The sequence below is a fragment of the Akkermansia sp. 54_46 genome (genome assembly GCF_001917295.1).
GTDB lineage: Bacteria > Verrucomicrobiota > Verrucomicrobiia > Verrucomicrobiales > Akkermansiaceae > Akkermansia > Akkermansia muciniphila.
Genome location: NZ_MNUD01000001.1, coordinates 231,048 through 288,718 on the forward strand (window position 1 = coordinate 231,048; position 57,671 = coordinate 288,718).

46 protein-coding genes (2 of these 46 cut by a window edge) are annotated in these 57,671 nt (G+C 55.3%); 27 read left to right on the plus strand and 19 right to left on the minus strand.

From position 1 onward, the window contains the following. Positions 1 to 195: the end of a 2-succinyl-5-enolpyruvyl-6-hydroxy-3-cyclohexene-1-carboxylic-acid synthase gene (gene menD, locus BHW66_RS00925; protein ID WP_046435153.1), read on the plus strand. The gene continues 1,401 nt to the left of window position 1, outside the view; 195 of the gene's 1,596 nt are visible here — the last part of the coding sequence; the start codon falls outside the window, past its left edge; its stop codon occupies positions 193 to 195. Positions 196 to 622: 427 nt separating this feature from the next. On the opposite strand, the gene BHW66_RS00930 is transcribed toward menD, so the two are convergent. Further along, a complete protein-coding gene (locus tag BHW66_RS00930) occupies positions 623 to 1,933 on the minus strand; it encodes a malic enzyme-like NAD(P)-binding protein (protein ID WP_046435244.1) in 1,311 nt (436 codons plus the stop codon). A 137-nt stretch (positions 1,934 to 2,070) separates the two neighbouring features. Between BHW66_RS00930 and BHW66_RS00935 the strand changes: the two genes are divergently transcribed. After that, positions 2,071 to 6,486: a DUF6288 domain-containing protein gene (locus BHW66_RS00935; protein ID WP_286688819.1), complete on the plus strand. Its 4,416-nt coding sequence runs from the start codon at positions 2,071 to 2,073 to the stop codon at positions 6,484 to 6,486. 264 nt (positions 6,487 to 6,750) lie between these two features. After that, positions 6,751 to 7,647, plus strand: coding sequence for a glycoside hydrolase family 16 protein (locus BHW66_RS00940; RefSeq protein WP_179219194.1), 897 nt, complete (start codon positions 6,751 to 6,753; stop codon positions 7,645 to 7,647). A 179-nt stretch (positions 7,648 to 7,826) separates the two neighbouring features. On the opposite strand, the gene BHW66_RS00945 is transcribed toward BHW66_RS00940, so the two are convergent. Genes BHW66_RS00945 through pyrE form a run of 7 tightly spaced genes read right to left on the minus strand, consistent with a single transcriptional unit; the run spans position 7,827 to position 18,578 of the window. Then, complete coding sequence (locus BHW66_RS00945) at positions 7,827 to 10,874, minus strand: DEAD/DEAH box helicase family protein (RefSeq protein WP_286688820.1); 3,048 nt, start codon at positions 10,872 to 10,874, stop codon at positions 7,827 to 7,829. Beyond that, positions 10,871 to 11,005, minus strand: a complete 135-nt coding sequence (locus tag BHW66_RS00950) for a hypothetical protein (RefSeq protein ID WP_257228165.1) — start codon at positions 11,003 to 11,005, stop codon at positions 10,871 to 10,873. Before BHW66_RS00950 ends, BHW66_RS00945 begins: the two co-directional genes overlap by 4 nt. A 16-nt stretch (positions 11,006 to 11,021) precedes the next feature. Continuing rightward, complete coding sequence (locus BHW66_RS00955; RefSeq protein ID WP_046435148.1) at positions 11,022 to 12,986, minus strand: site-specific DNA-methyltransferase; 1,965 nt, start codon at positions 12,984 to 12,986, stop codon at positions 11,022 to 11,024. Next, entirely contained in the window at positions 12,986 to 13,639 is a 654-nt protein-coding gene (locus BHW66_RS00960) for a DUF4391 domain-containing protein (RefSeq protein WP_046435146.1), read from the minus strand. The genes BHW66_RS00955 and BHW66_RS00960 overlap by 1 nt, the downstream gene beginning before the upstream one ends. A gap of 13 nt (positions 13,640 to 13,652) precedes the next feature. Continuing rightward, positions 13,653 to 16,883 carry a helicase-related protein gene (locus BHW66_RS00965; protein WP_046435144.1) on the minus strand — a complete coding sequence of 1,077 codons (3,231 nt, stop codon included), beginning with the start codon at positions 16,881 to 16,883 and terminating at the stop codon, positions 13,653 to 13,655. Between the two features lie 44 nt (positions 16,884 to 16,927). Further along, positions 16,928 to 17,995 carry a beta-N-acetylhexosaminidase gene (gene nagZ, locus BHW66_RS00970; protein WP_215833544.1) on the minus strand — a complete coding sequence of 356 codons (1,068 nt, stop codon included), beginning with the start codon at positions 17,993 to 17,995 and terminating at the stop codon, positions 16,928 to 16,930. Positions 17,996 to 18,008: 13 nt separating this feature from the next. Beyond that, positions 18,009 to 18,578 carry an orotate phosphoribosyltransferase gene (gene pyrE / locus BHW66_RS00975; RefSeq protein WP_022197655.1) on the minus strand — a complete coding sequence of 190 codons (570 nt, stop codon included), beginning with the start codon at positions 18,576 to 18,578 and terminating at the stop codon, positions 18,009 to 18,011. 131 nt (positions 18,579 to 18,709) lie between these two features. Here pyrE and BHW66_RS00980 point away from each other — a divergent pair, with 131 nt between their 5' ends. From BHW66_RS00980 to BHW66_RS01020, 9 genes are all read left to right on the plus strand, one after another. Beyond that, a complete protein-coding gene (locus BHW66_RS00980) occupies positions 18,710 to 19,357 on the plus strand; it encodes a L,D-transpeptidase (RefSeq protein WP_215833545.1) in 648 nt (215 codons plus the stop codon). A 193-nt stretch (positions 19,358 to 19,550) separates the two neighbouring features. After that, entirely contained in the window at positions 19,551 to 22,460 is a 2,910-nt protein-coding gene (locus BHW66_RS00985) for a hypothetical protein (protein ID WP_046435142.1), read from the plus strand. Between the two features lie 12 nt (positions 22,461 to 22,472). Next, positions 22,473 to 23,582, plus strand: a complete 1,110-nt coding sequence (gene hemW / locus BHW66_RS00990) for a radical SAM family heme chaperone HemW (RefSeq protein ID WP_046435140.1) — start codon at positions 22,473 to 22,475, stop codon at positions 23,580 to 23,582. 125 nt (positions 23,583 to 23,707) lie between these two features. Beyond that, positions 23,708 to 24,523 carry a hypothetical protein gene (locus BHW66_RS00995; RefSeq protein WP_046435138.1) on the plus strand — a complete coding sequence of 272 codons (816 nt, stop codon included), beginning with the start codon at positions 23,708 to 23,710 and terminating at the stop codon, positions 24,521 to 24,523. A 26-nt stretch (positions 24,524 to 24,549) separates the two neighbouring features. Beyond that, the gene (locus BHW66_RS01000) at positions 24,550 to 26,136 is read left to right on the plus strand and encodes a hypothetical protein (protein ID WP_102739699.1); all 1,587 of its coding nucleotides are present in this window, start codon (positions 24,550 to 24,552) and stop codon (positions 26,134 to 26,136) included. Between the two features lie 5 nt (positions 26,137 to 26,141). Further along, positions 26,142 to 26,759 carry a hypothetical protein gene (locus BHW66_RS01005; protein ID WP_022197661.1) on the plus strand — a complete coding sequence of 206 codons (618 nt, stop codon included), beginning with the start codon at positions 26,142 to 26,144 and terminating at the stop codon, positions 26,757 to 26,759. Between the two features lie 97 nt (positions 26,760 to 26,856). Next, the gene (locus BHW66_RS01010) at positions 26,857 to 27,480 is read left to right on the plus strand and encodes a hypothetical protein (RefSeq protein ID WP_022197662.1); all 624 of its coding nucleotides are present in this window, start codon (positions 26,857 to 26,859) and stop codon (positions 27,478 to 27,480) included. Positions 27,481 to 27,558: 78 nt separating this feature from the next. After that, positions 27,559 to 28,173 carry a hypothetical protein gene (locus tag BHW66_RS01015; RefSeq protein ID WP_128153561.1) on the plus strand — a complete coding sequence of 205 codons (615 nt, stop codon included), beginning with the start codon at positions 27,559 to 27,561 and terminating at the stop codon, positions 28,171 to 28,173. A 44-nt stretch (positions 28,174 to 28,217) separates the two neighbouring features. Then, positions 28,218 to 28,361, plus strand: coding sequence for a hypothetical protein (locus tag BHW66_RS01020; RefSeq protein WP_022197664.1), 144 nt, complete (start codon positions 28,218 to 28,220; stop codon positions 28,359 to 28,361). A 294-nt stretch (positions 28,362 to 28,655) separates the two neighbouring features. Here the strand turns inward: BHW66_RS01020 and BHW66_RS01025 are convergent, their stop codons facing one another. Both BHW66_RS01025 and serS read right to left on the minus strand, forming a co-directional pair. After that, complete coding sequence (locus BHW66_RS01025; RefSeq protein WP_022197665.1) at positions 28,656 to 29,435, minus strand: hypothetical protein; 780 nt, start codon at positions 29,433 to 29,435, stop codon at positions 28,656 to 28,658. A gap of 36 nt (positions 29,436 to 29,471) precedes the next feature. Further along, the gene (gene serS / locus BHW66_RS01030) at positions 29,472 to 30,752 is read right to left on the minus strand and encodes a serine--tRNA ligase (protein WP_046435239.1); all 1,281 of its coding nucleotides are present in this window, start codon (positions 30,750 to 30,752) and stop codon (positions 29,472 to 29,474) included. 360 nt (positions 30,753 to 31,112) lie between these two features. Between serS and BHW66_RS01035 the strand changes: the two genes are divergently transcribed. Next, positions 31,113 to 32,219 (plus strand): zinc-binding dehydrogenase, encoded by a 1,107-nt coding sequence (locus tag BHW66_RS01035; RefSeq protein ID WP_022197667.1) that lies wholly within the window; start codon positions 31,113 to 31,115, stop codon positions 32,217 to 32,219. 98 nt (positions 32,220 to 32,317) lie between these two features. Here BHW66_RS01035 and BHW66_RS01040 read toward each other — a convergent pair whose 3' ends face one another. After that, positions 32,318 to 32,827 carry a hypothetical protein gene (locus BHW66_RS01040; protein WP_022197668.1) on the minus strand — a complete coding sequence of 170 codons (510 nt, stop codon included), beginning with the start codon at positions 32,825 to 32,827 and terminating at the stop codon, positions 32,318 to 32,320. Between the two features lie 22 nt (positions 32,828 to 32,849). Beyond that, a complete protein-coding gene (locus BHW66_RS01045; RefSeq protein ID WP_046435126.1) occupies positions 32,850 to 33,707 on the minus strand; it encodes a carbon-nitrogen hydrolase in 858 nt (285 codons plus the stop codon). Between the two features lie 103 nt (positions 33,708 to 33,810). Between BHW66_RS01045 and BHW66_RS01050 the strand changes: the two genes are divergently transcribed. The 7 genes from BHW66_RS01050 to BHW66_RS01080 all read left to right on the plus strand — a co-directional run bounded on the left by BHW66_RS01050 (position 33,811) and on the right by BHW66_RS01080 (position 43,695). Next, positions 33,811 to 34,815: an AAA family ATPase gene (locus BHW66_RS01050; protein WP_215833549.1), complete on the plus strand. Its 1,005-nt coding sequence runs from the start codon at positions 33,811 to 33,813 to the stop codon at positions 34,813 to 34,815. A 38-nt stretch (positions 34,816 to 34,853) separates the two neighbouring features. Then, positions 34,854 to 35,756, plus strand: a complete 903-nt coding sequence (locus BHW66_RS01055) for a DUF58 domain-containing protein (RefSeq protein ID WP_046435124.1) — start codon at positions 34,854 to 34,856, stop codon at positions 35,754 to 35,756. A 44-nt stretch (positions 35,757 to 35,800) separates the two neighbouring features. Continuing rightward, a complete protein-coding gene (gene pth, locus BHW66_RS01060) occupies positions 35,801 to 36,445 on the plus strand; it encodes an aminoacyl-tRNA hydrolase (RefSeq protein WP_237970164.1) in 645 nt (214 codons plus the stop codon). 263 nt (positions 36,446 to 36,708) lie between these two features. Next, positions 36,709 to 39,234 (plus strand): transglycosylase domain-containing protein, encoded by a 2,526-nt coding sequence (locus tag BHW66_RS01065; protein ID WP_128153562.1) that lies wholly within the window; start codon positions 36,709 to 36,711, stop codon positions 39,232 to 39,234. Positions 39,235 to 39,246: 12 nt separating this feature from the next. Further along, positions 39,247 to 40,797, plus strand: coding sequence for a hypothetical protein (locus BHW66_RS01070; RefSeq protein WP_046435122.1), 1,551 nt, complete (start codon positions 39,247 to 39,249; stop codon positions 40,795 to 40,797). A gap of 26 nt (positions 40,798 to 40,823) precedes the next feature. Then, the gene (locus tag BHW66_RS01075) at positions 40,824 to 42,212 is read left to right on the plus strand and encodes a nicotinate-nucleotide adenylyltransferase (protein WP_046435121.1); all 1,389 of its coding nucleotides are present in this window, start codon (positions 40,824 to 40,826) and stop codon (positions 42,210 to 42,212) included. A gap of 211 nt (positions 42,213 to 42,423) precedes the next feature. After that, entirely contained in the window at positions 42,424 to 43,695 is a 1,272-nt protein-coding gene (locus BHW66_RS01080; protein WP_046435120.1) for an adenylosuccinate synthase, read from the plus strand. A 74-nt stretch (positions 43,696 to 43,769) separates the two neighbouring features. Here the strand turns inward: BHW66_RS01080 and BHW66_RS01085 are convergent, their stop codons facing one another. Both BHW66_RS01085 and BHW66_RS01090 read right to left on the minus strand, forming a co-directional pair. Beyond that, on the minus strand, positions 43,770 to 44,120 hold the full coding sequence (locus tag BHW66_RS01085) for a hypothetical protein (RefSeq protein WP_146018345.1): 351 nt from the start codon (positions 44,118 to 44,120) through the stop codon (positions 43,770 to 43,772). After that, entirely contained in the window at positions 44,113 to 44,838 is a 726-nt protein-coding gene (locus BHW66_RS01090; RefSeq protein ID WP_046435116.1) for a PEP-CTERM sorting domain-containing protein, read from the minus strand. The genes BHW66_RS01085 and BHW66_RS01090 overlap by 8 nt, the downstream gene beginning before the upstream one ends. Before the next feature lie 568 nt (positions 44,839 to 45,406). On the opposite strand from BHW66_RS01090, the gene BHW66_RS01095 reads away from it, so the two are divergent. The 7 genes from BHW66_RS01095 (at position 45,407) to BHW66_RS01125 (ending at position 53,123) form a co-directional block, all read left to right on the plus strand. Continuing rightward, the gene (locus BHW66_RS01095) at positions 45,407 to 46,891 is read left to right on the plus strand and encodes a carbohydrate porin (protein ID WP_046435114.1); all 1,485 of its coding nucleotides are present in this window, start codon (positions 45,407 to 45,409) and stop codon (positions 46,889 to 46,891) included. An 85-nt stretch (positions 46,892 to 46,976) separates the two neighbouring features. Further along, positions 46,977 to 48,197, plus strand: a complete 1,221-nt coding sequence (locus BHW66_RS01100) for a hydrogenase small subunit (protein WP_233465491.1) — start codon at positions 46,977 to 46,979, stop codon at positions 48,195 to 48,197. A 26-nt stretch (positions 48,198 to 48,223) separates the two neighbouring features. Continuing rightward, the gene (locus BHW66_RS01105) at positions 48,224 to 49,981 is read left to right on the plus strand and encodes a nickel-dependent hydrogenase large subunit (RefSeq protein WP_012421152.1); all 1,758 of its coding nucleotides are present in this window, start codon (positions 48,224 to 48,226) and stop codon (positions 49,979 to 49,981) included. Beyond that, positions 49,978 to 51,150, plus strand: coding sequence for a cytochrome b/b6 domain-containing protein (locus BHW66_RS01110; protein ID WP_012421153.1), 1,173 nt, complete (start codon positions 49,978 to 49,980; stop codon positions 51,148 to 51,150). Before BHW66_RS01105 ends, BHW66_RS01110 begins: the two co-directional genes overlap by 4 nt. Before the next feature lie 21 nt (positions 51,151 to 51,171). After that, positions 51,172 to 51,717 (plus strand): HyaD/HybD family hydrogenase maturation endopeptidase, encoded by a 546-nt coding sequence (locus tag BHW66_RS01115; RefSeq protein WP_215833550.1) that lies wholly within the window; start codon positions 51,172 to 51,174, stop codon positions 51,715 to 51,717. After that, positions 51,710 to 52,051 (plus strand): hydrogenase maturation nickel metallochaperone HypA, encoded by a 342-nt coding sequence (locus tag BHW66_RS01120; RefSeq protein ID WP_022196865.1) that lies wholly within the window; start codon positions 51,710 to 51,712, stop codon positions 52,049 to 52,051. Before BHW66_RS01115 ends, BHW66_RS01120 begins: the two co-directional genes overlap by 8 nt. A 157-nt stretch (positions 52,052 to 52,208) precedes the next feature. After that, positions 52,209 to 53,123, plus strand: coding sequence for a hypothetical protein (locus BHW66_RS01125; protein ID WP_031931549.1), 915 nt, complete (start codon positions 52,209 to 52,211; stop codon positions 53,121 to 53,123). Between the two features lie 96 nt (positions 53,124 to 53,219). On the opposite strand, the gene BHW66_RS01130 is transcribed toward BHW66_RS01125, so the two are convergent. The 5 genes from BHW66_RS01130 to BHW66_RS01150 form a co-directional block, all read right to left on the minus strand. Beyond that, positions 53,220 to 53,552 (minus strand): DUF4870 domain-containing protein, encoded by a 333-nt coding sequence (locus BHW66_RS01130; RefSeq protein ID WP_343124352.1) that lies wholly within the window; start codon positions 53,550 to 53,552, stop codon positions 53,220 to 53,222. A gap of 155 nt (positions 53,553 to 53,707) precedes the next feature. Further along, the gene (locus BHW66_RS01135; protein ID WP_046435112.1) at positions 53,708 to 53,893 is read right to left on the minus strand and encodes a hypothetical protein; all 186 of its coding nucleotides are present in this window, start codon (positions 53,891 to 53,893) and stop codon (positions 53,708 to 53,710) included. A gap of 30 nt (positions 53,894 to 53,923) precedes the next feature. After that, a complete protein-coding gene (locus BHW66_RS01140) occupies positions 53,924 to 54,322 on the minus strand; it encodes a hypothetical protein (RefSeq protein ID WP_215833552.1) in 399 nt (132 codons plus the stop codon). Between the two features lie 72 nt (positions 54,323 to 54,394). Continuing rightward, a complete protein-coding gene (locus BHW66_RS01145; RefSeq protein ID WP_102758512.1) occupies positions 54,395 to 56,665 on the minus strand; it encodes a family 20 glycosylhydrolase in 2,271 nt (756 codons plus the stop codon). 372 nt (positions 56,666 to 57,037) lie between these two features. Continuing rightward, on the minus strand, positions 57,038 to 57,671 hold the 3' portion of the coding sequence (locus BHW66_RS01150) for an NAD(P)H-dependent oxidoreductase (RefSeq protein ID WP_012421160.1). The gene runs 14 nt beyond the window's last position; 634 of the gene's 648 nt are visible here — the last part of the coding sequence; its start codon lies beyond the right edge, outside the window; the stop codon is at positions 57,038 to 57,040.

The window sequence follows — 57,671 nt, forward strand, 5'->3', positions numbered from 1 at the left end:
AAACTGCTGGTGCAACCCCACGCCCATTCCTTCAAGGCCATTGCGGAACAATGGGGAATGCGCTACCTGGCGATCCGCACGGCGGAGGACTTCGACCAGCTTGATTCCCTGGAGGAAAACAGCCAGACGCTTGTAGAACTTATCCCGGACAGGGAACAGACGGAACAGATGCGCCTCCGGCTGGCTAACGCCTAAATGAAGACAAGCCTTTACCAAAGACCGGAGCGAAGACGATCCTCCGCCCGGCCATATCTTGCGGTTCTCTCCACATGGCTTGAAAATACCAGATAAAAATAACATTTCCTCCATCTGACCATAGGGGAATTTCTTTCTTGCCTGACGAAGAGAAGAAAACAGCCTCACTATGGTGGTATTCACCAAGCCGCATTCAACAGGGAAACGCCGGGCAACAGCATGTCCGTCTTAATTCATACGGAAGGAAGCGTCGCCCGCAATCCCTCTTTCCGCCTCCAGAATGCTCTGATGCAGTATCCCCGCCAAACAAACACTTCCCTGTACGGGCATGCAAAAACCGGGCGGAACATCAGTCCACCCGGTTTTTGCAACCGCCCGGCGCGAACGCCGGAGGCATGGGTTTTCCGGCTTCCCGCCGGGATCCCCGTTAAAGGTAGCTGCGCACCACGCCGGCGACGCGTTCACGTGCCGCGGCAATGCGCTTGCGCAATTCCAGCGTATAGGCCTCCATATCCCGGATGGGGGACTGGGCCACGCCGGAAATCATGGCCGCCTGGGCTACCGCCGGGCATTCCCATTCAATGATGCGGGGATCAATGGGCTTGGGAATCACGTAATCGATGCCGAAGCTGAGCGGGGCTCCCCCGTAAAGGTCAATCACCTCCTGAGGAACGGGTTCCTTCGCCAGATCAGCCAGGGAGCGGGCGGCGGCGATCTTCATCTGTTCATTGATGACAGAAGCGCGCACATCCAGGGCGGCACGGAAAATAAAGGGGAAGCAGGAAACATTGTTCACCTGGTTGGGCCAGTCGGAACGTCCGGATCCCATGATGCAGTCAGGCCGCGCTTTTTTGGCATCCTGGTAAGTGATTTCCGGGTCCGGATTCGCACAGGCGAAAATGATGGGGGAAGGAGCCATAAGCTTGACCATGTCCTGCGTGAGCAATCCCTTGGTGGAAAGCCCCAGGAACACGTCCGCTCCGGTGAGGGCCTCCTCCAGGGAACAATCTTCCGACTGGGAGAACTGGGCTTTCGTGGCGTGCAGGTCAATGCGCCCGGTATGAATCAGCCCCTTGGAGTCAAACATATAGATATGTTCGCGGCGCACTCCCAGCGTCATGTAGAACTTGGCGCAAGAAATGCCGGCGGCCCCGGCCCCGACGACGACGACCTTCATATCCTCCAGCTTGCGGCCCGTCAACTCGGCTGCGTTCAAAAGGGCGGCGCCGGAGATCACCGCCGTTCCATGCTGATCGTCATGGAACACGGGAATATTCATCTCCTGGCGGAGGCGTTCCTCCACCATGAAGCATTCCGGAGCCTTGATGTCCTCCAGATTAATAGCGCCAAAGGTGGGCTCCATGGTCTTGATCGTTTCAATCAGCTTTTCCGGCTCCTTCACGTTCAGCTCAATGTCAAAAACGTCAATGTCCGCGAATACCTTGAACAAAACGCCCTTGCCTTCCATCACCGGCTTGGCCGCATCAGGGCCGATATTGCCCAGCCCCAAAACGGCGGTGCCGTTGGTAATCACGCCCACCAGATTGGAACGTCCGGTATACAGGGCGCTCTGGGAAGGATCTTCCTGAATGCGGAGACAGGGTTCGGCCACGCCCGGGGAATAGGCAAGCGTCAAATCCCGTTGTGAAAAGCAGGGCTTGCAGGGAAGCGTTTCCACCTTGCCGGGGCGGGGCTGGGAATGATACTGCAAGGCGTCTAATCTAATATCGGAACTCATGATTGTAATGGAAAAACAAAAAAGCGAGCCTTGCTTGCACCACATAATCGCCATGCATTCAAGCAAATAATCAATTAATCGCGTCACACGTTCCGGCCCCTGAAAACCTCTTTTTACATTGAAGGAAGCCTCCGGATATGCTAATAGGCAGTCGGATAATCACCTGTCATGTGACCATGGAACATACGCCTTCTCTCCCTTCCGGATTTAATATCAACGGCTATCTTATCCAATCCCTGAAGCAGACGGATTCCCTCTGCCATGTCTATTACGCTTCGGATGCCGACCATGTTCCATACCTGCTCCGCGAATTCTGTCCCCAGGGGCTCGCTGTGCGCGACCCGGAAAGCGGAAAACTGCGCTATCCGGAAAACACGGATATTGAACGGGAAGTTCTTCCGCTGAAAAATGATTTCGAAGCGCAGTTCCGCACAGGATCCCTGGGGGAAATCCCCGCTCTGGGCACCCTGTACCTGGTTTATGCCATTCCCGGCGGCCATGCCGCCGCGCAGCCGGCCTCCGGCACGGTCGTCCCGCCGGCATCCCGCTTCCAGCGTGATCAGCGTACCTTGACCACTCCCGGAACCGGGGCGACGCCCGTTCATGCGGGCACCCTTCCCCCGCCGCGGAAAAAGAAGAACTCCGCCGGCATATGGATTCTCATCCTGCTCCTGCTGGGAGGCGCATGCGGGACCTACTATTTCACCCGGAACCCCGAGGAAAAATCCGCCTCTGCCCAGGAGCCGGAGCCCCCCCAAGCCAACAGGGAAAAGAAGGAAGACGCCAAACCGGAAAAGAAAGCCGCCCTGCCCGCCGTGAAGGAGGAAGCCGCCCCCAAACAGGAAAACGCCGCGAACACCTCCTCATCCGGCCCTGCGGAGCAGCCGGAAAAGACTCCGCCGGCCATTTCCTCCGGGGAACGGAATGAAGATGCCCCGGGAGCTTTAGAGGAAAAATCCGCAGCCGACCCTGCACAGCCTGACGAAAACACTTCTGCCCCGGCAGATGACGCTGCGAACGGAAAACAGCCGGAACCGCAGCATCCCGCCAACCGGAAGGAATCACAGGCGGAACAGACCGCCGCCAAACCTGCGCCCGTAGTGCGTCCGCGCGGGAAAGCCGCCAGGCAAACGACCAATATGGGGGATGTGAACGCCTATGTGAAAAAATTCGCCAAGCCCATGCCGCTGAACCAGTGGAGAAAACAATACGCAGAGCTGTACACGAGCTGGTTCGGCAACTCCGAGGAAGTAGCCAAAGGCTGGATCACCACCTTCGGCCCTCTGGGCTTCCGCGCCCGCGGCCTGGACGCCTCCTGGCCGGACACGAACTTCCGCGGCTTCTTCCCTAAAACCATGCTGGACCCCAACGGGGAACCCGTGGCGAACCTTTACACGGTCACCCAGGTGATTGAGGGTTCCCCTGCCGAAAAATACGTCAAGGAAGGAGACCTGATCCTGGGCATTGACGGACACCTCTTCAAAACGTCGCAAAGCCTGGACGTGCTTTACGGCCCTTATCAGCATCAGAACAGGCGCGGCCTGGACATGCACGCGGGCCTTCTGGTGGACAAGGCGGAAGGAGCCGGAAAAATCACCCTGAACCTCATTCCCGCGGAAAGCGTGGAAAAAATCCAGGGCATCCAGCCCCTCTGGAAGGAAGTCTTCCGGGAGGAACAGGCTAAAAAGCCCGTTTCCCTTTCCATTCCGGTAGAGGGCGGCCAGCAGGTGCGCCTGCGCGTGGATGACGGCGGCAACGGCATCGGCAGCGACGGCTTCGAATGGTCGGATCTGAGGCTGGAAGGCCCCGGCGGAACCGTTCCGCTGACCAAAGCCCAGCAATACACCGTGGGTTACGGAGAAGCCAGGTACGACGCCAAAAGCAAAATATGGCAGGCGCACGCCGTCTCTTCCCTGGTCTTTGATATCCCCAAGGGTGACTGGAACCTTAAAGGAACGGGAACCCCCAGGTGGTCCGCCTCCGTGGGCGTGACCGTACAGGTGGGCGGCTCCTCCGCCCTGCCGGACGCAGTGAAGAAATATGTGAAAAACGTCACCTTCAAAATCCCCCAGCTTGGTTCCTATGCCCTCGGCTTCCCCAAAAATTGCGCCAAGAGCAAGGCGGTAGTCCACATGATGAGCGAATGGCTGGCGGCCCAGCAGCGCGAGGACGGCTCTTGGGAACGCCCGGGCGGCTACTGCGGCAACCATTATGATACAGGCTGGGCCGGCCTGGCCCTGATGGCCACGGGCAACCCTAAGTATGACCCCGCCATTAAAAAAGCGGCTCAGTACATCGCCTTCTCCGGCTCCCAATGCTGGTGGGCCGTCCCCCAGGCTTCCGCGGGCATCTTCCTGTGCGAATACTGGCTGCGCTACCGGGACAACTCCGTGCTTCCGGCCATCCGCAACAGCGTGCAGCGCATGAAAAACGAAGTTCTTTATGGGGACTTCGTCACCGGCCACGGCATTCACCCGGGCTACCGGGGAACAGGCGTCAGCATCGGAGGTTCCCACATGTGCCTGTTCCTGGCGCTGGCCAGCAAAACTCCGGCGCGCACGGAAGACGGCGTGCTGGACAAAATGATGGACCATGCCCAGTCCATCTGCCCCACCGGCATGGGGCCCTATGGCCGCATGACGGAAACCTTCACCTTTGAACCCGACCGTGAATGCGGGGGAACCTACTCCGGCCGTCACGGCCCGTACTACATCGCCTCCCTCATCTGCGGCGGACCGGAGCTGTACACAAAAAACAGCCGCATCATGTATGGGGAAGGCCCCATCGGCGGCTGTGACCAGGGCCACTCCTCCGAGACGCTCTCCATCATGTGGGCTCTCCCCGCCTACTGGCGAACCAATCCGGAAGCATATTACAAAAACATGGAGGCTTTCCGGTGGAAACTGACGCTGCTGCGCCCCTTTGACGGCGGCATGATGCAGAACCCCAACCGCCTGGAACTAATGACGGCGGACTCCGTCATCGGCACCTACATCCGCACCAGCATCTGGATCACGGCCCTCTGCGCGGAACGCCAGAATCTGGCAATTACGGGCAAGCCTGAATTCCAGGCCAAAACGTTCCGGAAGGTGCCCCCCATCATTGACACGGAATCCCGCTTCCTGAACACCTACGTGCGCAACTGGTCCATGGTAAACGCTGCGCTTGGAACCAAGGCCCCCGCCTCCCTGAAATCCGCCATCCGGGAATTGAAAAATATTCCGGTGGAACAGGGCTGCCGCTTTAAGCTTATCAATGTCGTCAACAACCGAGCCCTCCCCATCGCCAAGGCCATCATGGAAATTCCCGGGGTGGACCAGCTCACCAGGGCTACCTGCGCGGAAATGATTCTGGGCATGGATGTGCGCATTTTCTTTGAACCCAAGCTCAACGACGGTAACCCCCAGCCCGGGGAATATTCTCTGAACGTGGACGTCCAGCAGCCTCTGGGCGGCCGCGCCCTGGGGCTTCACCGCGACAAGGAGCTGGAAGGGAAAGCCAACTCCGCCTACAAATATGATTTTGCCGGCACGGTGCAATTCAGCGACACGACCACCTTCTCCCCCATGGAAACCATTTCCTGGACGCCCAATTCCAAATTCGGCGGCCAATGGAACGTCTACTCCTACAAGAAGGAACTCAGCGGCCCAACCCAGCCGGGCGTGCAAAAAATGAACGCCAAAATCAAATGGCGCGTCAATGACCTGGAGGTGGAATACGACCGCCCCATTGCCGTGGGCGGCTTTGAAGTGGGATGTGCAGAAAAGGCCCTCTCAGTCACCAACTGCAACCATCTGTGGGTGCCGGGCATCCTGATCCGGGATCACGGCAACTGGGGCTGCTCCTTCCATCTGCCGGACGGAACCTACATTTCCGCGGCCTCTCAGGGCAACCAGATAGAGGTGTACGACAAAACGGATAAAAAGAAGGAAAAAACCTGGGTTTCCCCGAATGACTCCTGCCTGACTCAGGGTTCCCGCTGCCTGTTCCGCGTTTCCACGGACTGGCACGGCCTGGAATGCCGCGTGCGTGAACTGAAACTGCTGGGAAGTTCCACGGAGGAAGTGGAGGACTACAAGCTGAAAGCCTCCACCGGAGGCCGTGTGGACACGGCCAAACTGATGGACCGGGACGCCACTACCGTTGAGGAACTGGACGCTTCCCCCACGGAAGACGAGCCCCTGGTGCTGGAACTCACCCTGAAATCCCCTGCCGCCCTGCGCGCCGTGGACATCAAGATTGAAAAGGGCCACAACCGCCTCATCATTGAGGCCTACAAGGGAGGCAAGTGGATCCCCATCCACTGGGGTTCCCTGGGAGCCTCCACCGCCGGCGTCAGCGATGCGCAGAAAGCCATGTACGCCAATGAACCGGAAGTGCTGCGCATGCTCCAGCTTCCGGGCAACGGATTCATCAAATGCATGCGAACATTTGACCCCGTCACCACCAACAGGCTGCGCGTCAAACTCTTCCAGAAGGGCGGAAAAGTCCGCCTTGCGGAACTGCACGTGTACAAAGCGAACGCCGCCAAAAATATGGCTCTCCGCTCTTAAGCTGCGGCCGCCCGCAGCTGGAAATGACAAAAAGCCTTTGTGATAAGAGAATCCCGGCAGGAGCGCCAATCGCAGCGCCCCTGCCGGGAAAACAGAGCAATCCCTTTTAGGGACGGAGGGAATTTCCTTCTCCATGCCGAGGCCGCCTGCCAATTTTTTGTCTATTGACACTCAGCGGCGCCCGCCCTATATTTTCTCATGATGTTCATCAGAACGGCACTCCTTTTTCCTCTTCTCTTTCTCTCACTTTCAGCATCTTCCGTCATGGCAGCGACTCCCTGGGCATCCGACAGGAACTGGGAACTCGTTTTTGAAGACGACTTTGACGGCTCATCTCTGAACGAACATAACTGGAGCCGCATTGATTACGTAGGCTATAACGCCCCGGACTGGCGCAAGTACCAATCCCGGGACGAAAGCCTTGTGGAATTCCGGGAAAAGGACGGCAACTCCGCCATGACCTTGTGGGGAAAATACGGGGACTACACTACTCAAACCAACCAGACCGCACCGGCCAAAACATACGCCTGCGGAGGGGTATATTCCCTGAAAACCTTCTCCTTCCAATATGGCTACGTAGAAGTCCGCGCCAGATTCGATTGCGTGCAGGGCGTCTGGCCGGCCATCTGGATGATGCCCAAATCCGACAGCATCGGCTGGCCTGTCGGAGGGGAAATTGACATCATGGAACACCTGAATTACGAAGGCCGTGTTTACCAGACAATCCACTGGTCGCAAAACGGCGTTCCCAATCAGGATAAATCCCAGGGGGTCACCCCCGGTTGGAACGATGGTGCTGAAAAAGCAAACTGGCATACCTACGGGATGGAATGGACGGAAGAAGGCATCACCTTTTATGTGGATGGAAAAGCAACCGGTTCATTCAAAAAGCCCAATAACGCAAACTGGCCCTTTGACAAGGACGGAAACGAATTCTACCTGATCATCGACCAGCAGATTGGAGGCAACTGGGTGGAAAATGCAGGAGTTAATAAGGGAATCGACCAGAATACGCTGGCCAATTCCGGAGCCGCATTCGACATCGATTATGTCAAAGTCTATTCCTCAAGCATCTACAACCACCTCGTTCCGGAACCCGCTGTGGCTTCTCTGGGCCTGTTTGGAGCAGCCTTGCTGGCGGCTCGCCGCAAAAGAATCTGATCGCCCACACACCTTTTCCTTTTGTTCCTCCCTGCCGCGGGAATAAATCTTCCGCGCCGTCTCCGGTTGCTTCCGGGCTGCTTCCGTAAAGTTTCATCATCGGGCGGAGTATGAAAAGCAAAGCCGCCTCATGCCACGCGTATTTCGCATCATTCGAATCTTCTCTATATATAAAAGCGTCACTTAATGACGATGTCCATCAGTTTCTTGTAACTGTCCACTACGTCATAGACCACATTTCCATTGCTGATAGCCCTGAAATGCTCCCGCGCGCAGTGAATCTTGGACTGCTCAATCAGACGGAGCTGCATAGAGGACATAGAGCCTTTGGTTTCCGCCACGAAGTAAATGTGCTTCACAGTGCCTTCGTAGAATGCAATCGCCCAGTCCGGATTATACTTACCAACAGGAGTGGAAATGTAGAATCCATCCGGCAACTTCACATATACTGCGACATCCTTATTGGTGTCGAGGTCGGTTGCAAAGTCACGCTCGTTGGTAGAGTCGTAAACGATATGGTCATACAGGTGGCGGTTCGCCTTCATTGCGTTCAAGCCCAGCTTGCCCTTGATGGTAGGCTCGGTGAAGATGTCTGTGCCATAACGCTCATCCAGAACATCGTAGGTAATATGCTCAATGACGGCGGTTGCTTTTTCGTCATTGATAAGGGCAGCAGCCTTGATGATGAATTCTTCCGGGTTGTCCTTGAACTGATTGAACACAGACGGCTGAATACCCTTTAGAATGGCAATGACAGCCTTGCGGGTGAGTCCAGTTTCATCTACCAATTTGCCGACCAGGTCATACTTCACATTACTGCTTGCGTGAATGGTTGCACCGTAAGTTCCGGATTCCTCTTTCACAAAGGATGCACCGCTTTCCAGCTCAGCCTTGGACTTAATCTGCTCCATAGCGCCCGTTTCTACCTTAAAGTAAATCTTAGATACACGAAGTTTTCTATCCAACGCATCAATGGACTTACGCACCAGTTCATCTGTATCGAAATCAACCACATAAACGCTCTTGGCATTGATTCTGTTCCACAATGCCTTGAACTCCGGCATTGCGAGTTTGTCCTCGTCCACGGTGAGTTCCACATTATTGCTGCGAGCGTTTTCGGGTTGCATTGCCTTGGCGTCATAGATGGAGTCGATGATACCGATAACGCTTTCGGCAGAACCTGCAACCTCATCCGTCAGCTTGATTTCGCCATTTGCCTTATCTTCGTAATACTTGTCGGTCAGCGAGCCTTGCTTGTCAATGTAGCCTTCCATACGCATACCCAGCCAAATTTCTCTGGCAACATCCTCAGTGATAACATCGGTGCTGCCCTGGGCATCGGTAATAGTCCTGCCCATAAAGAGTTCCGGCGTAACTGCCTTTGGACGGTTTGCAACGGCATCAGCAAGTTCGGACTGAAGTCCCTTTGCGAAACTGTCATAGCTTTCGCTGGCGATAACGGTCAACACATTGATGTTGTGAACATCGTTTCCGAGAACGCCGGAATCCATACGCTCACCGTCCTGGTTTACGCACAGACGCAGACCACGACCAACTTCCTGGCGTTTTCTCACATCAGAGCCGGACTGTTTCAGCGTACAGATCTGGAATACATTCGGGTTATCCCAACCTTCACGCAGAGCGGAGTGAGAGAAAATAAAACGCACAGGCGAACGCTTCGGATTGCGGTCAAGGAGCAGTTCCTTGTTTTTCATAATCAAATCGTAAGCGTCAATATCGTCCGAGGTGGTTTCCTTCTTTGCCAACTTACAGTCTATCATCTTGCCTTTCTTGTCCACGGAGAAGTAACCTGCGTGGGTTGCGGAAGGCTTGATGGAATTCAAATACTTAATGTATTCGTCCTCGCCGATGACAGACTGGAGGTTTCCGATAATATCGGTGTATTCCTCCTCAAACATTTTTGCGTAGATGCCGTTACCAGACTGTCCGGCTGCATCGTACACCTTGTACTTGGCAACCTCGTCAATGAAGAACAGGGACAGCACCTTGATGCCCTTATAGAACAACTGGCGCTCACGCTGAATGTGAGAGAGGATGGTTTCACGAATCTGAATACGGCGAAGCTGGTTTTCATCCACCTTGCCGATAACATCACCTGCGTACAGCTTATTGCCGTTGAGGAACTCAATGGAGTCGTCTCTGCCGTCAATGTGCTTAACGACAAAATTGTTCTTGTATTCCTCCATGTGGCCGGAATGATCGTAAAGATTAAATCCCTCTGCTACAGTACGGCTTACTTTACGGATACCGCTTGCGCCCTTCATATCGAACTGAATGGTTGCGGTAGGGTCCTTCTTGGAAAGGTTGATGCTTTCCAGATAAACATAGCCGTCTGTAGCAGTACTGCCCGTTTCGGTAATACCCTTAACGGCTATCTTCTTAACAAGTCGCTTATTGTACGCCTCCATCGCGTCCAGACGGTAAATCATGTTGTAGATGCTGTCTGATTTGTGGGTTGCGGAGTAGCGGAGGGTAAACAGCGGGCAGAATTCCTTCAAACGCTCCCTGGTCTGTTTGCCTTCAACGGACTGCGGCTCGTCAATAATCAGAATCGGGTTGGTCTTGGCAATCATATCAATCGGACGGCGGGAACGGAACTCGTCCAGTTTCATGTAAATTCTTCTGACATCCTTGCCCCTGGCGTTGAATGCCTGGGAATTGATAATCATGACATTGATGGAACTGTCGGAGGCGAAGCGATCAATCTCCGTCAGCTGGGCGGAGTTATAAACAAAAAATCGTACTTTCTTGCCGTATTCCTCGGCAAAATGCTCCTGGGTCATCTGGAAAGATTTATAGACACCCTCGCGGATAGCCACGCTGGGCACAACCACAATGAACTTGCTCCAGCCGTAGCACCTGTTCAGTTCATACATGGTTTTGATATAGGTATACGTCTTGCCCACTCCCGTTTCCATTTCAATCGTCAGATTGAACCGCCCCTCCAGCTTCAGCGAAGGCGCAATCTGATGCGCACTCTGAATCGTCTGAATATGCCCCAGAATCACCTCATCGGACAGCTCCGGCACCAGTTTTTGATTGCTCCAGCCCGTGAAATTCCTGTCCTCCTCCAGTCCCATCTGATAAGCCCCGTCCCCCCTGTCCATCATATAGGTCGGCGTCAGATACGGCTGACCCGCGAACACATCCACCACCGCCTTGGCCGCATCTTCCTGAAACTGCTGGTGCTTGAATTGCAGTTTCATGATAGCTCGCCTCCGTCTTCCTCGGATAATTGTTCCTCAAGAAGTTTTTTTTCAAATTGGCTAAACACTGTTTCGCCAATTTGAATCGTGGAATACATATGTTCTGTTTTCCGGATTTCGTTTTTATCCATTTTGAAACCTCCTTCCTTAGATAACCTTCACCCTTGTATCCGGAGCCAAGAGCTTGAACACCTCCGTCACATTGATTTTGGCGGGGCTGTCCTGAAAACAGGAATCACGAAACACGGCGCAGAGGGGCTTCATCCCGGCTATGCCGCGGATAACAGACTCCGGCACCCTGTCCGCGAAGCAGGCAAGCAGCGGGACGCGCGTGTGTGTGGGTGTATATAAATGATTATCAATCATTTGAATATTATCCTCATAAAAAAACATACCGTCTTTGCAGCCACGATATTCTTCAGCGTCCATTCCGTAGGCATGCACATCCACCCCATCTATCTGGAACACCGTCATTCTTTCTGAAAGCGGCAACCCCCATTCCAGCAGGCAGCCGAACAGCAAATCAAGGTCAGTACGGTCTTCCTTGATGTTGGATTCCAGACCGGACAGCATCCCCTGGTCATACTCGGCAGGGGAATAGTACACATCCTTCATGTTGCTGTCATCCAGCTTGAATACACGGAAACCATAATCAATATCCGCACCTGTTTCCTCCTTGATTTTCTTTCCGGCGCGGCGAATGCGCTCCTTGCCGATTTCGCAGATGTTCTTGTAACCCGCTTGGAAAGCCTCGCTCTTTTTGTCGCAGGGTTCGGGCAACTGCACCATGATAAACTTGCGGTGTCCGCCGTCCTCGGCGTTGAGCTGCATCACCGCATGGGCGGTAGTGGCAGAGCCGGAGAAGAAGTCCATAACAATTCCGTCCTTACTTCCTGCTAATTGAATCAATTTAACAAGAAGCCCAACAGGTTTAGGATTACTAAACAAGATTTTCCCATCAAACATCTTCTTCAGAAGTTGTGTGCCATTGGTTGTGGTTTCAACATCATCCCACCATGTTTTTGCTACCTTGCCTCTTTCCTCAGCCTCCCACTTGAACCTCTTCCTTTGAGGACCACCATCTCCTGTTTTTCCGAAAACTATCCTATTATCTTTTACCAATTCCAAGTAGTGTTCATAATCGTTTTTCCAACTACAGTCAGGATTTGGTTTATAGACAACCCCTGTATTGGGATTAACGATTTCGTACTGTTGATTGGGTCTCCACCCACCAACTTGAAACGGATCAGCTTTCCAAGATCCTCTGGGGTCGTTATCTGGATTTTCAAATCCCTCGCCATCATCTGGCAGCCTAAATTCAGAACGATTCTCCACGAAATACTGCATCCTTTTAAAGTACACAAGGTTATATGTATGGGACACAGAGATTAGCGCCGTATTAGTTACCGATTTTGTGGAATTCCATACGATATCACCCAGATAATTATCTGCTCCAAAGAGTTCATCAAGCATACTCTTTAAATTATGGAACTCCGCATCGCTTATACTTACAACTAATACGCCATCTACTGACAAAAGATTTCTTGCAAGCAAAAATCTTTCGTACATCATAGAGCACCAGTCTGAGTGGAATCGCGGATTACTACTGTTATTCTCGTGAAACAGCTTGTTTTTATCTTGGTCTCTTATACCAATTCCCGTCTCATATTCATCTTCATCCATAGTGAAAGAATCATTATAAACAAAGCTGTCTGAACCCGTGTTATACGGCGGGTCGATATAAATCATCTTGACCTTACCAAGGTAGCTTTCCTGCAAGAGTTTCAGAACTTCCAAGTTGTCGCCCTCAATATAGAGGTTTTCGGTAGTATCCCAATTCACGCTGTCCTCTTTGCAAGGGCGAAGGGTCTTGCGGATAGGCTTGTTGGCTTCCACAATAGCCGCCTTTTTGCCCACCCAGGTAAACTCGTATACCTCATCGCCCTCTACCACATCTCCCGAAAGCATCTGACGGAGCAGGTCAAAGTTGATGGCTTTCTTCATCTTGCCGTTCTCATCCACGGTCTCGGTGATACAGTTCGGGAACAACGCCCCAATCTTTTCTATGTTCTGAGCCGTCATATCAATCGACTCCATTCTCATTTTTTCCATTACAGAATTTCCTCCCATTCTTTGCTGAGTTTCTTGAGCAGGGCATTCAGTTCCATCTGCCTGTTGAGCTGTTTTTCTCTTTTGATTTTCTTTTGCAATTTCGCAATCTGCATTTGAAGAGCCTGCCGTTTTTCATCCCTCGCTATGGACTCCTTGAGGCTTTCCCCGGCTTCGGCGGCAGCGAGGGCGTCTCCGGCAATCTGACGGACAAAGTTTTCATACACACTGTCAACGGACAAACCTTCCAATTTCAACGGGAGGGCATCCTCGTCCATCCATTCAGTGGAATAGTAGCGATTTACCTTGAAGGCTGTGTTGCCGCCGGATTCTTCCTTATAGCCGATAACGGCTTTGTACTTGCCCTCGTATTCCAGCATGAAGAGAATGTGGTACGGTATTTCTTTGTCCATCTGCCGCAAAAAGCTGTCGTCAAGCGTCTGACTGTTCAGCTTGACCTCAAAGACCACCAATTCCGTCACGGCGGCGCCGGGGGCTAAGTTCATGGTGGCGGCGGCAATCTTGTTCCTCCAGCAGATGGCCTTTACCTGTTCTATGAATACCTTTTTCCAAGCCGGGGTCACGGCAAGGTTGTCATAGAATTTCTGTTTGGGAATTCGTTTGTTGAACTCCGTTGATTTGGGTAATCCGAGCATCGCCTGATCTCCTTTACTTCACCGCCAGAAAGCATATCAGTTCAAAGTCGTCCAGTCCAGACACGGCAGACATCAGGGCAGAAGTACCGCCTGCGGAGAACAGGCTGTCGATATCGCTTTCTTCCTTGGCGTCAATAATGGAGCGGATGGCTTCGCTTAACAGTTCAGAGAGTTCTGCCATGTTCCTGCCGTCATCGGTTTCCGCATTGAATTGACGGCAGAGGTCATGGACGGGTTCGTTCTTGCCACGGCAAAGGAGGCGCACATCGTCCAGAAGTTTTTTGGGGTTCAGATAATCACCGATGATTTCACCGTCCATACCGATATAAACCATGTAGAACGGATGGATGCGGTTCTGATTGTCGATGTTGACGCTCTTATTGATATTCTTCAGTACGAAGATGACGCCTTTCGGCAATTCCTCAGCAGCAGGAACAACAGCGTGAAGACCACGAGGCTTGTTATCCATATTGCCGTGGGTCTTCACATACTCAAGCAGGTCAAGGCGGAATTCATTCAATCCCAAGTCCATAATGGAGATGCCCTCGGACATGTCCTCAATATCGACCACTTCCTCCTGGAGCCGTTTGAGCTGCTGTTTTCTGTATTCCAGGTCGCCCTTTTCCTCCTCGTTGATGAGGTCATCGTCACCTGTGGAGGTCATCACCGTAATTTTCATGCGGGTTTCGACTCTCGATCTCAGATTGATGTAATCATCAAGCGTGAGGTCGGGCCAGAAGTTTACAAGCTGAATGTAATTGTTGCGGCTGCCGATACGGTCGATACGCCCGAAACGCTGGATGATGCGTACAGGGTTCCAGTGAATGTCGTAGTTTATCAGATAATCGCAGTCCTGCAGGTTCTGACCTTCGGAGATACAGTCGGTAGCAATCAGGATATCGATTTCCGCCTTGCTGCCGGGCATCAGAACATTCCGTCCCTTGGAAACCGGGGAGAAGCAGGTCAGAACATTGTTGAGGGTTGCCTTAAAGCCTTTGATGGTTGTCTTGCCATCAATGCTGCCCGTGATAACGGCAGTATCCAGTCCGTATTTCTTCTTTACATAGGCGCTGACATTCTCATAGAGGTATTCTGCCGTGTCGGAGAATGCGGAGAAAATGATCACCTTCTTATTATCGGGGTTAATCGGATTCTCAATTTTGTGGGACAGCAGAGATAGGAGATCCTGCAGCTTGCCGTCATGCTCCGGCGTAATGTCTGCCACCATAAGGGTCAGCAGTTCCAACACTTCTGCGTCCTGCTGAAGTTCGGTGCGCCAGGTTTTGTAGTCCATATCGGCAAGGTCGATTTTTACCTCCCTGCCCACGGAGAAGTAATCGGTGTTGCCATCGTCCATGTCGAACTCAGACTCCTGAGCTTCGTACATGGCGATGTCAGCGGTGCCGTATTTCTCAAAGCGGTTGATTGCCTCAATGGTGCTGTCGATGAGTCCTTTGATACGGGTAAGTGTCAACTGGAAAGAATAAACGGAACTTTCCAGCCGTTTCAAAAGGTTGATGCTCATCAAACGGCGAATACCTTGTTCACGTCCGTCCTGGGTGAGGTTTTCCTCCTTGTTGTGAGTCAATTCCGCATATTTTTGAATCTTACTTGGAAAGATGTAATGGGATGGAGTGTAGATAGACAGACACAACAGCATCAGTTGGGCATAAATTTCATCATAGTTGATAGCACGCTTCAAATCGGTGAGGCATGGCCGCCTGGAAACTGGCGGCAGCCTTTCCGGGAACTTTCCGATTTCTGCGGAGTTGTAATATTTTTCAATGTGCTTTCTGGATCTGGCGATGGTAACGCTGTCCAGAACTTCAAAGAAGTCAAAATCAAGGGTGCGGAGCAGCGCGTCTGTGGAGCGTTCCTCTGCGGGGAGTTTACCCCAGGCATTGAACGCCTTTTGCGCCTGCTTGAAAATATCCTCAATAGATTTCCTGGTGTTCAGCTTGGAATTGATATTCTCGGAGTCGCCCTCATAGGCAATGGCAAGCTGATTTTTTAAGTCCACAAAGCGGTTGTTGACCGGAGTAGCGGAAAGCATCAGTACTTTGGTTTTTACGCCGGAGCGGATAACCTTGTCCATCAACTTTACATAGCGGTTCTCCACAGTGTTGCTGTGTGTGCCGATGCCGTTTCGGAAGTTGTGGCTTTCATCAATAACAACCAGGTCATAGTTACCCCAATTCAGGCGGTCCAGGTCAAGACCGTTGGAAGTGCCGTGACTACGAGAAAGGTCTGTGTGGAACAGAACATCGTAATTCAAGCGGTCAGAGGCAATGGGGTTATTCACATAGTTATCTTTATATGTATTCCAGTTCTCGGCCAGTTTTTTCGGGCAAAGAACAAGAACGGACCTGTTTCTATTTTCATAGTATTTCACAACAGCCAACGCTGTGAATGTTTTGCCAAGACCAACGCTGTCTGCCAAAATGCAGCCGTTGTATTTTTCCAGTTTGTTGATGATGGCGAGAACGGCATCACGCTGGAAGTCATACAGCATGGACCAAATCTTGCTCTCCTTGAATCCGGTAGCCTCATTCGGCAGTTCATCCTCGGAAATATCATCCAGGAATTCACTGAATACATGGTACAGAGTCATGAAGTAGATGAATTCCGGAGCGTTCTCGTTATAGGCACTACTGATGTTTTCGATGATTTCCTCGGTAACATCCTGCATCTTGGACTTGTCGTTCCACAAGGACTCAAACAACTGCATATACTGTGTGGAGAACGGCGCCTCCATGCGGTTTACCATGTTGTAGCTGTTGTTACCACGCTCACAGCCAATGTCAACGGTAGTGAAACCGCCCAACGGCATATAGGCAACCTGCTCCGCAGGAGCGTTAATCGTCATAAAGCCACCCATGTTTTCGCCTGTGATATTGGATTTGAAGGTTGCTTTCTTACGAATCCAATCAGCACATTCTCTTGCGATGGCTTTCTGTGTCATTTCGTTGCGGAGCTTGATTTCGAATTCCGTACCGTACAAACTGGTCTCACGGGAGAGCCTTGGGATATAGAATTCACGCTTTGCCCTGGAAGCCTTCTCTGTAGTAAAAGTCGGAGAGGTAAAAATGAAGCGGAACTCATCAACAGAATCAAGCTGCTTTTTCAGTTCTTTATAGGCATACATAGAGAAGCAGGCGGCCGCTACAGAAACCCTGCTGCCCCTGGAAATGGTAGTGAGCATATCATCTCTTACAATCTCCCGTATATTGTCATAAATTTTCATTGATTGACTTTCTTTCTGGGATGATATCATCCTTGACGTTCACATCAATACTCCAGAACTGGAGATGAAGGCAGATGTTCTCCACCTCCGCCCTTTTCTTCCAGACGGCACAGGGCCTCCGCACGGCGGAGGCAGGAATCCCACAGGGAAGCCTTTTCCGGAAACGGGAAACACAGGGAGTCGCTCAGCTTTTCCACCCGTTTAAAAGAATCCTCCCGGTCATAGGCGTTCAACCCCTCCAGGCGGGAAGCTAGCCCATCCAGCCAGGGAAGAGGGTCATGGCAAATCAGGGGCAGATCGCATCCGGCCCGCAAGGACAGGAAAGCGGCGTCATCCGGGGAATACTGCGCCGCAATCGCCCCCATGCACAAATCATCCGTAAACACCACGCCCCGGAAGCCAAGGCGGTCGCGCAGAAACCCCCGGATCACCCGTTCGGACAAGGTGGCGGGATAATCGGGATCAATCTGAGGCAGCATGATATGGGCGGACATGATGGAGGATAATGCCGGGCACAGAGCCAGAAAAGGCAGCAAATCCGTCTTGAACAACTCCCGTTCATCCAGGTCAACCACAGGAAGGCTGAAATGGGGATCCGCCTGGGCACGGCCCATGCCGGGAAAATGTTTGCCGCAACTCTGCACGCCGCCCCGGCGCAGGTTGGAGGCATAAACGCCGCCGCGTGAAATGACGTCCTGCGCATTGTCTCCCCAGCAGCGGCCGGGAAGCGCGTTGGCCGCGGACGGATCATGGCAGATATCCAGCACCGGGGCAAAATTCAGGTTCACCCCCAGGTAGCGGAGAGCCAGGGCCGTCACCGCGGCCAGTTCCACCATGCCGCCAACCGAACCAAGCCGGGCCAGCGAAGCCGGGGAGGGCAGATGCAGGCCCAGGGAAGCGGTGCGCACCACCCGGCCTCCCTCCTGATCCACGGCAATGACAGGATGGTGGAGGCAAAGTTTCCGCAGTGTCTCCGTCAGCCCGCGCACCTGCTCTACGGAATCAATATTCCTGGAAAACAGAATAAAACCCGCCGGCTGCCAACGCCGGATAGCAGCCTCTTCCTCCGCGCCCACTTCATGGCCGCTTATGCCGATCAGGGCCGGGAGCATGAATGGAAAAGGATTAACGGCCCAACAGGGAAGTCCTGGTGTACAGCGGGTAAACGGGAATGCCGCGTTCCTCAATCGCCTGGCGTCCGCCTTCCTCGCGGTCCAGCAGCACCAGGGCGGCGGCAACCCTGCCCCCTTCCGCCTCAATGGCGTCAATAGCCTTCAATGTGGAGCCGCCCGTCGTGATGACGTCATCCACCACGACCACGGTATCCCCGGCCTGGAAATTGCCTTCAATGCGGCGGCCGCGTCCATGGTCCTTCGGCTCCTTGCGCACGGTGAACACCTGAAGCTTCTTTTCCGCCCCTTCCAGAGCGCTGGTCATGCCGACGGCCAGGGAAATAGGGTCCGCCCCCATGGTCATGCCGCCGATGGCCGCCACCTCCGGGAAACGGGGCAGAATATCCTCCTTCACCAGCTTCCAGCCCAGAGCGCCCACCAGGGTGGCCCCTACGGGGTCCAGGGCTGTCATGCGGCAGTCCACATACAAGTCGGACACCTTGCCGGAAGCCAGCGTAAAGGTTCCCGTACGCACGGATTTTTCCAGAAGAATGCTTTTAAGAAGATCGTATTGTTCGCTCATGAAAATAGGGATGAATGAAGTGGTCCGCCGTATATAACAGATACCCTTGGAATAAGCAACGGATAACAGCATGCAAATCTTGACAAAAAGGAGGACAGGCCCCATAACCTGCCTGTCATTTTCCCGTTCCCATGAAATCCGGCATATTGACGCTAGTTTCTATCAGTTCCGCTCTTGTTTCCTGCACATCGTACGAGAGGCCCCCGCTGTTTGACCAAATCGCCGGAAAAATCCAGGGCGTGTCCGGGCGGGACGATTACCTGTCCGGGGTGGGCTCTACCTCCGGCGTCAACACGGACCTGCCTCCGGAAGCCCGTCTGGGCCAGGGATATTGGGACCTGCCGGCGGGCACCCAGGGGGAAAAGCACATCATCATTGACCTCAAGCAGCAGAAAGTCTTCTACTACGTGGGAACCACGCTCGTGGGCGTTTCCCCCATGTCTTCCGGCAAGGAAGGCTACGGCACTCCCAGGGGAACATACAAAATCATCCAGAAAGACGCCAACTACAAATCCGGCACATACGGCGTTCTGCGCAGCAAATCCACCGGAGCCGTCGTCAACGGGGATTACAACGCCAGGGCTGGCGGAGCGCCGGCAGGAACCTACTTCGACCCCGCCCCCATGCCCTACTGGATGCGGATTACGGGAGGCTACGGCATGCATGTGGGTTTTGTCACCGGATATCCGGTCAGCCACGGCTGCGTGCGCCTGCCGGAGGACATGGCCAAGACATTCTTTGAACACACTCCCATCGGCACCAAGGTCACCATCCGTTAGCCGTTTCCTGCGCGGCATCGCGCCGCAGAAATGCCACACTTTCCGGAAACCGGCGTGTTTCGTATTCCCGCCGTCCGGAAGCGTTCCGTGCTGATAACTGCTCCCGTTTCATGGCGCAGCTTCCTCACTCCGGCATTGACAAACGGCTCCGAACCTTTTTGAATATACGGGATCTTTGACCTCTTGATTAGTCATGACAATCCCTCTTCCCCCTGCCCTGCCGCCCCATTTCAACATAGGCGGCTATAAAATCACGGCGCTTGTAGAAAGCGGTCCGGACTATCATCTGTACCAGGCTCTTTCCCCGGAAGGCCATGCCGTCCTGATACGCGAATTCTGCCCCGGGGGCCTCGTTACGCGTGACCTGGCCAGCGGAGAACTGGCTGTCTTTCCGGAAAATGAATCCCAATTCGCCCAGGCCCGGGAAGCTTTTGAAACCCAATACGCAGCAAATGCAGAAAGCAAGCTGAGGGGATTCGGCACCGTGCTCTTCCTTTACCCGCTTTCTCCGGCGCAGCCCCAGCCGGCTGTAGCGCATGCCCAGGCTCTCCATCCCGCCAAAAAACCGCAGCAACCGCAACTGCGGAAACCCGTAGTCGGCGCCGCCATCCCCGGAACGCCGCTGCCGCGGGTAAAGCACTCCGGAGGGTTCCCGGTCATCACGGTCATTGTGACCGGGATGCTCGCCCTCTTCGGATTTCTGGGCTACCAGATACTCAAGGATAAAGAAGAACCCGTCGCTAAAGCCGTTACCGTGCCCGTACCGGCTCCGCCCAAGCCCAAATCCAAGCCCGCTGCGCCAAAACCGGAACCCGTGGTGGTCGCTCCCGAACCGGAACCCGTGGTGGTCGCTCCCGAACCGGAACCGGAGCCTGAACCGGAACCGCCTGCTCCCGACCTTTCCCCCTCCCCGGAAGTCATTGCCATGGAAAAGGCTTTACGGGAGGAAGCTATCGCGTCCAAGGGGAAATTTTCTGAAAAACTGCTGAACAAATATCCCTATTACGCGGAAGCCTACGTACGGGATTACGTAAAAAAACGCGGAGGCAGTTTTTCTCCGGATTTTGAAAAATGGCTGAAAAACACGAAAAACAATCGTGAGGTCTTCGCCATGTTTTTCCCGCCGGACCCCAGCGTCGCCACCAATGTGGCTTTCATGATTGATGAACTGGGGCTGGAAACGACGGAAAAATATGACCAGCTCGTTCTGGCGTTCGCAGTAGGACGCCGCGAATTCGGCATGGGGGCCTTCGACCTTACCCAGCAGGGCCGCTACATTGATGCCCAGGGCAAGCTGAATGACCTGAGATCCTCCGGAGTCATGCCTCCGCCAGCGGACCTGTATTGCGCCGGAAAACCGCCCGTCAACTGGTATGGGAACGCTCCCCGCACCGTGGATGAGGAATGCTACAAAAAGGTGGAAGCCTATCTGGACCGCAAAAAAATCACCCCAAAGCAGGCCTGGCTCAGGAAATACCCCACCGTCTCGGAAATCGGGGACTCCGCCATTACGGAAGACAACCTGGCCGGCTTTCTGCACGAATACATGTACCGCCACGGCCAGCTGAGGCGCAAAAGGGACCCCTTCCCCACTCCGGTGGAATTCTTTTCCTACCTTGTGGATAAATATGAACATTGCGGTGATTTGCGCGACGTGGACCGCAAGCGTGTGGAATGGACCGGCGTTTCCCTGGAAGGAACGCCCTGGCCGGCCATGATGGCCCTTTCGGAAACGCGACCTCTGCGTGAGTGCGACAGCGTGTGGGAACGCTACATGGGCCAGCGGGGCCCGACCCGCCTGTGGCTGTACGGCCCCTACCGGGCGGATGACGACAAGGAACCGCCCATCCTGTTCAGCTTTGACCCGGATCCGGAATGGTCCAGGGAATCCAACGAACGCAAGCTTCATGAAGGCGGTGTGTGCGGCACCATGTCCCTTATCTCCCGCAATTCCCAGATTGCGCGCGGCATTCCCGCCGCCCCCGCCGGGCAGCCCGGCCACGGCAATCTGATGACCACCCATTTCAACGGTAACGGCTGCTGGCTGAGCGTGGGGCAAAGCGTGGACACCCTGAAAGCCACCACGGGATTCTGGTACTTCCGGGATTCCAACGCACCGCGCACCGGCAATGCGGAATACCAGTCCGGACTGGCCCTGTCCATGAACATCGACTATGAAAAGTTCATCGACAGCCGCTTCGCCATGAACATTTACAAACTGGCGGCCATCGGCTCCACCACGGAAGAGACGGCCGCCCCTTCCGTCACGCTCCCCAAGGAATTCACGCAGACCGCCATGAGGACCGTGCTCAAAGCCAACCCGTTTTATACGGAAGCCTGGTACACGCTCTTCAAGCAGGAACCTCAGGACCTCATGGGAGCCACCAAGATGGTGGATGAAGTAAGGGAGGCCCTGCCGGACGGCATGGGCATCAGAAAACTCTGGAAAACGCGCAAATACGTTCCCTCTGTAGGCCGTGGCGACAAGAACGGCAAGGAAATGCTTGCCAGCCACGCCAAGGAATACGTCAATGTGCTCTGCTCCGTAATTCTGGAAAATGCCTTGAAACAGGAATATGACTATAAGACCTTCCAGTGGGCCGAACTCATGTCCTGGCTCAAGTCTGAATCCAAGCGCAACTCCTACCCGGAGCCTCAGGCCGCGTATCAGATAGCGTATGCCAAGGCCCAAGGCGCAGACAGGCTCAAAAGAACCGTAGACAGGGGATTCAAGAAAGCCCTCAACTTCTACCGGGACGACAACAACGCCCTGAAGGAGCCTAAGGATGTGGATCAGGAGGAAATGTCCTTTTCTCTGGACGCCCTGTGCCAGGCCCTGCCCAAGGAAGAACTGGTCCCCTGGATGAAAAACATGCTGGACACCTGTCCGGACGGGTTCAAATACAAGCCCAAAAACAAGAAGGAAACGAAAATCCACCCATTCTACAGCGCCCTGACGAAAAACTACATGTCTCTGGCTGACGATTCGGAGAAATCCCGCGTCAAGTCGGAAATGAAAGAGGCTTCCGACAGAATTCTGGAGCTTTCCCAGGACAAGAAAGGCGATGGGAATGGGTCCTCCGGACGCCGCCGGAGACGCTGATCCCCCGCTTCCGTGCACCTCTACGTCCACATTCCCTTTTGCCACCGTATTTGCCCGTACTGCGCTTTCTTCAAGCACACGCCGGCCTCCACGGACATGAAATCATTCATCCGAGCTCTGGGCAGGGAGGCGGAATCCCGCGCAACCGCTCTGGCCACGAACCGCGGAGGGGAAACGGCCACGCTTTACTTTGGCGGGGGAACGCCCTCCATGCTCTCGGACACGCATCTGGGGCGTCTCATGGAAACCCTGGACCGTCTCGTGCCCGTGGACAAACTGGACGAATTCTCCTTTGAGGCCAACCCCGCCACCTTTACGGAAAAAAAAGTGCGCTTCTGGCGCAGCCTGGGCATGACACGCGTCTCCCTGGGTGTGCAATCCCTGGATTCCGGCATCCTGCATCTGCTGGGGCGCGAACATACCCCGGCCCAGGCTCTGCACTCCGTGGAAATGCTGAAAAATGCGGGAATGGCCCATATCAACATGGATCTCATGTTCGCCATTCCGGGGCAAACCCTCTCCATATGGGAAGCCACCCTGAAGGAAGCTGTCCGCGCCGGAACGGACCATATCTCCGCCTACAACCTCACCTATGAAGAAGACACGGAATTCTTCCGGAGCCTGCTGCGGGGGGAGAAAAGGCAGGATCCGGACGAAGACGCATCCTTTTTTGAACTGGCGGAACACATGCTGGAGGCGGCAGGCATGCGCCACTATGAAACATCCAACTACGCCCGGGAGGGCTGCCTCTCCCCCCACAATATGGCCTACTGGAAGGGAGAAGACTATGTAGGCATAGGGCCTGGCGCGGTCAGCACCATCAACGGCATACGGTACTCCAACACGCGGGATACGGACGCCTACATACGCAGCACGCTGGAAAACGGCCTCCCCCTTTCCGAACAGGAACCCGTCACCGAGGAAGACTACCGTCTGGAACGCATTGCCCTGATGCTCCGGACGGATGAAGGATTGCCGCTGAAATACATTCTGCCGGAATCCCGTCCTCTGCTGGAACAATACCGGGAACTGGGCCTGGCGGACATTTCCCCGGAACAGAGGCTCATCCTGAAAGGCCGCGGCCGCCTGCTCGTGGACGCCATCGCGGCGGAACTGTGCTGAATGGCATTATTTTCCTAACTTAATATCAATAAGTTGGAAATAAATTAGAAAAACGATTAAAATTAATTTCTTGACATTTTTCAATTTTTATCTCCCATTATTCCATAAATAGACAGATATGTTCCATGCATCCGCTGTTCAACATTTCCTCTGTTTCTTTGCTGGCAGGACTTCTTTTCCTGTTGCAGGCCTCCTTTAACCACGCATGGGGAAGTAGTAAGCCGCCGGCATCACCACAGGAGCCCCAAACGTTCATCCTGCCCCTTTACCTGAAATCCACGCCTCTTTCTGAAAAAAGGCAGGTCTTCCGGAAATCCCTATCCGCCTTTCCTTTTGCTAAAAAGAATCCGAGAATCCATCAATTTGTCCGGGAATATCCGGCTTTGACCTTTGACGAAGGCGTATCTCTTTTCGTTCAACGGACCGCCATGGGACAAACACCTGGTGATGTTTGTGCCCGCCTCAATGAATTGACAGCCCTGATGCAGCATAAAAATATGCAATCAGGGCAACGCCGCTCCTGCCTTACCGGATTTTTGGAAAATGCCTTTCTCCGGACGTACTCCCCCTTGGATATGGAAGCTTTATCGCTTTGCGCCCTGATGGAACTGGAAATGGAGGAAGGATGCCCATTGATCCTTCGGTCTCGCATTTTAAAAATTTGGGAAAGCGCAGCTATATCCATGGAAAAAGGAACCGGCATGCAAAGAAAACTGGCAGCTCTTTTATTTATAAGGACACTGCGGCATGGAAAAGAAGATCCTTATTTAATGGCCCGTTGCGGATACCGGTTAGCCAATCTTTATATACGCATGAATGAACCGCAAAAAGCCCAGTGGGCAGCATCCTTTATTCCGCCTATTCGGGGCATGGAAGGCGCCCGTGCTTTAATCCGGAAATGGACAACACCCGCTTCCAACAAAAAAAAGCGTAAAAAATAATCTCATTCAACCTGCCTGATCATCATATGGACAACGCATTCATCTCCCGATGTTTTCTTCAAATGCCTGTTTTGCTTGCAATTGCCGGCATTGCTGCACTATCTGCCCTCCTCGCAAAAGGACAACAAATTTATGAAGGGAAGACAACATTGGAATATTCCCTGTCTCCGGTTGAAGTGGTAGCCAATCTTTCCCAGCTTGCAGATAAATTGAAACAATGCTGCGCCGGAGAAGTGAAAATCCCAAATACAACGAAAGTCACTGACCCAAAATCTCCCTCTACTATTCCTTATAATGGAAAAATTTCCCTCAAGGATTTTAAGGATGAACGTATTAGCCAACCTACTACTGTTGCGTGGCTTTCATTGGTTTCCGACGATGGGTGCGACATTTCTTATACCACAGGGAACGGAGAAAAAACAGACTGGTTAAAAGAATACGGAAAAGGGCATGACATTTCCAAAGGGCGCCGGGATTGCCCGCATGTCCTGAAAGCAGGTTCTTACAATTTCCAAATCAAATATTCGCAAACCTATTACAATCCCAAGCCGGGCACAAGTGATTTGGACGGCATCAGCCTTGTAGTCGCTCCCATTGTCGTGGACATTTGCATTGGAGAAAAATCGATCCCATATAGTAAAAGCCACCTTTTCTTGGAGAAAAAAACAGAACTCCGGCTCGCTATCAACAAAATTTACCTGGCAAAAGGGCCTTCCGAAAACTCCGAAGACATATCCATCACATGGGAAGCTCAAACTTACTCCAAATGCCCGCAACGATTTAATGGAGTTATTCTGGCGTGCAACCATACGTTCCAACCAAACAACGGCGCCTGGAAACCCATCGGCAAAGGCCCATGCATCACCTATACTCCAACGGAAGCAGAACTAATTCGTGTGACCATCGGTGATAAAAGCTTTTATTACGAAGGCATTCCCAATCGTTTAGGAGAAATTTACTGGGCCATCCGCCCCTGCCAGGGACTGCCCATGGCAAACCATCACTTTCTGCTCTTTGTCCCTGACGACCCGGTAAAATTAAATCTTCCGAACCCTGGGCTTGCTAACTGCACCGCTATCCCCGGAATGAAAATCATCACTATCGGAGGGGATGCAGGGCCAGAAATCAAATACCGAAAAAAACTCAAAATCATCCCAGCTGCCGGAACCGTTTATTATAAGTGGATTTATGAATCCCTATCTCCTCCATTTGCTCAAGCAGGTGTAGCCAGCAAATATATTGATTGCTTAACTAACATGGTTTACCATAAAAATGACAATCCTGATATAGTAGCTGTTGAAAACTGGTTCAAAAACAACCATGATAAAAAATTTACAAATTTTACAAATATCATAGCCATTCAAAACAAGGAACTATTTCAAAAAGTTCTTCATTTTTCACAAAGTTATAATGAGCAGGAACGATATCTAACCAATCCATCAACTAACCGAAATCCAGAAAGTACAGAAAATGGATCAAATTGTGCTTCCTTAGTTTCTTCTATTTTACAGTATAGCGGAGCCACTTGGGAACAGATACTTGAATCAGCTGACACAAACGGCATTGATGTTGGAGAACGCCATCTTATCCCTATTAAACGTTTTAATCCCTAATTTTCATGATACAATCAACCACCATAGCATTCTTATCGTCGGCTTTTATATATTTCTCAGTTTGCCAAGGAGATATTTGTCAAATCAATGGTCTGAGTCCAGAAGATTTGAAAAATCTCTCTTATGACCCTCCAAGGAATGAATTGCTTTCTGAGGCACAAGATAAAAAGGCATGGCAGACATTCGTTGAAACCTATGAAGTGCCTGTAGGTAAAGTACAGGATTGGTATAATTCCATCAGGGATAAAGATTCCGCTGATGCTGCAGCCGATGCGTTCAAGAGAGATGTCCTGCCCATTCTTAAAAAGCTGACGGGACGTTCTGCTGATATAAAGAAACAAGTCCTTGCTATTCCAGCTTCTTCTGAAATGCAAAAACTGATTCTTTCACGTATCCTCACATTGCAGAGCCGCTTGCTAATAATTTTTCTTCCTATGCAAGACAGTAAAAAGTCAAGTTCCGATGCTTATTATCATGGCAGTGAAAAACTCTTTGACATATTTCTAGGTCTAACGTCAACAACAGCCATGGATATTTCAAAATTTATTGAAACTCAAAATGAAGACCAGGAAAGCATTGAAGCAGCTTTCAAAGAACCATGGACAGAGACATCATCTTCTTAAAAAGCAGGTTACATAGAAATTGCGTTGATCTCTATTGAATTTCCATCCTTCTTTTATTCCCCTTCATTCAGGAACCCTGTCATGCTTCCATAATCTGATGATCTTGAAATACTCAATCTTCCTCACCGGTTGCATCTTCCATTTTTATTTATGTTCAGCATCCTATGGGGATACCTGCCAAATCAATGGACTGGAGCCGGAAGTACTGAAAAGCCTTTCTTACGAACCGCCCAACAAGGAATTGCTCTCCACCGGACAAAATCAAAAAGCATGGCAGACTTTCATTGAAAACTATGAAATCCCTATCCGTAAGGTTCAAGATTGGTATAATTCCATTGTCGATAAACAATCTGCCGATGCCGCAGCCGATTCTTTCAACAAGGATGTTCTGCCTATTCTTAAAAAACTAACGGGACGAGCTGCAGACATGAAAAAACAGGCTCTTGCTATTCCAGCTTCTTCTGAAATGCAGAAATTCATATTCTTACGCATTTCTCAGCTGCAGGGACGACTGCTAATTATCTTCCTGCCTATGCAAAATGAAGAAAAGGCGAGTCCAGAAACATGCTACCGTGGAAGCACAAAACTTTTTGAAATTATTCTGGGATTAACATCCCCATCAATGATTGACATTTCAAAATTTATTGAATCTCAGAACGAATCACAGGAAAGTTTTGAAACCGTTTTCAAGGAATCATGGCCTGAAACTCCATCTGCTTAAAAAGCAGTTTACAGCAGAATTGTGCTGATTACCATTTCCTCCCCTTTCCGTTCCATCATGATTCAATACCTGATAATCATGAAATATTCCATCATCCTCACATTTGCATCTTCCCTCCTTATTTATGATTCAACATGCTATGGAGACGCCTGCCAAATTAACGGTCTGAGCCAGGAAGAGTTGAAAAATCTCTCTTATGACCCTCCAAGGAATGAATTGCTTTCTGAGGCACAAGATAAAAAGGCATGGCAGACATTCGTTGAAACCTATGAAATACCTGTAGGCAAGGTACAGAATTGGTATAATTCCATCGTGGATAAAAATTCCGCAGACGCAGCGGCAAAATCTTTTTCTACGGAAGTTTCACCTATCCTTAAAAAACTTACAGGACCCGCTGCCGATATGAAAAAGCAGGTTTTATCTATTCCTGCTTCATCCGAGATGCAAAAATTTATTCTTTTGCGCATTCTTCAGCTTCAAAGCCGTCTGCTGGTCATTTTCCTACCTATGCAGAGTGAAAGGGAAATGGACGACAACACCTGTTACCGAGGCAGTGATCTTCTTTTCGATACTATTCTGGAACCTACAGCTCAATCAGCCCTGGACGTTGCCAAATTCATTGATTCCCGGAATGAATCCCAAGAGCATATAGAAGCTTCATTTAAAGAGCCCTGGTTCACATCTGCCGAATAAATTATTAATAGTGCAACTATTCTAACCTTTATTTGGCGCAGGATGTGAAAAGCATCTTTCCGGAATCCCGTCCTCTGCTGGAACAATACCGGGAACTGGGCCTGGCGGACATTTCCCCGGAACAGAGGCTCATCCTGAAAGGCCGCGGACGCCTGCTCGTGGACGCCATTGCAGCGGAACTGTGCTGACGGATAGTTTTTCCGCCTCAGAGATCAGCAGTCTGCGGAATCCGATGCGAACCGAACACTGAAATAAGCGGGCATGGTCTACTTTGTTCCCTGATTTTCAATATCCAAGGAGCATCCCGCAAAAAAAGATACCGGTATCTGCGTATTCGGATTTTGTTTTTTTATCCCGGCTCTTTGGGAAAGGGATTTCTTTTTGTGACCATGCGGCTCTCTGCAAAAAGATTCCATGCAACGGGAATTTCAGCAAGGGGCGCTTCACAAAAACAATACTTCACGCCGGCAACACCCACGTATCTAATCAATCTGGAACTGGCGTGCCATTTTTTTCAACCACCAGTCCCGGTGCCTCATCTCGTCCCGGCTGCGTTCCAGTTCCCGAAGCTCGCTGCCCCGCATCCCTCCCTTCATATAGCGTTCATCCAGCTTGCGCGCCTCCGCACGGGTATCTTTCCGCAGAGCTTTGTAAAACTGGGCCCCCGTCACCAGCCCGCCGGCTGCACCGCTCCGACCCACCAGGTTCATGTAAAGTTTCTTCAGCCTGTTGTAATCCTCCACCACCTGGTTATATTTCAAAGCGGCGTACTGGTAACGCTCCTTCCAGTCCTCCGGCCCCGGATTGACCAGACGGTCATCCAAAGAACCGGGAACCGGCGCGGAAGACGGGGATGCCAGCCCTCCGGAGGATAATGACGTAAGCGGCGGAGGCTGGGGAACGGGCCTGCGGCTTGTCTTGGGAATACCGCCGACCGTCACGGAAAGGGGGGAGCGTTCCTCCAGCAGAGCGTCCATGCGTGCCTGTTCCAACGTTTCCCGCAGATGGGCACGTTCTTTCTGCAGGGACGCGTTCAAGTCGCGTTCTTCTGAAAGCGACTGCTTCAGCGACCGCATGCCGCCGGACATTTCCGAGTAAACCAGCGCATAAGCCCCGATGCACCCCAGCAGAAAGCCCAGGCCCAGCATGATGCCCCTTTCCCGCCACGGTCCAGGACTGCGTTCCGGAGCCGGTTCCGAAATGTCCGGTTCCGGCTCATGGGAAACAGTCAGGTAATGTTCCAGAGGGCCCTCGTCAGGCATGGGCTGATTCAGGGTTGGGACGGGAGAAACGTCGGTTCAGGCCTGTTCCGGGCGGATGCAGTCCGCGCCGAAATACGGCACAAGCGCCTCCGGAATCCGGATGGAGCCGTCCGGCTGCTGGTAAGTTTCCAGAAGGGCCACATACAGCCGCGGCAGAGCCGTGCCGGAACCGTTCAGGGTGTGGCAGAACTGGTTCCTGCCGTCGGCATCCTTGTAACGCAGGCGCATGCGGCGCGCCTGGTAGTCCGTAAAACAGGAACAGGAGGAAACTTCCAGATACTGCCCCTGTCCCGGAGCCCATACTTCAATATCATACGTCTTGGCGGAGGAAAAGCCGAGGTCGCCCGTGCAAAGTTCAATCACGCGGTAATGCAGCCCCAGTTTTTGAAGGATGGATTCCGCATGGCCGCGGAGAACTTCCAGCTCCCGGAAAGAGTCTTCCGGCTTTAAAATCTGCACCAGTTCCACCTTGTCAAACTGGTGGACGCGGATCATGCCGCGGTTGATGCGGCCGGCGCTTCCGGCTTCCCGGCGGAAGCAGGGCGTGTACGCGGCCATCTTGATGGGCAGGTCGCTTTCCTGTAAAATGGTATCCCGGTACAGGTTGGTGACCGGAACTTCCGCCGTGGGGATCAGGAACATCTGCTGGTCTTCCGTGCCGTACATGTCTTCCTCAAATTTAGGAAGCTGGCCGGTGCCTTCCATGCACTCCCTCTTCACCACAAACGGAACGCCCACTTCCTGATAACCGTTTTCCACGGTCTGCGTATTCAGCAGGAAGTTGATCAGGGCGCGTTCCAGACGGGCGCCCGCCCCACGGTACACCACAAAACCGGAGCCCGTAATCCGCGCTCCGTCTTCAAAGGAAATCATGCCCAGATTCGCGGCCAGTTCCACATGGTCCTTCGGGTTTTCAATGGCGGGCTTTTCTCCCCACAGCTTGATTTCCGGGTTGGCCGTTTCATCCGCGCCCACGGGACATTCCAGGTGCGGCAGATTGGGAATGTTCATCAGCAGGGAGGTGAGCTGGGCTGCATTTTCCTCCGCGACACGGTCCAGTTCCCGGATGCGGTCCCCGATTTCGCGCACGCGCGCTTCAATAGAGGACGTGTCTTCCCCCTTCTTTTTGAGCATGCCGATCTGCTTGGAGGTGGCATTGCGCTCGGACTGCAAGGCCTGCTTTTCCGTTTCGGCATTGCGGCGCGCCTCATCGCAGGCCAGAACGTCATCAACAAGCTTCCACGCGTCGCCGCTGCGGGGCTTTAACCGCGCTTTCACTTCTTCCGGATTTTCTCGTATTACACGGATGTCGAGCATAACGCGCACAGCTTGCACTCCATCCCCCCGCCACGCAAGCCAAATGAACGGCCTTCCATGGAAAAACGTTACCCTTTCACGGAAAAACGCTGCGCGCAGAGGCATGCTTTCCCGAATGCCGCCCCTTTCCGGAAACTACCGTTTTTCCCGTGTCAGACAATGATTTTTTTCCTTCTCAGGAAAACCGTACAGCAGGAGGACCGGACTCTCCATGTTTCCGGGAATCATGGACATCCGGCGCCAGGGTGTATTGCAGGAAGGACCGGGAAGGAAATTCCTCCCGTTTTCAACAGGCGGAGTTCCTTTCATCACTATTTGTTCTTGAAGAATCCGGGCGGCTAAGGATAGTGTAAGGACATCATGCAACAAACCGCACGCGCCGCTGTCCTGACAGCACCAAAGACATTTGAAATCCGTGAATATCCCATTCCCGCCATCGGAGACGATGAAATGCTGATCAAGGTGGAAGCCTGCGGCGTTTGCGGAACGGACGGCCACGAATACAACCGGGACCCCTTCGGCCTCTGCCCCGTGGTTCTGGGCCATGAAGGCACCGGGGAAATCGTCGCCATGGGCAGGAATATCACTAAAGACACCGCCGGAAATCCCGTAGCGCTGGGGGACAAGATCGTCACCTGCATCATTCCCTGCGGCACCTGTGACGCCTGCCTGAATACTCCGGCCCGCACCAACCTGTGCGAAAATGTGGGCGTGTATGGCCTGATGCCTGACGACGACGTGCATCTGAACGGCTACTTCGGGGAGTACCTCGTCATCCGCAAGGGCTCCACATTTTTCAATGTTTCCGGCATGACGCTGGACCAGCGCATTCTGGTGGAACCCGCCGCAGTGGTGGTCCATTCCCTGGAACGCGCCAAGTCCACCGGGCTCCTCAAGTTCAATTCCGTGGTGCTCGTGCAGGGCTGCGGCCCCATCGGCCTTCTTCAAATCGCCACGCTGCGCACGCTGGGCATTGAAACCATCATCGCTGTGGACGGCAATGACTCCCGCCTGGAACTGGCCAGGGAAATGGGAGCCTCCCGCACGTATAATTTCACCCGGTACGCGGATCTGAACGAACTGCTGGATGCCGTGAAAAAGGACAACGGCGGCCGCCTGGCGGACTTCGTCTTTCAGTGCACGGGCGTAGGCAAGGCCGGGGCCAACGCCTGGAAGTTCGTGAAGCGCGGCGGCGGCCTGTGCGAAGTGGGCTTTTTCATGGATGGAGGGGAAAGCGTTATCAACCACCATTACGACCTCTGCAACAAGGAGGTGACCGCTGTAGGCTCCTGGGTGTACTCCCCGCAGGACTACCCAACTACATTCGACTTTCTGAAGCGAGCCTACGGCATCGGCCTGCCGCTGACCAAGCTGATCTCCCACCGCTTCAAGCTGGATGAAATCGCGGAAGCCCTGGAAACCAACGTCCAGATGAAAGGCATCAAGATTGCCGTCATCTGCGGCTAGCCGGAAAACTCTTCATTTCTTCCCATGCCGCCGTTTTTCAAAAACGGCGGCTTTTTTACGCCATCTTTCCCCGTAAAAAACACTCAGCCTCCCAAAGATTAATCATCATCCCAATCCAGAAAACGGCCCGTATTGGGAGGACAGGCCATAGCGGAAACGATTTTTTCCTTCAACCGCTCCAGTGCATCAGGGTCAAGAACCATGGGTTCGCTCGCTTTAAGGCACAAACCTTTCCGGTACACCTGCCTTTCCAACGTCAGATATTTATTGACGATGCCATTGGAATTCAGGGCGGCGTCAACGACGAAATGCAGCAGATAATCAGCATCTCCAAGGTAGAAATCAAACTCATAAATCCAGGAAAAACAGTATTCTTCGTCCTCTTCGCAAATCATTTCCCTGGCAGGAATTCCGCAATCATACAGATGATTGAGTTCCCTCAACAGGGTCAGAATATGCTCACGCCTCCGCACGGTTACCTGGCATCCCAGCTCCCCAACCATGCCCTGAAGGCAGTCGATGACCAAATCATCACACTGTTCTTCCATGTCAAGGAGAACTTCCCGGACCTGCGCCCACTGCCGCTCCAATGGTTCCTCGGAATACATAAACCGGGCAAAGGGGGAAGGTTCACCTGCCCCAGCGTTCCGTAATGCCGCCGTAGGAGTCAATGCGGCGGTCACGGAAAAAGGGCCAGATGCGGCGGTGGTCTTCCAATGCGTCCAGGTCAAGGTCCGCGTACAGGATGGCTTCATCGCTGACGGGAGCCTTCGCCACAATCTGGCCATAGTAGTCCGCCACAAAGGACTGCCCCCAGAATTCGCTTTCCCCTTCCGTCCCCACCCGGTTGACGGCGCAGACATAGCAGCCGTTGGCTACGGCATGGCCGCGCTGTACGGTTTCCCACGCGCAGTGCTGCTGTTCCCCCAGCAGGGGCTTTTCCTCCGGCAGCCAGCCGATGGCCGTGGGGTAAAAAATGATTTCCGCCCCCTGCATGGCCGTCAGGCGCGCGGCTTCCGGGTACCACTGGTCCCAGCAGATGAGCACGCCGATGCGGCCGAATTTGGTGTCGAACGCCTTATAGCCCAGGTCGCCGGGGGTGAAGTAGAATTTTTCTTCAAACCCGGGATCCTGCGGAATATGCATCTTGCGGTACATGCCCAGGAACGAACCGTCCGCATCCACCACCCAGGCGGTATTGTGGTAAAGCCCGGTGGCGCGCTTTTCAAAGCCGGAGGCAACAATCACCACGCCCAGTTCCGCCGCCAGTTTCCTGTGGGCTTCCGTCAATTCCCCGGGAACAGGTTCCGCCAGGTCGAATAAATCGCATTCCTCCGTCCTGCAAAAGTATTCCGTGGTAAAAAGTTCCTGGGTGCAGACAATCTGCGCGCCGTTGGCGGCGGCTTCACGGATGGCGGATTCCGTCTTTTCCTTGTTCACGGAAGGCCGGGCATCTACGGACAGTTGAATGAGTGCAATTTTCGGCATGCCCCTTCCTTACCCCGTTTCCCTTCCCATTCCAAGCAGGGAAAATGAACGTGGCGCGATTATTTGGTGGAAAACGGCCCGGAAAGTGCTATGAAATTGCAATATGGAACCCGTCACCCCCACTCTGCCCGACGACGACGTAGCCGCCATTGACCGGCTCGGCGCCATTTACAAGGAGCTTTCCTCGGAATTGAGCAAAATGATCATTGGCCAGCAGCGCGTCGTGGAGCTGCTGAGCATCGCCCTGTTTTCCCGCGGGCATGCCCTCCTGATGGGAGTTCCGGGCCTGGCGAAGACGCTGCTGGTCAGTTCCGTGGCAAAAACGCTGGACCTTAGTTTCAACCGCATCCAGTTCACGCCGGACCTGATGCCCGCGGACATTACCGGCACGGACATCATCCAGGATGATTCCGCCGGCGGCAAGCGCCAGTTCGAGTTCATCAAGGGGCCCGTGTTCGCCAACATCGTGCTGGCGGACGAAATCAACCGCGCCCCCGCCAAAACCCAGTCCGCCCTGCTGGAGGCCATGCAGGAGCGCCGCGTCACCGTCATGGGCCGCACCTTCACCCTGCTCCTCCCCTTTTTCGTGCTTGCCACCCAAAACCCCATTGAACAGGAAGGCACCTACCCCCTGCCGGAAGCCCAGCTGGACCGCTTCATGTTCCTGATTGAAGTGGACTACCCCACGGAGGAGGAGGAAATGCGCATCGCCCGGGAAACCACCGGAACCCGGAGCGAGGAACTCAAGCACATCCTCTCCGGGGAGGAAATCATCTTTTACCAGGATCTGGTGCGCCGCGTTCCCGTTCCGGAACATATTTACGAGTATGCCGTGAAACTGGTGCGCGCCACCCGCCCCACCCTGGAAACTTCCCCGGAATGGGTAAAGCAGTATGTAGCCTGGGGCGCAGGCCCCCGCGCCGTCCAGTTCCTGATTCTTGGGGCCAAGACCCGCGCCGCTCTCCAGGGCAGCTACATCGTCCGCAGGGAAGACATAGACGCCATTGTGGAACCTGTGCTGATGCACCGCGTGGTCACCAACTTCGCCGCGGAATCCCAGGGCATCACGCCCCGTAAGGCCGTGGCGCGCCTGACGGCGGAAATCTGACCGCCGTCCCGGCATCATCAATCCCCTTTCCCTGCCCCATGAAATACCTGAATCACAACCTGCTCAGCCGCCTGGGGAACCTTCCCCTGGAAGCGCGCCACAGCATGACGGGGAACGTATCCGGCCGCCACAGAAGCGCCAGCCGCGGCTCCTCCGTGGAGTTTGCGGAATACCGCAAATACGTGGCCGGAGACGATACGCGCCGTCTGGACTGGAAAGCGTATGCACGGTCGGACAGGTATTACATCAAGGAGTTTGAAGCGGATACCAACCTGCGCGCCTACATCGTCATGGATCTTTCCGGCTCCATGAATTATCATCCGGAGCAGGTGGAGACCAAGTATATGCGCGCGTGCAGGCTGGCGGCCAACCTGGCTTACATTGCCATCCGGCAGGGAGACGCGGTGGGACTGAGTTTTGCCCGGCAGACGAAGGACGGCGCCGCGCTGCACATCCCCGCCTCCCGCCGCCCCGCCCACCTGAACGTGCTCATCAGCCAGATGGACACGCATTCTCCGCAGGGGGAGACCGTCCTTCCCGATACCCTGCATGAACTGGCGGAACGCGTCGGCCGCCGCGCCCTGGTGTTGATTTTCTCAGACCTGTTCACAGATACGGCGGAGCTTAAAAACGCCCTCCGCCACCTCCATTTCCGCAAGCATGACGTAGCCGTATTCCATCTGGTGGACCAGCTGGAAATAGATTTTGACTTTGACCGCCCCATCCGCTTCGTGGACATGGAAGGCGGCGGCTCCCTGATTACGGAGCCGGACCTTATCGCGGACGAGTACCGGGCTATCGTGGCCAGCTATCTGGAAGAAACGCGCCGGATCTGCACGGATATCAATGCGGACTACCGCCTGGTCGGAACCGGAGATTCCCTGGAAGACGTGCTGACCGGCTTCCTGATGGGACGTCAGAAAAAGAAGGCGGCCGGATAAATGCCCGGCTGTCTCACGGAACGGTTGATTGCTCCGCGGAACGGATGCAGGATGCACCCAGACGCTCCCCGGATTGCAGGAAGCGTCTGTTTTTCATCTCTTTCCCTTTTTCCATTGTGGATGCACCCGTTAAAATGATCGTGGGCCTGGGCAACCCGGGCAGAACCTATGAAGACACCCGCCATAACGCGGGGTTCATGGTGCTTGACCGCCTGGCCGCCCGGTGGGGGGCCGTATTCAAGGCGGACAGGCAGCGCAAGTGCGAGGTGGCCGCCGGCCCCGGCGTCCTGCTGGTGAAACCCTCCACGTTCATGAATGAATCCGGTCTGTGCGTGGGCCCCATGATGCGGTTTTTCAAACTGGATCCCCGCAGCGTGTTCGTCATTCATGATGAAGTGGATTTCCCCCTGGGCGTGATCAAGCTGCGGGAAAAAGGCTCCGCAGGCGGCCACAACGGCATTAAATCCCTCATCGCCCACATGGGCACCCAGGAATTCCCGCGCCTCCGTTTCGGCATCGGCCAGCCCCGTGGCAAAGGGGAAATGATAGGGCACGTGCTGGGCAAATTCCGCCCGGAGGAACGCGAGCTTCTGGACGTGACGCTTGGCAAGGCGGAGGACGCCGTGCTGTACACCATGGAACACGGCATTACCAGGGCAGGCAATATTTTCAACGCTGTTCCAGGCTGACAGCCGCATGAAAGGCCGCCCCATTTGCGCCATGACGCATCCCTGGACGGGCCGGAGAGCGTTTTTTCCTGAAGACGGAGCAGTCCGGGCTGCAGGATGATACGGCTGCCTCAGGCGCCCGGCGGCGTCCAGGAATACTCAGGGGGCGCGCATGCCTTCTTTTTTCGCCCGCCCGCCATGTACGGTATTGCTAAACAAACGGGAATCCGTTAGGATTTTTGCACCTTTTCCCCTCTCCTCAGGACCAATCCTGCTTCATCTTCATGGCTGAATTAAGTTCACAAGCTCCCCGCAGGCACATGCAGGCCAACAAAAGGCGGCATCCCAAGGCAAAGCCCAGGAAACGATTCTGGAGCTTTATCCGAAAGCTTGTCCTGTGGTGCCTGGTGATGGCGGCTATCGGCGCGGCCGTGGGATACTTCGGATTCATGATGGCCTGGAAACGTTATGACAACTGGGCGGCGGAATTTGATCTGGAACGCATCAATGACCTGGAAAAACCCAGCATTATTTATGACCGGAACGGGGAGGAAATAGGCCGTATTTATGTGGAGAACCGCAGCTACGTCACGCTGGACAAAATCTCCCCCGCCATGATTAATGCGCTGATTGCCCAGGAAGATTCCCGCTTCCGGGAACATCCGGGCTATGACTTCCTGGGGATTCTGCGGGCAGGCCGGGAGTATATCCACAACAGCGGGGACGCCAACCAGGGCGCCTCCTCCATCACCCAGCAGCTTGCCAGAAATGCGTATGACCTGAAAAACCGTGCCAAAGCCAGGAATGAGGGCAGCTTTGGCCGCAAATTCGTGGAAATAGCGCTGGCGCGCCGCATTACGGAACGGTACAGCAAGGACCAGGTTCTGGAATTTTACCTGAACCGCGTTTACTTCGGCAGTGGGTTTTACGGCATCCGGGCCGCTTCCCTGGGCTACTTCGGCAAAGAGCCGGCGGATCTGACCACCCGGGAGGCCGCCTCCATCGCCGCCCTGATCAAAAACCCGAACGGACTTTCCCCTCTGAATAATCCGGCTAGCAATCTGAAATGGCGCAACCACGTTCTCAACCGCATGGCCAAGGAGAAATACATTACGCCGGATGAAGCGGAACGCCTCTCCGCCATGGAGCTGGGGCTGAATCCCAAGCCGCTGAAACGCGGCGTCTCCCACATTTACGACCGCATTTCCTCAGAAATCACCGCATACCTGGGGGAGGAGCGCGTCAATGCCGCCGGGCTTAAAATTTACACCACCATTGACAGGCAGCTCCAGGAAGTTACCGGAAAAGCCCTGGAACAGGCTCTGGAAAACATTGAAAAACAACCCGGTTACCGTCATCAGAAGGCCGCAGACTACCACAGCGGTTCCGCGAACAAGCCGCGCTATCTGGAAGGAGCGCTGCTGGTGGTGGACAACAAATCAGGCGCCGTCCTGGCCTACCACGGAGGCAGGGATTACACCAAGCGCCAGTATGACGCCATCAGGGACGGAGCCCGCCCCACCGGCACCTCCATCCTCCCTTTCCTGTACGCTACAGCCTTTGACACGGGAAAAAGCCCTGTCACCCGCATTCTGGACGATGCCATCGACAACCGCCTGACGGGCATCGGCGGTTCGGAAGGAATCCTGGGGGAATGGGGGGCGGAAAACTCCAAAAACCGTTATGAAGGCATGATTACCGCCCACCGCGGCCTGTCCGCCTCCAAAATCGCCGCATCCCTGCGCATGGGGATGGAGATGGGCACGGCCCCGTTCGTCAAGAAGCTGACGGATTTCGGCATCCGCAAGCCCGTGAGGGAAGCGGGCAGCACGGAAGTAAATCCCGTTTACCGCCCCAAAATTTTCGTGGGCACGGAGCCTGCCTCCCTGAAGGAAATGACGCTGGCCTACACTGCCATCCCGAACGGGGGTTCCCGCCCTCAGGATATTTACTATCTGGACAGGATAGAAGATGAAGACGGCCAGCTGATCTGGGAATCCACCCAGGCGATTGAAACCCGGAACAATGCCCAGATACGGAAGGGGGCCACATCCACAGCCACGGCTTTCCAGCTTCACAACATCCTGAATTCCTCCCTGAAAAACGGTTCAGCCCAGCGCGTTGCCCCGTATCTGCCGAAAAACTTCAAGGGCGGCGTGAAAACAGGCACCACGTACGACTTCGCGGACAACTGGCTGTTTGGGTATGACAGCCGCATTACCTGCGGCATCTGGGTAGGGTTCCTGGAAGGCAAAAAGCCCATTTATCACGGAGCCTTCTCGTCAGACACCTGCGCTTCCGTGCTGGGCGCCGCCATCACGGAAGCGGAACGGCAGTTCCCTGCCGGAGAACTGGCCCCTCCCCCCAGCGTAGAACGGGTGGAAATCTGCCTGACCACCGGGAAGAGGGCCACGCACAGCTGTTATGACATTGACCCGTCGGATAAAAAATACCGCCGACACACCATATTCGAATACCTCCGCAAGGGGGATTCCAGCCTGCCTTTCTGCGACCTCCACGGGGAGGACGTCTCCGCACCCGTCTCCACCTTCACGGCCCAGAACCGCATTCTTCCCCTGCCGCCCATCCTGCCCACCAGGCCCATCCTCCAGGGGGACGATCCCTACCATACGGAGCTGAACCAGGTCCCGGCCAACCGCAACTTTGAACTGCTGGGGGCTGGCGAAAACGTGCCGGAAGCGCAAGCCATTTCCGCAGATCCCGTTTCTTCAGACCATACGGATACAAGCATTACGCTGCCGGCGCCCAGGCCCATCACCATTCCCGTGCCGGAATTCATCCACCTGTAACTTTTTCCCCTCATGCCTTCCCCATCCCAGGACACGGTAGCCTGCACATGCCCGTCATGCGGCAACCTCTTCGCCGTGAAGGCGTCTTTTCTGGGACGCCAGGTAAAATGCCCCATCTGCACCGCTTCAGTCACAGCCAGGCAGGAAGAAAAGCCCAGGCCGGAAACGGAAGAACAGGACGCCGTCCCCTGCCTCTGCCATATTTGCGGCAATTCCTTTGCCGTCAGGGCCGCCTGCGTAGGCAGCCGTGTGGAATGCCCCGTCTGCCACTCCGCTGTCACGGCCGTCAAACGGGAAGAAGCGCTTTCAACATTCCCGGGCCGGACGCCTGAAGCTGCAGAGAAAGCGCCCGGAAATCCGAAACACACGGCTATTCCGCCATTTGCCGCCGGTGTTCCGCACACTTCCGCGTACTCCGCTCCGCATACACCGCTCGCACCAAAGAAAAAGACGGACAAACGGACCATTTCCGTTCACGGGCCCACCACTCCGGGCCCCAATAAATCCACGACAAAAATCCGTAAAAGGAAAGAGGGAAACGCCGCTCCGGCCATTGCCGCGCCACGCTGCGCCGCCCTGGCCCCGGAAGAGCCGGAATACCGCGCTGCCGCCGCGGATACCATGCGCAGTGAACGCCGGCCCACCTGGCATATATGGCTTTTTGTCGCGGGACTGGTTCTTTCCCTTCTGGGCGTGTTCATGTTCCTGCGCGGGAGGGATATGGAAGCGGAAAACTCCAAACTTCTGAATATCTCAGACCGGTTCGTGGATCATGAAGCGCTCTTTTCACAGGAAGTGAATAAAGACCTGCTGGAGCAATTGCAGCAGAGGGAGCGGCAATACCTCATAGCCCACAGCCGCAGGGAGGAAGACCGGAAGGCGGAATCCATTTCCCCCCATATTACGGCGGCCATGAATGAACTGGCCCTCTACTGCATGGCGGAATCGGATGAAGAGAGGCTCAACTACGTAATGAATCCCGCAGCCGTAGCCCCCAAAATGGCCTATTGGGCCTCCTACGGCCAATACAAGGACTACCTGCCCCAGGAAGCGGGCAGAAGCTCCAAAAACGGGGACCTGCTTCAGATCTCCGTGCTGATGGACGACAACACTATCCGCCCTGCGGTTTTCCTGTATGACCGGAATTCAGGAAAATGGAAGCTGGACTGGGAAGCCTGGGAGGGCTATTCCCCCATGCTTCCGGCGGAGCTGGAAGCCAAAAAGCCCTCCACCCCCGTTCCCGTCAGAATCATCCTAAGCATGTCCGGCATTTATCAGCCCCCTTTCCTGGAGGAATCCTCCGCGGAAAGCTACCGCAACACGTCATATCTCAACTTCACCCTTGAGTTCCCCAACGGGGAACGCCTGAATGCGTACGTGGACAGGTATTCCCCGCTTGCCCTGGAACTGACCAGGCTGCTTTACAACGGCCCCGTGCGCACCTGCGTGCTCATCCGCTATCCGGAAGACCTGCCCGGAAACCGGGCCGTTATTATTGACCAGCTTCTGCACTCCGGCTGGATGAGCGACGCCACCCGCAGGCTTCTTCCCACCAATAATTGAAAATCAAAAATCGGTTCCCGCTTTCCATGAGTTCCAAAGCACTAGCGCAAACACAGGACAAAGCCCTCCAACTCAACCTGGCTTCCACCATTTACGGCACCTTTGCGGAAATCGGAGCCGGACAGGAAACGGCCAACTGGTTTTTCCGGGCATCCGGAGCCGCCGGAACAGTGGCCAAAACCATTTCCGCTTATGACATGACCGTCAGCGACACCCTGTACGGGCCGGTCAAGCGCTACGTTTCTGAAGAACGACTGAAAGGCATGCTGGACTACGAATTTACCCAGCTCGTCAACCGCCTGGGCCCCCAGCGTGGCAAAGACACCCGCTTCTTTGCCTTCTGCAATACGGTAAAAGTCAAAGGCTACCGGGACAACGGCCCCTGGCATGGCTGGATAGGGGTGCGCTTCCAGCTGAAACCGGAGGCAAAACCGTCCGACCTGATTATTCACGTTCGCCTGAACGACCCGGACCACGACCGCCAGATGAAGGACCTGGGCATCCTGGGCGTCAACATCCTGCACGCCGTCTTTTTCAAAAGGGACCGTCTGGAGGAATTCATTGAATCCCTGGTGGACAATCTGGATCCCCGGCTGGTGGAAATAGATGTCGTCCGTTTTGAAGGCCACGGTTTTTCCATGGTGGACAACCGTCTTTTCGCGCTCCAGCTCGTCCAGTCCGGCCTGACGCCGGCCACCCTGTTCCTGGCGAACGGCCAGGTGGCCCAGGCGGCGGATGTGCTGTACAAGCGCCCCATCGTGTTGATGAGGGGCAGTTTCAACCCCGTCTGCAATCTGCATCTGGAAGTCATGGCCCAGGTGAAAAAAACCTTCCTCTCCCACATCAATGAGACGCAGGCGGACCGCTGCATGGAAATTTGTGAAATATCCATGAATAACCTGCTCCGCGGCGATGATGTGGACCATCTGGAATTCCTGGACAGGGCGGACAGCCTCAAGGCTCTCGGCAAAAACGTTCTGATTACCAAAATGGCCCGTTTCGACAACCTGTCCGGGCTGCTGGCGCGCTACACGAGAGAACCCATTGCCATCGCCCTCTCCATCGGCCTGCTGAATGAGCTGTTCAAGGAAAAATGGACGGAGGACATTCCCGGAGGCATTCTGGAATCCTTCGGACGCACCTTCCAGAACAAAACGCGCCTGTACGTCTCCCCGTGGCTCAACCGCAAATCCGGGGAATTCGTCACGGCACGCACTTTCCGCGCGCCGGAACAATACGTGCACCTGTACCAGCACTTCCTGGCGAACGGCCTGGTGGTGGACGTGCCCTTTTTCAATGAATTCCTGCTGCGCCACACGCCGCGGGACATCCAGCGCATGATCGCTGCGGATGAAGACATCTGGAAAACGCTGGTTCCGGAGGAAGCGCACCGTTCCGCCCTCCACTTCCGCTGAGTTCCTTTTCAGCAGGCCGCCCCTTCCTCCCCGCGGCACGGCCCTCCCAATGCCGCGGTCTCTCCGTTCCTGAAACCGGATAATCCGGCACGGCCCCTCCCGCCTGCCCTGCCGGGCTTCCCGCCACTGGTCAGGAAAACTTAACAATTCCGTAAGATTGTCTTGCCATAAGGCAGGAATCTCATTAAGGTCTTCGAGTTCCATTTTTATCATGAATACCATTATTATCGGCTCCCAATGGGGCGACGAAGGCAAGGGCAAAATGATCGATTTCCTGACGGAATCCGCCGACGTGGTGGCACGCGGCCAGGGCGGCAACAACGCCGGCCATACTGTAATTGCCAATGGAAAGAAATATATTCTCCACCTGGTTCCCTCCGGCATCCTGTGGCCGGACAAGCTTTGCGTCATCGGTAATGGTGTGGTGCTGGACCCCATCGGCCTGGTGGAGGAAATCAATGAACTCCGCGGCCAGGGCGTGACCATTACAAAAGACAACCTTCTCATCTCCGACCGCGCCCACGTGGTCCTTCCCTTCCACAAGGAAATGGACGCCGCCCAGGAATCCGCCCTCGGCAAAAAAGCCATCGGCACCACCAAGCGCGGCATCGGCCCCACTTACGCGGACAAGGCACGCCGCATCGGCGTGCGCATGGCGGATATGAGGGATCCCGCGATTTTTGACGAAGTGCTGCGCCGCCGCATCAAGATGGCGAATGCGGAAATGGAACGCATGGGCCTTCCCGCTATGGATGAAGAAAAAATGGTGGCGGAAGTAAGCGCCGCCGCGGATGTGCTGCGCCCCCACATCACCAACACCATTCCGGTTATGCACGAAGCCGTGGCCTCCGGAAAAAGCATCCTCTTTGAAGGGGCCCAGGGAGCTTACCTGGATGTGGACTTCGGAACCTATCCGTTCGTCACCTCCTCCAACACCTCTTCCGCCGGCGCCTGCACCGGCACGGGTGTTCCTCCGCACAAAATTGACCGCATCATCGGCGTCTGCAAGGCCTACACCACCCGCGTGGGCGCAGGCCCCTTCGTCACGGAGGATGAAGACATCTCCAACCATCTGCACAGCATGGGCCGCGAATTCGGCGCCACCACGGGCCGCCCCCGCCGTTGCGGTTGGTCTGACGGCGTGCTGCTGCGCTTCTCCGCCATGTTCAACGGTTTTGATGAAATGGCCATGACCAACCTGGACGGCTACGACAAGTGCCCGGAAATTAAAATCTGCACGGGTTACGATCTGGACGGGGAAATCCTGGCTTATCCGCCCGCCACAGTGGATGAATGGGAACGCTGCAAGCCCGTGTATGAAACGGTGCCCGGCTGGATGCAGGACATTTCCTCCTGCCGTTCCTGGGAAGAGATTCCGGAACAGGCCAAGAAATTCGTCAAACGCATGAGCGAGCTCATCGGCTGCCCCGTCACAACCGTGGGCGTAGGCCCCGACCGCGAACAGACGATTGCCGTGCAATAAACCTCGGCAGTTCTCGTTATTATTTCCTTCAAAGCAGTTCCGCATACATGGCGGAACTGCTTTTTTATTGTCAGCTAATAAAGGCCGAACACACGTTTCAACGCTTTCTCCGCCACCGTTTCTCCACGGCAGCGGCATGGGAAAAACTTATTTTCCACCCTGCATCTTTGCATGAAGCGCGGAAATGCCTCCTCTAAAACACATGAAAACGGCAATTTTGCCGCTTCCAGGTCAGGAAAAAACAAATAAATATCATCCAAAACAGCCCAGCGGAACTGGTGAAGCTGCCGTTGGAAAGCCCATGCCTGGGAGTTCCCGGAATGATTTGACGGATACGGATACTTCCCTCCTGATGATAATAAAAGAGGAGGCGGGATCTTTCCCGCCTCCTGTAAAACAGCAATTGGACTCCCCGGCTCAGGCACATCTGCGGCGCATCATGAGGGCAGCCAGACCAATCAGGCTGAGGGATGCCGTGGCCGGTTCGGGAACGGCAGCCGCCTCAATGGCATTAAGATTGGCTTCCTGGGAAGCATTAGCCTGCAACGTGGTATTATCCACGACAAGGTATTTGACGTAATCCGTGCCATAGGTAAATGAAGTCAGGGCTCCGAACCCGCTCGCTTTCAACCCTGAATCCTGACCACCATAAGTGGTGGCGGTTCCTTCGGAATCAACCAGGGTCAGGTAAGTCCAGGTTCCGGTGCTGGTAATCTGATAAGTGATGGCGGCGGATTCATAGCTGTTTTCGGTGAACAATTCCTTCAATCCCGTATTCAAATTGAGTTCAGAACCGTTGACAGAAGTAATCGTGCGGTTGTAGTTCTCTCCTTGCCAGGAACCATAAATGCCCGCCGTGGGAGTTCCTGAAGAAACGTAGTTGAGGCCCAGGCCGATCATATTATTATTGGCGGAAAAAATATTCGCCTTGACGTTACCTGCCAGAATGGCGTTTTGGAAAGCCTGAGCGTCCAGGGCCATGGTCACGGAGAAATTGCCGTAACCGGAGTTTATACCCTCCGTCAGGGTATATGATCCGCCTGCTGCCTGCAATTCACTGGAATCCAAAGTAAGGACGGTTGCCCCCTGAACCATGAGGGAAGAAGCTACTACACAAGAAAGCAAAAATAATGTTTTCTTCATTTGACTGTTCTAGGTTGAAAAGAAAAGAGCGACGCGCTCTCCCAGTGCGGTACATATAGGGGATTTAGAATCCGGGAACAATAACAAATATTGAAAATCAACGTCTAATTCATCTTAATCAGTTGTTTTTTAATATCATATATAATTTCTGGTCTTTTTTTATTTCATCTTATCCGAATACAGGTAAATATGTTATGAGAAGGAGAAAATATTTAAGTGCGCAGCGGATTCTAAATTCGCAATAAAAATTACAGAGAAAATCTGATGCTTTTTTCCCGTTTTACATTCCTTTTGGCTCCCTCACCCGACGTACATTCAGACAGCCCCCTGCAAAAAAACAATAATCTCCCTAAGCTACCATGTTCCAACTGGTTCCACTTCTTTTTCGGAAGGAATACGGCGGTGGGAGCTGCCCCTCCGCTTGCCCTATCATGCCTGTCTTAGGAAAAGGCCCCTGAAGGACAGCCCGCCTTTCCTTTTTCCGGAAAGACGGTGAAAAACGGATATTCGTGTCAGCATTTAAACGGAGTTATGATACTTCCGGGAAAAGCCTTGTCTGACTGTCTGTATGAGACATGCCATTCTTCCCTCCATGTGCGCTGTTGCCGTCGCAGCCTCCTGCAGTCCCACCCTTGCCCAACAGGCGGCTCCCGCTGCGGCGGCTTCCCCTGCTTACCTGAACACGGAACGCGGTCTGCGCGTGAAAACTCTGGAAGGCAGGGAAATAAGCCCCAGCCTGATGAAAGGAATGCGCCCGGAAGAACAAATCACCAAAAGGACGCCCGGCGTTCCCACCAGGCCCAGCGTACTGCTTCAGCATGAAGGCGGAACTTCCGCTCCCGGCCTGGAATGGTTTGCGGCCAGGCCCCTTAAAATGATGCCGTACCTGGACAGTTCCTACGTTTTCGGCAATACCTGTGCGGAACCGAACGCCTGGATACGCGAAGACATGATTTCCACCGGAGCGCAAAAGCTCAAGACCGCTCTCTCCAGATACGGCATTACTTATTCCGCCCAGTTCGGATTCAACTACACGGGGCTGACGGGCGGCGGCCTGAACGGAAAAACGGATTTCCCCTCCTACAATGGTTCCCTGCTGACCAATATCACCATCTTCCGCAATCATTCCACGGGCAGCGGCCTGTACCTGGCCTCCGAGTTCGACTTCGGCAACGGCTTTGACTTCAATGAAGGCAGTAAAGGCCCCAAAACCACGCTGGGCTCCCTCCAGAACCCCACCAGCTCCTTCCAGGGCCCGGACCCCCACCTGAGCAACCTGAGCCTGGCATGGGTGGGAGCGGGAGGAAAGCTTCTGCTGATGGCGGGCCAGCTGGACACCACCAACTACATGGACCACAACGCTTACGCCAATTCCCATAACAATAACCTCACCAACAGCGTTTTCGGCAATAATCCCGTACTCCCCCTGACGGATAATTCCCTGGGATTCCATTTCGCGTGGCAGCCAACCACCTCCTTTTACGTGATGGGAGCCACCGCCGCCAATAACATGGCTCAAAACCACAATCCTTTCCGGAACCTGAATTCCGACAATTGGACGAACGTGCTTGAATTCGGCTACGTGGCGGAAGATTTTTGCAGCATGGGCCCCGGCGTGTACCGCCTCCAGCCCTTTTTCACCACCAGCAACGGTGAAAACGGGGGCGGCGTGGCCGTAAACTTCCAGCAGCAGCTGGGCCGCAGCAGCCACCTGGGGTGGTTCTTCCGCGGCGGCTGGGCAAGCGATGACGCAGCCACGCTGACCGGCGTACGCTGCGCGGCCACCACAGGGCTGGTGCTTCTTTCCCCCTTCCGGGGAAAGGGCGCATCCAATGACGGATACCTGGGCCTCGGTTTCCTCTGGCAGCAGGGGGCTAAAAAGAACGGCCCGTACGTGAACAGGAATGAATACGGCATTGAATTGACGTATGTGGCCCAGGTGACGCCCACCATGACGCTCCAGCCTGATATTCAGCTTGTCAAGAATCCCGTCAACGGCCGCAGGGGCCAGACGGCGGTGGTTTTCCAGATCCAGAACGTCTGGTCCTGGTAAAAGCCCTTCCGGAAAACTGGAAAATATTGATCGCATTTCCCGGAAATCCTGTCTAAATGGAAATGTTCTTATTTGGACCACGCACATGAAGCGCATTCAGCAACCTTCCATGCAGGAGGCGGAGCAGGCCTCCCTGAATCATGAGATTTTAAATACATGGCGTCCCGGGGAAACTCTGGGGGAACACATGGAGCGCCGCGGCGTCAGCCGGCGCGAATTCAACAAGTGGTGCCTGAAAATGATCTCCCTGATGGGCGTTGCCACTGTAACGGGCGGCATTTCCAACGCCCAGGAGATTGCGGACAAGATGGCCGCATTGAAACGTCCCGTAGTCATCTGGCTCCAGCTTCAGGAATGCACCGGATGCCTGGAAAGCACTATCCGCAGCTATAACGAGGAAATCGGGGACATGGTGCTTTCCGCCGTCTCCATGCCTTACGTGGAACTGCTGATGGCCCCTTCAGGAGAGGCCGCCAATCAGGCTCTGGAAGACGCGATCAGGGAGCCCCACATCCTCGTCATCAACGGGTCCGTTCCGGTTAATGACGGTGGGGTGTACTGCACCGTGGCCGGAGATACCGTGGAGAACATGCTGCGCCATTGCGCGGAAAACGCCTCCCATATCCTGGCCGTGGGTTCGTGCGCGTACTTCGGCTCCATCCAGGCCGCCCGTCCCAACCCCACCGGGGCCGTGGGCATCCGGGACATCCTGACAGACCGCACGGTCATCAACGTGCCCGGCTGCCCGCCCATCGGGGACGTGATTACGGCCGTCATCATGTACATCCTTACATTTGACCGCGCCCCGGAATGCGACCTGGAGTCGCGCCCGCTGATGGCATACGGCACCCGCATCCACAATAATTGCCCGCGCCGCGCCCATTTCGACGCCGGACAGTTCGTCAACGTGTTTGACGACGAGAACGCGCGGGAATGCTTCTGCCTGTACAAGGTGGGCTGCAAGGGCCCGGATACGTTCTCTCCCTGCCCCATCGTCAAATGGAATGGCGGCGTCAGCTTCCCCATCCAGTCCGGCCACCCGTGCATCGGCTGTACGGAGCTGTACTTCTTTGACCGCATGACTCCGTTTTACAAGACGCTGCCGAACGTGAACGGCTTCGGCGTGGAAGCCTCCGCCAACATCATCGGGGCTGTGGGCGTAGCCGGCGCCGGAGCGGCAATCGCCGCCCATGCCGTGGGCTCCGCCATTCATTACAGGAAGCAGCACATGAAGGAGGAAGCAAACGTCTCTCTGCCCGCCTTCGGGGACGCTCCCGGCTCGCCCGACAAGGACACTGAAGAATAGCCAGAAGCCCTCACCACCAGATTACCATGAGCAATTACACATCAGCGGACGTTCCGGAATCCAGCCGGGTGGTCATTGACCCGGTAACGCGCATCGAAGGCCACCTGCGGGTGGAAATGGAGGCCGGGGACGGTGTCATCAAAAATGCCTGGACGTCCACCACGCAGTACCGCGGCATTGAGGTGATCGCCTGCAAGCGGGACCCCCGGGACGTTTGGGCTTTTGTGGAACGCATCTGCGGCGTCTGCACGGGTACGCACGCCATCGCGGCCCTGGCTGCGGTGGAAGACGCGCTCCAGTACCCGGTGCCCGTCCAGGCCCGCCTCATGCGAGACCTGGTCAGCGGAGCCCTGGGCATCCAGGACCACGTCATCCATTTTTACCAGCTCCAGGCCATGGACTGGGTGGACGTGATGTCCGCCCTGAAGGCGGACCCCGCGGAAACCGCCGCCATCGCCAAGTCCCTTTCCGACTGGCCCCTGTCCTCCGCCGCGTATTTCGCCGGAGTGCAGAAGAAGCTGAAGGACTCCATCGCCTACGGGCAATATTCCATCTTTACGAACGGCTACTGGGGCCATCCGGCCTACAAGCTGCCGCCGGAGGTGAATCTGCTGGGCGTGGCGCATTATCTCCAGGCCCTGGTCTGGCAGCGGGACATGATCAAAATCCACACCATCCTGGGCGGCAAGAACCCGCACCCGAACTTCCTGGTCGGCGGCATGGCCTGCGCCATCAACATGAACAATGACCAGGCCATCAACCAGTTTTCCCTGAGCTACCTGAAGCAGCTGGTGCAAACCTGCCACGATTTCATTCATAAAGTATATTATCCGGACATTGTAGCCATCGCCGGATTTTATAAGGACTACGCCCACATTGGCGCGTCCAACCCCAACTTTTTCTGCACTGGGGCTCCGTCTGAAATCAACACGGGCGCCCCCGCCGGCAAAGGCATGATCAAGCCCGGCGTGCTTCTGAATGGGGATTACAGGAACGTGCTTCCCTTTGACCAGGACAAGATCAGGGAATTCGTCACCAGCTCCTGGTACAGGTATACGGAAGGCAGGGACGCGGGCCTGGCTCCGTATGACGGGGAGACGAATGCGGACTACAACGGCCCCAGGCCGCCCTACAAGTGGCTTTCCGACCACCCGCAGTACACCTGGGTGAAAGCCCCGCGTTATGACGGCCACGCGATGGCCGTGGGTCCGAACGCCCGCATGATGATTGGCTACGCCCAGGGGGTTCCCGCCATCGTGGAACGGGTGGATGCCGCCTGCGACAAGCTGGGCCTGCCGCGCGACAACGCCTTCATGAACTCCACGCTGGGCCGCGTATACGGCCGTGCGCTGGACGCCCTGATCAACGTGGACATGATGGTGGACCAGCTCCAGGAAATGACGGACCGCATCAGGAACGGGGAAACCTCCACCTTCAACCCGGAAAAATGGGAACCGGAAACCTGGCCCTCCTCCTGCAAGGGCGTGGGCTGGGTGGAAGCGCCCCGCGGCAGCCTGAGCCACTGGGTGCGGATTGAAAACGGCCAGACGGTGAATTACCAGGCCGTAGTCCCCAGTACATGGAACAGTTCCGGACGGGACGCGGCGGGGCAGATGGGGCCATATGAATATTCCCTGGCCCATACCGGGAAACACCCGCTGGTGGACCCCTCCCGCCCGGTGGAACCCCTGCGCACCATTCACAGCTATGACCCGTGCCAATCCTGCGCCGTCCATTTGTTTGACGAAGAAGGGGAGGCCATTCTGACCAGACAGGACCCGTGAAAACGACTCTTATCGATAACGACCTCACCCTGGCGGTGGAGGATGCCATTCCGGCCAGTCCGGTGTACGCTCCGGAAGAAATCCTGGCTCTGGCCGTGTGCGCCTCCCCCAACGGCAGCAGGGACGCGGGAGACCTGGCCCTGCTCCATGCCGCGCGGGAACGCGGCATAACCCTCCCTTACGCCCAGCGGGAAAACTCCTGGGAGGCTCCCTCCCGGGAAAGGCCGTACAGCACGGCTGTTCTGAAAGCCGCAGACAAGGCGGACGCCTCCCCTTTCATGGTAGCCCGCGGCAACCTGAAGGCGCTGGAAAAACTGTGCGAAGTCAGCTCCCTGGAAAAGGAGCGCATGAACAAGGCCTTTGAAGAGCATTCCCCCTCCGGCTTTGAACCCGTGGCCGTGGCCGTCCACCGGTCCGGCGCGCCGTGGCGCCTGTTGGGCGTCGTGCCCATGCACGCCATGAGGGACGTGCGCCGCCTCTCCATGGCCAAGGCCAATTTCCGCTATTTCCACGTCTGGGACTGGCCTCTGCGCGTGCTGCACTGGACGTGGGTGCTCTGCATCATCGGCCTGTCCGCCACAGGCATCTGCATCGCGGAAGGGTGGTTCCTGAAAATGGGGGATCTGCACGGGGCTTTCCAATTCGGAACGCTCCGCTTCGTGCATTACGCGCTGGGGTGGATTCTGGTGGTGGTGATGATGCTGCGTTTTTCCTGCTTCTTCATGGCCTCCAACAAATACCAGAGTTTCCGGGCCCTGTTCCCCGTTTCCAGACAGGAGTGGAAGGATTTGTACGCCACAGCGGTGGACTACCTGTTCGCCCGCAGTTATGACGGCCCCCGCTACATCGGCCACAATCCCCTGCAGCAGTGGACATACACGGGCGTGTACGTCCTGTTCACCACCATGGTGGTGACCGGGCTGGCCCTGTATGCCCTGTATGAGCCGCGCCACTGGTTCTACCGTTGGTTCATGCCGCTGAACGACTTGATAGGCATTCCGTACGTGCGCCTGGTGCATTTGATCGGCATGTGGTGCTTCATCATCTTCGCCATGATCCACGTGTACCTTTCCATCCTTTCCGGGAACGTGGACCGGGACGGCACCATCTCCTCCATGTTCAGCGGCGGACGATGGCTGCGCAAGGGCGTCAAATTCCGGGATGAATAACCTCTCCGCCCTCCCCTTGACATGAAATTGGAGCCATACACGGAAGAACTGCGGGGCTGCCCCGTGAAGGGAAATGCCTATCCCGTGCTCGTGCTGGGCATCGGAAACCCGCTCATGGGGGACGACGGAGCAGGCGTGGAGCTGGCCCACCGCCTCCAGGAACGGGACTACGGCCCGCTGGTCCACGTGGAGGAAGGGGGAACGCAGGGCATGACCCTGCTTCCCCTGCTGGAAGATGCGGACACGCTCATCCTGCTGGACGCCGTCAGGACGGGGGCCCTGCCGGGAACCGTCGTCACGCGCAGCCGGGAAGAACTGCCGCGCCACTTTTCCCGCGTTATGTCTCCCCACCAGATAGGCATGAAGGAAGTGCTGGGGGCGGCCCAGCTGTGCGGCACCCTGCCGCGCGCCATCACGCTGGTGGGAGTGGAGGCCCTGCATACGGATTTCTGCCGCCCCATGTCCGCGGAAGTGCAGGAAGCCTTGCCGAAGGCGCTGGACACGGCGGAGGCCCTCATCGCCCGCGCCCTGGCGGAACATCAGGCCCAGAAAAACGCCCATGCATGAAGTAGGCATCATGGAAGGCGCGCTGGACATGGCCCGGCGGCTTATGGAAAAACGCGGAGGGAACAGGCTGAGGCGCGTGTACATGACCATCGGCAGCCTGAGCGGCGTGGTGCCGGAAGCCCTTCAATCCGCCTTCCTGGCCCTGAAAGACTCGTATGCGGCGCAGGATGCAGACCTGGACGTCGCCTGGGTGGAGGCCGTGTGCCGCTGTGACGCATGCCGGGCGGATTTTTCCTTTACGGAACACGGCTACATCTGCCCCGGCTGCGGAGAACCGGCCCTGGCCATCCTGCGCGGGCAGGAACTGGAGCTGACCCGTGTGGAGTGGGAATGAACAGTGCCCCTTCCGGGAAAAATAAGGGAAATTTACGCGAACACTTTCCCCGGATGGATGGTCTAATACCATTGGAGCGCATCCATCGCGCTTCAAACGTCAAACCAACTATGTAACCAGAGCCATGAGCAATATCAACCCATTCATTCTAACAGGGATGATGCCGCTTTCAGCCTCATCCATGAACCGTGTCTCCTACATGTGCCCGGTCACCATCAGCAATGATGTAGTGCAGGGCCAGACGGACATTCAGGATTCCCTTACCGTTGATTCCGGCGGAAATCTTTACATCATCAACGCTCCTGTTTACGTGGGCGGCCCCAACCAGCCGGACCACGGGCACCGCACCGCCCACCTCGTCATCCGGAACGGAGGCGCCATGACGCTCTTGGGCAACCTGCCGGACCATATGACCGTTTTCCTGGGGGACAAGGCCAACGGCAGCCTGGAAATCAACGGCGGTCGCCTTCTGATGGGCCAGGGGCGCATTCAGGGCGCCAGGGAGCATGAAGGCAGAATCGCCATGACGGACGGCTGGCTCTTCGCCTCGGAAGTGGATCTGCCGGCGGAGGGCTCGGAACTCGTCATCAGGCACGGCCTGATGCGTATCAGAAAACTCTCCGGCAATGCATCCACCCGCATTTACGGAGGCGTTCTGCACGTAAAGGAGGAAGCCCGCGCCAGCCGCATCCATCTGATAGACGACGGCGTGCTGCTGCTGGGCAGCGTCACCAGTCAGCCCTCCGCGGATGTCATGGCCGGAGCGGGCATCAACTTCCGCGGGGACGGCGGAGCGCTGGTAATCCGCATCCCCCACCCGGAAAACGCTCTGACGCGCACGCGGGAAGCGGAACATGTCTTTGACGAACTGCTCCGTAGGGGCAAGCTCTTTCATGACAGTGAACCCATGACCAGCTTCCAGGGGTTCCATATGAGGGAGTTCACGGGGCATGACGGACTGGCGTACGCCGCGCTGCGCCCCTCCGCCCAGCTGGACGCGGAACAGAATCAGGTTACCCGCCTGCTCCATACGTTCATGTACGGCGGCAGTGAAAAGGACATGCCCATCTGAACCCCTCCGGCAAATGGAAAGCCCTCATCAAAAAACCGCCGGCATTCCGTACCGGCGGTTTTTTCATCTGTTGATCTGCTGAAAAACGGAAAAACGTTATTTCAGGAATTTAATCGTGAAGGGAGCCACATAATCGTAATTCCCGTTCGCCGCCTTGACGGCAGCAATAATGGAGAAAACGATCCAAGCGATGACTACCACGGGGGCGAGCACGAACCCGATCAGGATCAAACATGAAAGACAGGCCGCAACCGTATAAATCGCCCAGGAAATCTGGGCATTCAGAATATTCTTTCCTACTTTGTCCACCAGAGAGTTGGCATCCTTCCAGACCAGCCAGCAGATCAGGGGCGGAATAATGTTCACGCCGGCGGAGCCTCCGAAAAAGACAGACACCAGCGGAGAAACCGCCGTCAGGATATATCCGATTGTTTCTCAGGGGCGGGCTCCTGAACCGGTTCCTGGATGATTTGTTGTTCTTCGTCCATAAAAATAAAGAGATGGAAAGCGGATGAAGGTGAACGGAAACCTTTTCCGTTTCATTCCGCCTTGATGAGACCTTTTTTACATATTCCTCCCCGTAGTCAAGCTTCCAGACCGTCCGTCCCCTGAATAAAAAACGCTCTCCGGCAATCATCCTTGCCGCCACGCAGGCCGGAATCCATACTGCCGGGCATGGCCCATGCCCTGACGCTGCTCGTCTTCTCCGCCTGCCTGGGGGCCTGTGCTCCGGGAATACCGGAGATTCCGCCTCCCGCTTCTTCCGTCACCCGCCGTGAAGCCCTGGCAGCCAGCCGGGCCTATACCTCCATGATTTGGCGGGGCTCTCTCCGGAATGTCCGCCACGGAACGGACGGGGACGGCATCCGGACAGACACGCCGGACGCCTCCGCAGCCGGAGATGATGCCGGAGCATGGTGGAAGCCGGGCATGCGTTCCATCGGCATGCCGTATAAATGGGGCGGCTTCGACACCCCGCGGCAGTTCTCCGAACGCCTGAAGGCGGACGCAGCCAACGGAGGGGCCCCCGCCGCGGCCGGAGACATGGGCACCCCGGAAAAGCAGGCCGCGGGAGACGCCGCCGTCAGCCGCTTTGCCGCCGGAGTGGACTGCTCCGTCTTCGTCTCCCGCTGCTGGCGGCTGGACAGGCCCTTTTCCACACGGGAACTCCCCGCCCTCTGTAAAAAGAAACCCGGCATCCCCATGCGGCAGGGATGCCGGGCCGGCCAAGTACGCCCCGCCAAAGGCGGCGGACGTTCACATGCCGGGAATTACAACGGCTGTACGTTCATATGGAACACCTTCCCCTGGAAGGAGGAGCCAAGTTCCTTCAGAGGCAGAATGAACGTGGAACGGTGCACTTTGGGACGATGCTTGAAGTTGTCCGGAAAATCCTTGGACTTGTCGGAAAAATTCTTCAGCACGGCAGTTCCGGCAGGCTCCCCGTCAAGCAACAGGCTTGTTTTTTCCGGTTCTCCCACAATTTCCACCTTGACCTTCTTGCCTACGGGCAGCTTGGCGCCGAAGGAAAATTCCAGAGAATCGTCACGGCGGAATCCGACGGTGCCGTCCTTCATGACCGCAAGCAATTCGCCTTCAGGAGCGGAAAGAAGCACCTGCTCTTTCCCTTCCGGAGCGGCAGTCAATTCCAGTTCCATCGTCAGGCGGTAATTCGGCCCCAGGGCAGGTTTGTCCAGCTTCTGGGGGAGGGAGGAAGGCTTCACCGTAAAGGGCTGGGCATCCTTCCATTTGTGCAGGGGATTGGTGCGCGGAGCGTTGCCGATGGAGGAAACCAGCTCGCGATGCTGCTCAAACGTATCCGGAGCCTTGGCGGTTCCCCACAGTTTCTGGCTGAGCACGTCCATGGAACCGGAAATGATCCCCCAAATGTCATAAGGGGCGTACCCCGTATGCATAATGTCCGTTTCATCATTCCAGACGGCGAAGGTGCCCCCGAGGAGCTGGGGATGCCCGGAAGGCAGCGTTTCATTGCCGATGCGGTTGGGAATCCAGTTATTGTACAGCCCCTTATGGTTTCTGTCCATCCGGTAGTAACCGGCAAAGGGAACGATATAAAGGGCCCCGTCGTTCGTATTGATCACATCATAGCCCTGGTTGACGGCCTCCCACGCTCTCATCCAGCCGGTATTCCAAAGGTTCATCTGGACGCCCTTGCTGACTACCGGGGTCTTGCCCGGCTTGGTGCTCAGGCTTCCCCAGATGCGGGGCGTATAACCGCGCTTGAGGGCATGGCTGAGCACGGCGTTCGCAAAGTGGCGGTAATCTTCCTTGTCCCCATAGAATTCATCCGCCCCCACATGCACCACGCCGCAGTCCGCGAACACGGGACGGCCCAGCTTGGGGTCCTTCAGCAGGTATTCGTCAAAAACCTTGCTCACCAGGTCAATCGTTTCCGGGTTGGCGGCGTCCAGCATCTCGCAGCGGCGCTTCTCATGATTCATGGGCCCTTTGTAAATGAGATCGGGCCGCAGGCGGGTGAAGGAAAGGGCATGCCCCGGAGTGTCGAATTCCGGAACAATATTGACGCCGTACTTCTTGGCATAGCTGACCAGGTCGGCGAATTCCTTCTTGGTATAAAAAAGGTCCTTGGCCGTCAGGGGCGTGCCGTCCTTCCCCTTCATGTTGGATTCCAGGCGGAAGGCCGCGTAGCTTTCCTTGAACGGATCATGGCCGTTGTCCACATAGTGCTCGTGGAAAATATAGTTGTTGTTGATGACCAGGTGCAGGTCATTCATCTTGTACCAGGCCATGGTGCGGATCACGTCCTTCAGGTAACTGAGGGGGTAAGGCGTGCGCGCGACATCAAGCATGAAACCGCGGAGCTGGTAGCGCGGGAAATCCACGGCCGTGCCGCAGGGCACGCTGCCGGGCGTCTGGCGGAGCATCTGCAGCAGGGTGCGCGTACCCCAGAACAGGCCGGTGGGAGCCGCCGCGCCAAGGCGAACGCCATCCCTGGCAATCTGGAGCCGGTATCCTTCCCTGCCCAGATTGCCGCCCTTCAACAGGGAAAGGGAAATATCCGCCTTCGCCCCGGGGGCGACAAGCTTGACCTTCTTTCCCAGCACGTCTTCCATATCCGCCGCAAATAATTTGCCCAGCTCCTTGTCCGGGCATGCTATGGTGACCGTATTCCCCAGCTTATATTCTCCCTGTCCCCCCTTCCATTGCAGGATTTCCGGGATGATCCGCGGCTTGGGGTTGCCCTGGGCGGCATGAGGAGCCTGCAGCATGATTTCATAATCCTTGCTGACGGCTTCCTTGCCGTCCTTGGTCACCTTGAAGCTGACGTTGACGGGGGTATCTGAAATAACAGGGGCTATCTTGCCTTTGCTGTTGACGAGCTGCTCATAGTCGGCCCCCAGCAATTTAATCTGGGCTCCGGAAACGCTCGGCATGGGCAGCTGCTTCGCTCCGGCTTTCACCGGAGGGATGGAAAGGGAATCCGCAATCTGCTTGGCGTCCTGCCCCATCACGGGAGACGCGGCAAGAACGGCGATCATCAGGAATAGGTTTTTCTTCATGTTTTAGTCTTGTTTAGGAAAAGGAAATGTCTGATTTGCTCCAAAAACTACGCGCCCGCCGCCCCTTTCTTGCAGAGAAAGGGAGAAAAGCGGAAGAATTCTCCCTCTCTCAACCGGGCGGGACGGACATTCCGCCCAAACGGATTGCCGCGCGCCGGGCTTCATGAAGGAAAACCGCCGGCCAAGAGAGGCTTTCCCTCCTGTTCCAATAAATTATTATCCCAAAGAACCCGTTGTTGGCAAGATAAAAAACGTGGAGCCCCGGGCTGCAGGGAAAAAAGATGCCGCACGACGGCAAAACGCCCCCCCCACGGCAAAAAACGGGAACCGGCCGTCCCTATTAGGGCGGCCCGTTCCGGACAAAAAATAAAATCAGGCGCGGATATCAATCACCTCTCCGGCGGGAAAGCGCACCTTGGCCTCGCGGGCATAAGCGTCATCCTTGGCGCGGTAGCCCAGAGCCACCCCCACCACAGAGCGGTACGGCGTACCGTCCAGGCCCAGGATTTCATCATACTTGGCGCGGTCCATGCCGCCGATCGTGCAGGAATCCACCCGCAGGGCGGCGGCGGCGCTGAGCAGGAACCCCACGGCAATGTACACCTGGCAATCCAGCCAGGCATGCATCTTTTCCGGAGCCAGAGCCTCCACGTAGCTGGTATAAAAATCGGCGGAGGAAGCCAGTTTTTCAGCGGAGGGTCGGCGCGTGAATTCAATCTGGGCCAGGTAACGGTCCACATCCCGCCTGGTGGCGTCGCGCCGGGAGCACAGCACCACGTAATGGGAACAGTCCTCCACCTGGGACTGGTTCCAGGAAACCTCCCGCAGGCGAGCCTTCAGTTCCCTGTTGGTCACGACGACAAACTTCCAGAGCTGAAGCCCCAGGGAGGAGGGACTGAGACGCAGGCTTTCCGCCAGCGCATGCCAGGTGGGCTGTTCAAGACGGGCTTCAGGATCAAATTTTTTGCAGGCGTAACGCCATTCCAGACCGTCAATATACTGTTCC

What these genes read in the sequence shown, in the direction of transcription:
- BHW66_RS01080 (WP_046435120.1), top strand. Translation starts at nt 42,424, where the DNA reads ATGAATACCATTATTATCGGCTCCCAATGGGGCGACGAAGGCAAGGGC.
- serS (WP_046435239.1), bottom strand. Translation starts at nt 30,752, where the DNA reads ATGCTCGACATCCGTGTAATACGAGAAAATCCGGAAGAAGTGAAAGCG.
- BHW66_RS00940 (WP_179219194.1), top strand. Translation starts at nt 6,751, where the DNA reads ATGGCAGCGACTCCCTGGGCATCCGACAGGAACTGGGAACTCGTTTTT.
- BHW66_RS01125 (WP_031931549.1), top strand. Translation starts at nt 52,209, where the DNA reads ATGATGCCGCTTTCAGCCTCATCCATGAACCGTGTCTCCTACATGTGC.
- BHW66_RS01145 (WP_102758512.1), bottom strand. Translation starts at nt 56,665, where the DNA reads ATGAAGAAAAACCTATTCCTGATGATCGCCGTTCTTGCCGCGTCTCCC.
- BHW66_RS00950 (WP_257228165.1), bottom strand. Translation starts at nt 11,005, where the DNA reads ATGGATAAAAACGAAATCCGGAAAACAGAACATATGTATTCCACGATT.
- BHW66_RS00960 (WP_046435146.1), bottom strand. Translation starts at nt 13,639, where the DNA reads ATGCTCGGATTACCCAAATCAACGGAGTTCAACAAACGAATTCCCAAA.
- BHW66_RS01140 (WP_215833552.1), bottom strand. Translation starts at nt 54,322, where the DNA reads ATGCCGGGTTTCTTTTTACAGAGGGCGGGGAGTTCCCGTGTGGAAAAG.
- BHW66_RS00985 (WP_046435142.1), top strand. Translation starts at nt 19,551, where the DNA reads ATGACAATCCCTCTTCCCCCTGCCCTGCCGCCCCATTTCAACATAGGC.
- BHW66_RS00955 (WP_046435148.1), bottom strand. Translation starts at nt 12,986, where the DNA reads ATGGAAAAAATGAGAATGGAGTCGATTGATATGACGGCTCAGAACATA.
- BHW66_RS01015 (WP_128153561.1), top strand. Translation starts at nt 27,559, where the DNA reads ATGAAATATTCCATCATCCTCACATTTGCATCTTCCCTCCTTATTTAT.
- BHW66_RS01050 (WP_215833549.1), top strand. Translation starts at nt 33,811, where the DNA reads ATGGAACCCGTCACCCCCACTCTGCCCGACGACGACGTAGCCGCCATT.
- BHW66_RS01090 (WP_046435116.1), bottom strand. Translation starts at nt 44,838, where the DNA reads ATGAAGAAAACATTATTTTTGCTTTCTTGTGTAGTAGCTTCTTCCCTC.
- BHW66_RS01045 (WP_046435126.1), bottom strand. Translation starts at nt 33,707, where the DNA reads ATGCCGAAAATTGCACTCATTCAACTGTCCGTAGATGCCCGGCCTTCC.
- nagZ (WP_215833544.1), bottom strand. Translation starts at nt 17,995, where the DNA reads ATGCTCCCGGCCCTGATCGGCATAAGCGGCCATGAAGTGGGCGCGGAG.
- BHW66_RS00980 (WP_215833545.1), top strand. Translation starts at nt 18,710, where the DNA reads ATGAAATCCGGCATATTGACGCTAGTTTCTATCAGTTCCGCTCTTGTT.
- BHW66_RS00945 (WP_286688820.1), bottom strand. Translation starts at nt 10,874, where the DNA reads ATGAAACTGCAATTCAAGCACCAGCAGTTTCAGGAAGATGCGGCCAAG.
- pth (WP_237970164.1), top strand. Translation starts at nt 35,801, where the DNA reads ATGCAGGATGCACCCAGACGCTCCCCGGATTGCAGGAAGCGTCTGTTT.
- BHW66_RS01070 (WP_046435122.1), top strand. Translation starts at nt 39,247, where the DNA reads ATGCCTTCCCCATCCCAGGACACGGTAGCCTGCACATGCCCGTCATGC.
- BHW66_RS01075 (WP_046435121.1), top strand. Translation starts at nt 40,824, where the DNA reads ATGAGTTCCAAAGCACTAGCGCAAACACAGGACAAAGCCCTCCAACTC.
- BHW66_RS01010 (WP_022197662.1), top strand. Translation starts at nt 26,857, where the DNA reads ATGATCTTGAAATACTCAATCTTCCTCACCGGTTGCATCTTCCATTTT.
- BHW66_RS01065 (WP_128153562.1), top strand. Translation starts at nt 36,709, where the DNA reads ATGGCTGAATTAAGTTCACAAGCTCCCCGCAGGCACATGCAGGCCAAC.
- BHW66_RS01000 (WP_102739699.1), top strand. Translation starts at nt 24,550, where the DNA reads ATGGACAACGCATTCATCTCCCGATGTTTTCTTCAAATGCCTGTTTTG.
- BHW66_RS01005 (WP_022197661.1), top strand. Translation starts at nt 26,142, where the DNA reads ATGATACAATCAACCACCATAGCATTCTTATCGTCGGCTTTTATATAT.
- pyrE (WP_022197655.1), bottom strand. Translation starts at nt 18,578, where the DNA reads ATGAGCGAACAATACGATCTTCTTAAAAGCATTCTTCTGGAAAAATCC.
- BHW66_RS00930 (WP_046435244.1), bottom strand. Translation starts at nt 1,933, where the DNA reads ATGAGTTCCGATATTAGATTAGACGCCTTGCAGTATCATTCCCAGCCC.
- BHW66_RS01035 (WP_022197667.1), top strand. Translation starts at nt 31,113, where the DNA reads ATGCAACAAACCGCACGCGCCGCTGTCCTGACAGCACCAAAGACATTT.
- BHW66_RS01040 (WP_022197668.1), bottom strand. Translation starts at nt 32,827, where the DNA reads ATGTATTCCGAGGAACCATTGGAGCGGCAGTGGGCGCAGGTCCGGGAA.
- BHW66_RS01025 (WP_022197665.1), bottom strand. Translation starts at nt 29,435, where the DNA reads ATGCCTGACGAGGGCCCTCTGGAACATTACCTGACTGTTTCCCATGAG.
- BHW66_RS01105 (WP_012421152.1), top strand. Translation starts at nt 48,224, where the DNA reads ATGAGCAATTACACATCAGCGGACGTTCCGGAATCCAGCCGGGTGGTC.
- BHW66_RS01115 (WP_215833550.1), top strand. Translation starts at nt 51,172, where the DNA reads ATGAAATTGGAGCCATACACGGAAGAACTGCGGGGCTGCCCCGTGAAG.
- BHW66_RS00995 (WP_046435138.1), top strand. Translation starts at nt 23,708, where the DNA reads ATGCATCCGCTGTTCAACATTTCCTCTGTTTCTTTGCTGGCAGGACTT.
- BHW66_RS01100 (WP_233465491.1), top strand. Translation starts at nt 46,977, where the DNA reads ATGAAGCGCATTCAGCAACCTTCCATGCAGGAGGCGGAGCAGGCCTCC.
- BHW66_RS00965 (WP_046435144.1), bottom strand. Translation starts at nt 16,883, where the DNA reads ATGAAAATTTATGACAATATACGGGAGATTGTAAGAGATGATATGCTC.
- BHW66_RS00935 (WP_286688819.1), top strand. Translation starts at nt 2,071, where the DNA reads ATGCTAATAGGCAGTCGGATAATCACCTGTCATGTGACCATGGAACAT.
- BHW66_RS01095 (WP_046435114.1), top strand. Translation starts at nt 45,407, where the DNA reads ATGAGACATGCCATTCTTCCCTCCATGTGCGCTGTTGCCGTCGCAGCC.
- BHW66_RS01120 (WP_022196865.1), top strand. Translation starts at nt 51,710, where the DNA reads ATGCATGAAGTAGGCATCATGGAAGGCGCGCTGGACATGGCCCGGCGG.
- BHW66_RS01055 (WP_046435124.1), top strand. Translation starts at nt 34,854, where the DNA reads ATGAAATACCTGAATCACAACCTGCTCAGCCGCCTGGGGAACCTTCCC.